This is a genomic window from Methanomassiliicoccales archaeon (genome assembly GCA_035527755.1).
Lineage (GTDB): Archaea > Thermoplasmatota > Thermoplasmata > Methanomassiliicoccales > UBA472 > UBA472.
Genome location: DATKZX010000022.1, coordinates 56185 through 112110, shown reverse-complemented (window position 1 = coordinate 112110; position 55926 = coordinate 56185). Strand labels below are relative to the sequence as shown.

61 protein-coding genes and 2 tRNA genes (2 of these 63 cut by a window edge) are annotated in these 55926 nt (G+C 55.2%); 35 read left to right on the top strand and 28 right to left on the bottom strand.

What is annotated here, in order from left to right; genetic code table 11:
* Both VMW85_08135 and VMW85_08130 read right to left on the bottom strand, forming a co-directional pair.
* On the bottom strand, positions 1 to 58 hold the 5' portion of the coding sequence (locus VMW85_08135; GenBank protein ID HUT27996.1) for a DUF1284 domain-containing protein. The gene continues 344 nt to the left of window position 1, outside the view; the window shows 58 of its 402 coding nt (coding positions 1-58); it begins with the start codon at positions 56 to 58; the stop codon falls past the left edge of the window.
* 49 nt (positions 59 to 107) lie between these two features.
* A complete protein-coding gene (locus VMW85_08130; GenBank protein HUT27995.1) occupies positions 108 to 497 on the bottom strand; it encodes a hypothetical protein in 390 nt (129 codons plus the stop codon).
* A gap of 336 nt (positions 498 to 833) precedes the next feature.
* Here VMW85_08130 and VMW85_08125 point away from each other — a divergent pair, with 336 nt between their 5' ends.
* Positions 834 to 2042, top strand: a complete 1209-nt coding sequence (locus VMW85_08125; protein ID HUT27994.1) for a glycosyltransferase — start codon at positions 834 to 836, stop codon at positions 2040 to 2042.
* A gap of 62 nt (positions 2043 to 2104) precedes the next feature.
* Here the strand turns inward: VMW85_08125 and acsA are convergent, their stop codons facing one another.
* The 3 genes from acsA to VMW85_08110 form a co-directional block, all read right to left on the bottom strand.
* Complete coding sequence (gene acsA / locus VMW85_08120; protein ID HUT27993.1) at positions 2105 to 3820, bottom strand: acetate--CoA ligase; 1716 nt, start codon at positions 3818 to 3820, stop codon at positions 2105 to 2107.
* 197 nt (positions 3821 to 4017) lie between these two features.
* Positions 4018 to 4491 (bottom strand): hypothetical protein, encoded by a 474-nt coding sequence (locus VMW85_08115; protein ID HUT27992.1) that lies wholly within the window; start codon positions 4489 to 4491, stop codon positions 4018 to 4020.
* Positions 4492 to 4581: 90 nt separating this feature from the next.
* Complete coding sequence (locus VMW85_08110; protein HUT27991.1) at positions 4582 to 5034, bottom strand: hotdog fold thioesterase; 453 nt, start codon at positions 5032 to 5034, stop codon at positions 4582 to 4584.
* A gap of 89 nt (positions 5035 to 5123) precedes the next feature.
* Here VMW85_08110 and VMW85_08105 point away from each other — a divergent pair, with 89 nt between their 5' ends.
* Both VMW85_08105 and VMW85_08100 read left to right on the top strand, forming a co-directional pair.
* Positions 5124 to 5702 carry a DNA-3-methyladenine glycosylase I gene (locus tag VMW85_08105; GenBank protein HUT27990.1) on the top strand — a complete coding sequence of 193 codons (579 nt, stop codon included), beginning with the start codon at positions 5124 to 5126 and terminating at the stop codon, positions 5700 to 5702.
* Between the two features lie 36 nt (positions 5703 to 5738).
* The gene (locus VMW85_08100) at positions 5739 to 5891 is read left to right on the top strand and encodes a hypothetical protein (protein HUT27989.1); all 153 of its coding nucleotides are present in this window, start codon (positions 5739 to 5741) and stop codon (positions 5889 to 5891) included.
* A 176-nt stretch (positions 5892 to 6067) separates the two neighbouring features.
* On the opposite strand, the gene VMW85_08095 is transcribed toward VMW85_08100, so the two are convergent.
* Positions 6068 to 6141 (bottom strand) — tRNA-Ile (locus VMW85_08095).
* Between the two features lie 150 nt (positions 6142 to 6291).
* Here VMW85_08095 and VMW85_08090 point away from each other — a divergent pair.
* Positions 6292 to 7500 carry an MFS transporter gene (locus tag VMW85_08090; protein ID HUT27988.1) on the top strand — a complete coding sequence of 403 codons (1209 nt, stop codon included), beginning with the start codon at positions 6292 to 6294 and terminating at the stop codon, positions 7498 to 7500.
* Between the two features lie 17 nt (positions 7501 to 7517).
* Here the strand turns inward: VMW85_08090 and VMW85_08085 are convergent, their stop codons facing one another.
* Positions 7518 to 8003: a hypothetical protein gene (locus tag VMW85_08085; protein ID HUT27987.1), complete on the bottom strand. Its 486-nt coding sequence runs from the start codon at positions 8001 to 8003 to the stop codon at positions 7518 to 7520.
* 101 nt (positions 8004 to 8104) lie between these two features.
* Between VMW85_08085 and VMW85_08080 the strand changes: the two genes are divergently transcribed.
* The 5 genes from VMW85_08080 (at position 8105) to VMW85_08060 (ending at position 10792) form a co-directional block, all read left to right on the top strand.
* Entirely contained in the window at positions 8105 to 8668 is a 564-nt protein-coding gene (locus tag VMW85_08080) for a DUF2284 domain-containing protein (GenBank protein ID HUT27986.1), read from the top strand.
* A gap of 77 nt (positions 8669 to 8745) precedes the next feature.
* Positions 8746 to 9324 (top strand): TetR/AcrR family transcriptional regulator, encoded by a 579-nt coding sequence (locus VMW85_08075; GenBank protein ID HUT27985.1) that lies wholly within the window; start codon positions 8746 to 8748, stop codon positions 9322 to 9324.
* Positions 9321 to 10088 (top strand): 4Fe-4S binding protein, encoded by a 768-nt coding sequence (locus VMW85_08070; protein HUT27984.1) that lies wholly within the window; start codon positions 9321 to 9323, stop codon positions 10086 to 10088. The genes VMW85_08075 and VMW85_08070 overlap by 4 nt, the downstream gene beginning before the upstream one ends.
* A complete protein-coding gene (locus VMW85_08065; protein ID HUT27983.1) occupies positions 10085 to 10423 on the top strand; it encodes a cupin domain-containing protein in 339 nt (112 codons plus the stop codon). The genes VMW85_08070 and VMW85_08065 overlap by 4 nt, the downstream gene beginning before the upstream one ends.
* Before the next feature lie 12 nt (positions 10424 to 10435).
* On the top strand, positions 10436 to 10792 hold the full coding sequence (locus VMW85_08060; GenBank protein ID HUT27982.1) for a cupin domain-containing protein: 357 nt from the start codon (positions 10436 to 10438) through the stop codon (positions 10790 to 10792).
* 27 nt (positions 10793 to 10819) lie between these two features.
* Here the strand turns inward: VMW85_08060 and VMW85_08055 are convergent.
* Positions 10820 to 10892 (bottom strand) — tRNA-Asn (locus VMW85_08055).
* A gap of 31 nt (positions 10893 to 10923) precedes the next feature.
* The gene (locus tag VMW85_08050; GenBank protein ID HUT27981.1) at positions 10924 to 11277 is read right to left on the bottom strand and encodes a hypothetical protein; all 354 of its coding nucleotides are present in this window, start codon (positions 11275 to 11277) and stop codon (positions 10924 to 10926) included.
* Between the two features lie 102 nt (positions 11278 to 11379).
* Here VMW85_08050 and VMW85_08045 point away from each other — a divergent pair, with 102 nt between their 5' ends.
* Genes VMW85_08045 through VMW85_08035 form a run of 3 tightly spaced genes read left to right on the top strand, consistent with a single transcriptional unit; the run spans position 11380 to position 14165 of the window.
* On the top strand, positions 11380 to 12120 hold the full coding sequence (locus tag VMW85_08045) for an ABC transporter ATP-binding protein (GenBank protein HUT27980.1): 741 nt from the start codon (positions 11380 to 11382) through the stop codon (positions 12118 to 12120).
* Positions 12104 to 13564: a hypothetical protein gene (locus VMW85_08040; protein ID HUT27979.1), complete on the top strand. Its 1461-nt coding sequence runs from the start codon at positions 12104 to 12106 to the stop codon at positions 13562 to 13564. Before VMW85_08045 ends, VMW85_08040 begins: the two co-directional genes overlap by 17 nt.
* A gap of 37 nt (positions 13565 to 13601) precedes the next feature.
* Positions 13602 to 14165: a hypothetical protein gene (locus VMW85_08035; protein HUT27978.1), complete on the top strand. Its 564-nt coding sequence runs from the start codon at positions 13602 to 13604 to the stop codon at positions 14163 to 14165.
* A 43-nt stretch (positions 14166 to 14208) separates the two neighbouring features.
* Here VMW85_08035 and VMW85_08030 read toward each other — a convergent pair whose 3' ends face one another.
* Positions 14209 to 14355 (bottom strand): hypothetical protein, encoded by a 147-nt coding sequence (locus VMW85_08030; GenBank protein HUT27977.1) that lies wholly within the window; start codon positions 14353 to 14355, stop codon positions 14209 to 14211.
* A gap of 205 nt (positions 14356 to 14560) precedes the next feature.
* On the opposite strand from VMW85_08030, the gene VMW85_08025 reads away from it, so the two are divergent.
* From VMW85_08025 to VMW85_07995, 7 genes are all read left to right on the top strand, one after another.
* Positions 14561 to 15058 (top strand): ArsR family transcriptional regulator, encoded by a 498-nt coding sequence (locus tag VMW85_08025; GenBank protein ID HUT27976.1) that lies wholly within the window; start codon positions 14561 to 14563, stop codon positions 15056 to 15058.
* Positions 15059 to 15580 (top strand): tRNA (cytidine(56)-2'-O)-methyltransferase, encoded by a 522-nt coding sequence (locus VMW85_08020; GenBank protein ID HUT27975.1) that lies wholly within the window; start codon positions 15059 to 15061, stop codon positions 15578 to 15580.
* Positions 15555 to 16133: an HDIG domain-containing protein gene (locus VMW85_08015; protein HUT27974.1), complete on the top strand. Its 579-nt coding sequence runs from the start codon at positions 15555 to 15557 to the stop codon at positions 16131 to 16133. Before VMW85_08020 ends, VMW85_08015 begins: the two co-directional genes overlap by 26 nt.
* Positions 16134 to 16255: 122 nt before the next feature.
* Positions 16256 to 17185: a branched-chain amino acid transaminase gene (locus VMW85_08010; protein ID HUT27973.1), complete on the top strand. Its 930-nt coding sequence runs from the start codon at positions 16256 to 16258 to the stop codon at positions 17183 to 17185.
* Between the two features lie 74 nt (positions 17186 to 17259).
* A complete protein-coding gene (locus VMW85_08005; GenBank protein ID HUT27972.1) occupies positions 17260 to 18162 on the top strand; it encodes a 2-oxoacid:acceptor oxidoreductase family protein in 903 nt (300 codons plus the stop codon).
* Positions 18159 to 19334 carry a transketolase C-terminal domain-containing protein gene (locus tag VMW85_08000; GenBank protein HUT27971.1) on the top strand — a complete coding sequence of 392 codons (1176 nt, stop codon included), beginning with the start codon at positions 18159 to 18161 and terminating at the stop codon, positions 19332 to 19334. Before VMW85_08005 ends, VMW85_08000 begins: the two co-directional genes overlap by 4 nt.
* Positions 19334 to 20290, top strand: a complete 957-nt coding sequence (locus VMW85_07995; protein HUT27970.1) for a thiamine pyrophosphate-dependent enzyme — start codon at positions 19334 to 19336, stop codon at positions 20288 to 20290. Before VMW85_08000 ends, VMW85_07995 begins: the two co-directional genes overlap by 1 nt.
* Positions 20291 to 20565: 275 nt before the next feature.
* Here the strand turns inward: VMW85_07995 and VMW85_07990 are convergent, their stop codons facing one another.
* From VMW85_07990 to VMW85_07950, 9 genes are all read right to left on the bottom strand, one after another.
* Positions 20566 to 22167, bottom strand: a complete 1602-nt coding sequence (locus VMW85_07990; GenBank protein HUT27969.1) for a sodium:solute symporter family protein — start codon at positions 22165 to 22167, stop codon at positions 20566 to 20568.
* 258 nt (positions 22168 to 22425) lie between these two features.
* Positions 22426 to 24027: a sodium:solute symporter family protein gene (locus tag VMW85_07985; GenBank protein ID HUT27968.1), complete on the bottom strand. Its 1602-nt coding sequence runs from the start codon at positions 24025 to 24027 to the stop codon at positions 22426 to 22428.
* Between the two features lie 252 nt (positions 24028 to 24279).
* On the bottom strand, positions 24280 to 25581 hold the full coding sequence (locus VMW85_07980) for a phenylacetate--CoA ligase (protein ID HUT27967.1): 1302 nt from the start codon (positions 25579 to 25581) through the stop codon (positions 24280 to 24282).
* Positions 25582 to 25735: 154 nt separating this feature from the next.
* Positions 25736 to 26167 carry an acetolactate synthase gene (locus VMW85_07975; protein ID HUT27966.1) on the bottom strand — a complete coding sequence of 144 codons (432 nt, stop codon included), beginning with the start codon at positions 26165 to 26167 and terminating at the stop codon, positions 25736 to 25738.
* On the bottom strand, positions 26167 to 27468 hold the full coding sequence (locus VMW85_07970; GenBank protein HUT27965.1) for a phenylacetate--CoA ligase: 1302 nt from the start codon (positions 27466 to 27468) through the stop codon (positions 26167 to 26169). The genes VMW85_07975 and VMW85_07970 overlap by 1 nt, the downstream gene beginning before the upstream one ends.
* Positions 27469 to 27620: 152 nt before the next feature.
* On the bottom strand, positions 27621 to 29957 hold the full coding sequence (locus tag VMW85_07965) for an FtsX-like permease family protein (GenBank protein HUT27964.1): 2337 nt from the start codon (positions 29955 to 29957) through the stop codon (positions 27621 to 27623).
* Positions 29954 to 30652 (bottom strand): ABC transporter ATP-binding protein, encoded by a 699-nt coding sequence (locus tag VMW85_07960; GenBank protein HUT27963.1) that lies wholly within the window; start codon positions 30650 to 30652, stop codon positions 29954 to 29956. Before VMW85_07960 ends, VMW85_07965 begins: the two co-directional genes overlap by 4 nt.
* A 49-nt stretch (positions 30653 to 30701) precedes the next feature.
* Positions 30702 to 31199: a gamma carbonic anhydrase family protein gene (locus VMW85_07955; protein ID HUT27962.1), complete on the bottom strand. Its 498-nt coding sequence runs from the start codon at positions 31197 to 31199 to the stop codon at positions 30702 to 30704.
* A 37-nt stretch (positions 31200 to 31236) separates the two neighbouring features.
* Complete coding sequence (locus tag VMW85_07950) at positions 31237 to 31515, bottom strand: PRC-barrel domain-containing protein (GenBank protein HUT27961.1); 279 nt, start codon at positions 31513 to 31515, stop codon at positions 31237 to 31239.
* 130 nt (positions 31516 to 31645) lie between these two features.
* Between VMW85_07950 and VMW85_07945 the strand changes: the two genes are divergently transcribed.
* The 4 genes from VMW85_07945 to VMW85_07930 all read left to right on the top strand — a co-directional run bounded on the left by VMW85_07945 (position 31646) and on the right by VMW85_07930 (position 34593).
* Positions 31646 to 32551, top strand: coding sequence for an MBL fold metallo-hydrolase (locus VMW85_07945; protein HUT27960.1), 906 nt, complete (start codon positions 31646 to 31648; stop codon positions 32549 to 32551).
* Between the two features lie 151 nt (positions 32552 to 32702).
* On the top strand, positions 32703 to 33107 hold the full coding sequence (trxA, locus tag VMW85_07940; protein HUT27959.1) for a thioredoxin: 405 nt from the start codon (positions 32703 to 32705) through the stop codon (positions 33105 to 33107).
* Between the two features lie 72 nt (positions 33108 to 33179).
* The gene (locus VMW85_07935) at positions 33180 to 34067 is read left to right on the top strand and encodes an FAD-dependent oxidoreductase (protein ID HUT27958.1); all 888 of its coding nucleotides are present in this window, start codon (positions 33180 to 33182) and stop codon (positions 34065 to 34067) included.
* A 4-nt stretch (positions 34068 to 34071) separates the two neighbouring features.
* Positions 34072 to 34593: a helix-turn-helix domain-containing protein gene (locus VMW85_07930; protein ID HUT27957.1), complete on the top strand. Its 522-nt coding sequence runs from the start codon at positions 34072 to 34074 to the stop codon at positions 34591 to 34593.
* Here VMW85_07930 and VMW85_07925 read toward each other — a convergent pair whose 3' ends face one another.
* The 3 genes from VMW85_07925 to VMW85_07915 form a co-directional block, all read right to left on the bottom strand.
* Complete coding sequence (locus VMW85_07925; protein HUT27956.1) at positions 34594 to 35352, bottom strand: ABC transporter ATP-binding protein; 759 nt, start codon at positions 35350 to 35352, stop codon at positions 34594 to 34596.
* Positions 35349 to 36209, bottom strand: coding sequence for an ABC transporter permease (locus tag VMW85_07920; protein HUT27955.1), 861 nt, complete (start codon positions 36207 to 36209; stop codon positions 35349 to 35351). The genes VMW85_07925 and VMW85_07920 overlap by 4 nt, the downstream gene beginning before the upstream one ends.
* A 68-nt stretch (positions 36210 to 36277) precedes the next feature.
* Positions 36278 to 37381, bottom strand: coding sequence for an ABC transporter substrate-binding protein (locus VMW85_07915; GenBank protein HUT27954.1), 1104 nt, complete (start codon positions 37379 to 37381; stop codon positions 36278 to 36280).
* Between the two features lie 234 nt (positions 37382 to 37615).
* On the opposite strand from VMW85_07915, the gene VMW85_07910 reads away from it, so the two are divergent.
* The 5 genes from VMW85_07910 to VMW85_07890 are packed head-to-tail and all read left to right on the top strand — an operon-like array spanning position 37616 to position 43486.
* Positions 37616 to 38065 (top strand): helix-turn-helix domain-containing protein, encoded by a 450-nt coding sequence (locus VMW85_07910; protein ID HUT27953.1) that lies wholly within the window; start codon positions 37616 to 37618, stop codon positions 38063 to 38065.
* A 2-nt stretch (positions 38066 to 38067) separates the two neighbouring features.
* Positions 38068 to 38328 carry a hypothetical protein gene (locus VMW85_07905; GenBank protein ID HUT27952.1) on the top strand — a complete coding sequence of 87 codons (261 nt, stop codon included), beginning with the start codon at positions 38068 to 38070 and terminating at the stop codon, positions 38326 to 38328.
* Positions 38329 to 38367: 39 nt separating this feature from the next.
* Positions 38368 to 39924 (top strand): tRNA uridine(34) 5-carboxymethylaminomethyl modification radical SAM/GNAT enzyme Elp3, encoded by a 1557-nt coding sequence (locus tag VMW85_07900; protein HUT27951.1) that lies wholly within the window; start codon positions 38368 to 38370, stop codon positions 39922 to 39924.
* 32 nt (positions 39925 to 39956) lie between these two features.
* On the top strand, positions 39957 to 40736 hold the full coding sequence (locus VMW85_07895) for a hypothetical protein (GenBank protein HUT27950.1): 780 nt from the start codon (positions 39957 to 39959) through the stop codon (positions 40734 to 40736).
* Positions 40733 to 43486 carry a tetratricopeptide repeat protein gene (locus VMW85_07890; protein ID HUT27949.1) on the top strand — a complete coding sequence of 918 codons (2754 nt, stop codon included), beginning with the start codon at positions 40733 to 40735 and terminating at the stop codon, positions 43484 to 43486. The genes VMW85_07895 and VMW85_07890 overlap by 4 nt, the downstream gene beginning before the upstream one ends.
* Positions 43487 to 43575: 89 nt before the next feature.
* On the opposite strand, the gene VMW85_07885 is transcribed toward VMW85_07890, so the two are convergent.
* The 3 genes from VMW85_07885 to VMW85_07875 form a co-directional block, all read right to left on the bottom strand.
* Positions 43576 to 43818, bottom strand: coding sequence for a PRC-barrel domain-containing protein (locus VMW85_07885; GenBank protein HUT27948.1), 243 nt, complete (start codon positions 43816 to 43818; stop codon positions 43576 to 43578).
* 77 nt (positions 43819 to 43895) lie between these two features.
* Positions 43896 to 44450: a hypothetical protein gene (locus VMW85_07880; protein ID HUT27947.1), complete on the bottom strand. Its 555-nt coding sequence runs from the start codon at positions 44448 to 44450 to the stop codon at positions 43896 to 43898.
* 8 nt (positions 44451 to 44458) lie between these two features.
* Positions 44459 to 46657 (bottom strand): CDC48 family AAA ATPase, encoded by a 2199-nt coding sequence (locus VMW85_07875; protein HUT27946.1) that lies wholly within the window; start codon positions 46655 to 46657, stop codon positions 44459 to 44461.
* An 88-nt stretch (positions 46658 to 46745) separates the two neighbouring features.
* Between VMW85_07875 and VMW85_07870 the strand changes: the two genes are divergently transcribed.
* The 3 genes from VMW85_07870 to VMW85_07860 are packed head-to-tail and all read left to right on the top strand — an operon-like array spanning position 46746 to position 49619.
* Entirely contained in the window at positions 46746 to 47609 is an 864-nt protein-coding gene (locus VMW85_07870) for an ARMT1-like domain-containing protein (GenBank protein HUT27945.1), read from the top strand.
* Positions 47610 to 47618: 9 nt separating this feature from the next.
* Complete coding sequence (locus VMW85_07865; protein HUT27944.1) at positions 47619 to 48686, top strand: NDP-sugar synthase; 1068 nt, start codon at positions 47619 to 47621, stop codon at positions 48684 to 48686.
* A 30-nt stretch (positions 48687 to 48716) separates the two neighbouring features.
* On the top strand, positions 48717 to 49619 hold the full coding sequence (locus tag VMW85_07860) for a DMT family transporter (protein ID HUT27943.1): 903 nt from the start codon (positions 48717 to 48719) through the stop codon (positions 49617 to 49619).
* Here VMW85_07860 and VMW85_07855 read toward each other — a convergent pair.
* A complete protein-coding gene (locus tag VMW85_07855; protein ID HUT27942.1) occupies positions 49616 to 50005 on the bottom strand; it encodes an ACT domain-containing protein in 390 nt (129 codons plus the stop codon). The genes VMW85_07860 and VMW85_07855 overlap by 4 nt on opposite strands.
* A gap of 88 nt (positions 50006 to 50093) precedes the next feature.
* On the opposite strand from VMW85_07855, the gene VMW85_07850 reads away from it, so the two are divergent.
* The 3 genes from VMW85_07850 to VMW85_07840 all read left to right on the top strand — a co-directional run bounded on the left by VMW85_07850 (position 50094) and on the right by VMW85_07840 (position 53413).
* Positions 50094 to 51005 carry a glycosyltransferase family 2 protein gene (locus VMW85_07850; protein ID HUT27941.1) on the top strand — a complete coding sequence of 304 codons (912 nt, stop codon included), beginning with the start codon at positions 50094 to 50096 and terminating at the stop codon, positions 51003 to 51005.
* Between the two features lie 61 nt (positions 51006 to 51066).
* Complete coding sequence (locus VMW85_07845; GenBank protein ID HUT27940.1) at positions 51067 to 52431, top strand: hypothetical protein; 1365 nt, start codon at positions 51067 to 51069, stop codon at positions 52429 to 52431.
* Positions 52424 to 53413: a hypothetical protein gene (locus tag VMW85_07840; protein HUT27939.1), complete on the top strand. Its 990-nt coding sequence runs from the start codon at positions 52424 to 52426 to the stop codon at positions 53411 to 53413. The genes VMW85_07845 and VMW85_07840 overlap by 8 nt, the downstream gene beginning before the upstream one ends.
* Here VMW85_07840 and VMW85_07835 read toward each other — a convergent pair whose 3' ends face one another.
* Positions 53414 to 54523, bottom strand: a complete 1110-nt coding sequence (locus tag VMW85_07835; protein HUT27938.1) for a glycosyltransferase — start codon at positions 54521 to 54523, stop codon at positions 53414 to 53416.
* Between the two features lie 118 nt (positions 54524 to 54641).
* Here VMW85_07835 and VMW85_07830 point away from each other — a divergent pair, with 118 nt between their 5' ends.
* Entirely contained in the window at positions 54642 to 55535 is an 894-nt protein-coding gene (locus VMW85_07830; protein HUT27937.1) for a glycosyltransferase, read from the top strand.
* Between the two features lie 43 nt (positions 55536 to 55578).
* Here the strand turns inward: VMW85_07830 and VMW85_07825 are convergent, their stop codons facing one another.
* A protein-coding gene (locus VMW85_07825) for a hypothetical protein (protein HUT27936.1) crosses the window boundary here: on the bottom strand, positions 55579 to 55926 show its end. Its footprint extends 867 nt past the window's final position; 348 of the gene's 1215 nt are visible here — the last part of the coding sequence; its start codon lies off the right edge, out of view — the gene reads right to left on this strand; the stop codon is at positions 55579 to 55581.

Here is a 55926-nt window from a genome sequence, read left to right as displayed (position 1 = left end):
TCCCAGTGAAGGTCTGCGTGCAGAGCAAGTGATGGTGCCTGAGTTTTATCTCTTTCATGCATTCCCTGGAGGTACACTGCCCTGTGCGTTAATCATTTTTCCCGTTCTTAGGCGCTCTCTAGGTCCTCCAGCTGACAGACGATCTGCGCCAATTTTCCCGCGTCGTCCCTCCAACGGTATAGGGAATCAACTATTGGGGGAATCTTCCTCTCTTCAATATTCATCGCCCTGACCATGTCTATGAGGCGGTCGTAATAGTTCACCAGATCGAAAATGGTCCATGAGGTCTTACCTATGACCGGGAAGTTCTCCATGGTGATGAGCTGCTCCAGCCACACCAGCTCCTTGGGCAGGTTTGTAAAGGCCAGGCCGGTCACGGCAGACTGGCCGATATCGTGTCCCACATCATAGAAATCTTTATGCTCCAAGGCGGCCAGCAATTTTCTGACGTCTCTTCTGGTCGACCGGCACAGTTTGATAGCCAGGTCGAGGTCCACCGTTTTCACCTCTGTTAAAAACTAGGGGGTTCACCTGATTTCAACTTATCGAACGAATGCCAAATAGCCATATTTCGTATATCGATAATTTTCATAAAATATATAGTATAAAAAACGATGAACTACCGACCGGTCCGTGCATACTCAGGATCTCAACATCGGTGTTGAAGGGGAAGCGGGTCAAGATATTGGTCATGCTCACGGCGTATCTGGTGATCTCACGGGTCGCTGTGATCCTCATGATGGGACGTTCATCGGGCAATGGTTCACCACCTGGTTCGATATCCAGTCTGGGATGGGATATAGTAAAAAGGAGGGAAACGGATACGAACGAGGATGAAGAAGGTCATCTTTGTCAGCGGCTCCGTCGGCTTGGGACACGTGCAGAGGGATGTGAGGATCGCTAAAGAGCTCATGTACATGTGCGATGACCTGCAGATCACATGGCTGGCGGCCGACCCCGCCATAAAAGTTCTGGAGGAGGAAGGAATGACCCTGCTTCCCGAATGCCTGGAGCGAGACGTGGGTACGTCGGTCATCGAATCCGTGGCGGGAGCCTCGCAGACCGTGAACATGACCGAGATTCTTCATCGAGTGAGGAAAGAAGGTCGGTACGCAGGGGCGATAAGCAGTTTCTTCAAGATAGTGGAGAGGGAGAGACCAGACCTGGTGATCGCCGACGAGGCCTACGAGCTTGAAGGGGCACACGCTCGTGATCCGAACCGCGGTTGGCCGACCGTAGTGTTCCTATGGGACTTCGTGAAGGTCTACCCGGGGAGCCGAAGATTGAGGGACATCCGCACCGCCCGGTTGGTCAACAAAGGCTGGGACCGAGCCTTCCGAAAAGCCCCCGAGGAGAGCTGGACGAACATCTTCCTAGGCGATCTGGAAGACATCCCCAACGAGAGGCTGGGGTGGGGGATGGTGAACGCTCGGGAAGGGGCGGCCAGGCATTATCATTTCGTCGGTAATCCACTGCAGTTCGATCCCGCCGACCATTCAGATAAGGAAGATGCCCGTCGCCGTCTGGGGTACGGTCCGGAAAAGCTGCTGGTCTGCTCGGCCGGTGGAACGGCCATCGGCCGGGACCTGCTTCGACTATGCATCGACGCCTATCCAAAGATGAAAGAGCGACATCCAGACCTGCGCATGCTGGTGGTAAGGGGACCTAGGATGACAGCTGACCTTGGGCCGGTCCCGGAAGGGGTGGAGGTAAAGGGATATGTCCCCAGGCTCTTCGAGCATTTTGCCGCGGCCGACATGGCCATAGTTCAAGGTGGGGGCGGTTCTACCCTGGAACTGGCAGCCCTGCGCAGGCCTTTCCTATACTTTCCTCTAAAGGGGCATTCGGAACAGGAGATCAACGTGGCCCAGAAGCTGGAAAGACACAATTTGGGGGTGAGGTGCTCGTACGAAGGGACCACACCGGAAAAGCTCGCCTCTCTGGTGGTCGAGAACATCGACAGGCAAGTGGACGCCCCCTTGATATCCTACCAAGGATGCGAAAAAGCGGCCCGGATCATGGTCAAAAAGCTAAAATGTTAGTCGATGCCAGATGCATATAACCTATATCCACAAGCCCTCGTTTCGAATGCTCGACAAGGCGCTCATTCTTCCAACATGGACAGGTCGCCAAGGTCGTGCCCTCCTTCCTTGGCCTTGAGCACCCGGCGCATTATCTTGCCAGACCTGGTCTTTGGCAATGCGGCAACGAACTCGATCTCCCGGGGGTAGGCGTAATAGGCCAGTCGCACCCTAACGAAGTTGGTGATCTCTTCCCTCAGGCGGTCCGAGGGCTCGTGGCCAGGGCGCAGCACTATGAAGGCCTTGACGATCTCTCCCCTCAGCTCATCCGGCTTGCCGACGACGGCAGACTCGGCCACCGCGGGGTGTTCTATGAGCGCCGATTCCACTTCAAAAGGGCCCAGTCGTTCACCGGAGGTCTTTATCACATCATCCGCTCGGCCCAGGAACCAGATGTAACCATCCTCGTCCATGTATGCCTGGTCACCGGTAGCGTACCATCCTGGCACGTAGAAGTATTCACGATACTTGGTGATGTTCTTCCAGATGCCGATCATCATGGAGGGCCAACCAGGGCGGAGCGCCAGGAAACCCTCTTTTCCCCGAGGAAGTTCCATTCCGTTCTCGTCCACCACCGCAGCGATGAGACCGGGTACAGGCTTTCCCATGGAGCCAGGCCTGATGTCCATGCAGCGGTAGTTGGATATGCATGGGGCGCCGGTCTCGGTCTGCCACCAATTATCATGAATACGGCGTTCGAGCACATCTACGCCCCAGCGTATCACGTGAGGGTTGAGCGGCTCTCCGGCTGAACAGATGTGGCGTAACGATGAGTGATCGAACTCCTTGACGAGCTCATCCCCGGCCTTCATCAACATACGTAATGCGGTGGGAGCGGTGAACCAGACGTTGACCTTGAACTGATCGATGATGGAATACCATGTACGGGCGTCGAACCTGCCCTCGTAGGAGATGATGGTATTGCCATGATACCACGGTCCGAAGATGCCCACCGACGTTCCTGTGACCCAACCCGGGTCTGCCGTGCACCAGTAAACATCGCCTTCGCGAAGGTCGGCCACATACTTGATCCCCAGCAACTGTTGCAGCATGGCCTTGTGGGGTAGGAGCACCCCTTTGGGCTTACCAGTGGATCCGGATGTGTAATGGATGATATATGGATCGTTCGCACCCATGTTCACCGCCTCGAACCCAGGGTCGCCCGAGCTCAGGACATCGGTGAAAGGTATCACTCCCTCCAGACCGGTGGTGTCGCCCAGAACGATGAACCGAGGCGTCTTTGACAGCTCTCGTAGGATGGGATGGATGCGCTTGTACAGATAAGGGGAGGTGATGACCACGCTGGGCTCACCATCCGCAATACGGTCCCTCACCGCCTCTGGGCCCAATGCGGAGAAGAGAGGACCGGCTATCGCCCCCATCTTGACTATCCCTATCAATGATATGAAAAGCTCGGTGGTGCGGTCCAGGTAGATGAAGACGCGATCGCCTCGCTGTACACCCAGCTTGAGCAGGCCGTCGGCGAACTTGCTGGAAAGATCAGAAACATCTCCAAAGGTGAGAGAACGCACATCATGGCCCGCCGAAATGGAATGCAAAGCGATCTTATCTCTCTTCGATCCACGGCCATGGCGGTCTACGGCCTCCGCAGCAATATTATAAGCTCCGCTCCGGGACCAATCGAACTCCTTCTCTAAGGAAGCCCAATTGAACTCATCGTAGGCGTCTTGATAGTCCTGAAGATTACCAGGACCGGCCGGGGGAATAATCTCTTCCATCAGTTCTCTCCCGTGAACGGGCGGGTTAATAGATATGCGATATTAAATCTAACAGGTGAAGGCCCGTTCGAGCAGGATTAATAAAAATCGTAGAAATTTGGGTAAAAGTGTCAAATCATCCGACCGGTGATCGTCCACGGGCGTATGATCGGCAGAAAGCACCCAGGACCGATCGGTCATGTGAAGGCGAACGGCTTTCATCCAAGCTGGGAGGCGAATGTCATCATCTTCTTCTCCCATCCTTCCTCCAACGGACCTTTTATATCCACGACGAAGACCTTGATTTCGGCTATCTTGACCGCTCCCTTCTCAGTCAGAAGACCTTCCATGATGGGAAGACTACGCTGATACTTCTCCGTCTGTTCCGGCGAAGGCATCTCACCGGTCTTCTTGTCCGGTTTCGGTTGGCCGAGAGTGGCGATGAGGCCATACTTCGCTTCCTGCGGGAGGGTGACCTTCTTGAGGAAACGTCGCATGGCACCGATCGGCTTGCCTATTCGGGCAGGTGAGCAGAAAACGTAGAGGTCCGCAGCTGGGGCATCCTTCGGTTTGATCTGTTTAACGTGGTGAACATTTGCCTGGTGGCCCTTGGCGACCAGCAATCCTTGCAGATAGGCGGCGACCTTTTCGCCGTTCCCATATTTCGAAGCGTGCAATAATTCGATCCTCATTAACGATCCCCATGTTAGAATAACCTTGGTGTTTATTAAATAATAATATCTCACACCGACTGGAAAAGGGACCGATCAATGGTCCGACGTTTACTTGGGCACACTCTCTTCCAATTTTCCGATCTTTCCCGCTCCGTTCAATTTGTACCCCGTTCCCTGAAAGAGGGCGACGAGCTCCCCGGCATCGAAGACCTTAACCTCAAATATGGAGGTCTTTCGGGTCTCGGAAATCTTCCTGGCCACCGCCTCCAATTTTCCTTTAGCGGGTTTTATGTAATTGATGTTGGCGCATAGCGCCACTTGCGGCTCTTTTCCTAAATTGCACGCCAAGGCGAAGGCCTGGTCTGCCAGGGTGAAAACGGCTCCGCCGTGGGCTCCCCCCAACGCGTTGATCTTGTCGCTGACATCCATGCTCACCCTCACCTCGCCCTCCGGTGATATCGATTCGGTTCTCATGCCCATCGATTGGACCATCTGAACGTTCGTGATCCGGTCCAGTCTATCCCGGATCTCCTTTGATAGGAAAGCTTCCCGTTCTTGCATCGTAATATCGCCATAAACGACATCGTTAAAGATGGATTTAACCAATGACGCACTTCCTATCTCGATAAGGGTTCGAGGACGGTGAGGCGATGAAGAGGTGTCCTTGGGGTAGCGATCCGCAGATGATCGAATATCACGACAAGGAGTGGGGAGTTCCCCTGCACGATGATCGAAAGTTGTTCGAATTTCTCATCCTGGACTGCTTCCAAGCTGGCCTGAGCTGGTCGACCATACTGCACAAGAGGGACGCGTTCCGCAAGGCTTTCGACGAATTTGACATCAGGACCGTGGCAGGCTATGATGATGATAAGGTGCAGACACTGATGCAGGACAAAGGCATCGTTCGTAACCGACTGAAGATACAGGCGGCGATAACGAACGCCAGGTGCACACTGGATGTCCAGGTGAAATACGGTAGTCTGGATTCATATCTATGGAGCTTCGTGGGCGGAAGCCCTATGGTCAACCAATGGGTACAGATCGGGGACATCCCGGCAGTGACCAAGGAGGCGGAGACCATGAGCAAAGGTCTCAAGGGGGATGGGTTCAAGTTCGTGGGGCCGACGATATGTTATGCGTTCATGCAGGCCGTGGGCATGGTCAACGACCACCTTGTGGAATGTGAACGGCATGCTGAGCTTGATCATCGACGGAGAAAATATGTATGATGGAATGACGTATGAGCGCACATCGATGGTGGCAAAATGAACAAATGCGAAAAGTGGAGCTTTTGCCCTCTCGGCGACACGGCCAAGATAATCGGATGCAGGAAGCCAGGATGTCCGGAGAAGACCTTTGCCAACGCTCCAAGACCGTTCACCAACGACATCGTGGTCCCGACAAAGAAGCGCAAATGATCTTCTCTTGCTTTCCTTGTTCTATCGGACAGGTTTCGATTTTTTCACTTCGAATGAATCGATCGTATGGTTTTATGGTCTGAGACCCAGGTCCGAATGGGAAAGGGCAGGACCATGCTCGCTGTGAGGTCAAGAACGACCTCTTTTGTAAAAAGCGAAGAAGCTAGTAAGTGTGATGGGCCCGGTCGGATTTGAACCGACGACCAAGCGGTTATGAGCCGCTCGCTCCACCGGACTAAGCTACGGACCCATTTATTGGGTTCAGGTTAAAGCGGGGGGCAATATAAAATTGTTGTTTCCTACGCCCCCTCATCCCAGATGACGGAGCGACTCATTTCTCATCCATGGACGAAGGTTATTTGCCATCATCATTTCCATCCATACCCACCGAAGTGGTGATTTGGCGGAACGACAAAGGTTGCGCAAGGGCATTTTCACCGGCATATCAGTCAACGTACTGGTGCTGGGTCTGGTCTCCATGCTAACCGACATGAGCAGTGAGATGATCTTTCCGATCCTTCCGCTCTTCCTCACTGGCATCGGTGCTACCGGAGCCATCATCGGTCTGATCGAAGGGGCGGCGGAGACCACCGCCTCGTTGCTCAAGGTCGTTTCCGGGAGATTATCGGACCGCTTAGGAAAACGAAAACCTTTCCTCACCGGGGGTTACGGATTAAGTACGCTGGCAAAACCGTTGCTCTTCCTAGCGACCTCCTATTGGCAGGTCTTTGGGGTGCGCATCACCGAACGCTTGGGCAAGGGGATCAGAAGCGCCCCCCGCGACGCCCTGATCGCCGATTCCACCAGCACGGAGTACCTGGGCCGAGCCTACGGATTGCATAAGGCCATGGATTCCACCGGCGCGGTCATAGGGCCCTTGCTGGTCATCCCGGTGTTGCTGATGGCCTCTTCCATCACCACGGACACGTACCGCCTAATTTTCCTGCTCGCCACCATCCCCGCCGCCCTGGCCGTGGTGGTCATAGTCCTCTACATCAAGGACGTAGGCGGTCAACTCCCGCGCCCCGGTAAAAGGATGGTCCAGGATTCCAAACACCTGGGGAGAAGATTCTGGCTGTTGAACGCCGTGGTGCTGCTGTTCTTCTCGGGAGAGATCAGCTACGCTTTCTTCGTGCTTCGATCGGAAGCGTTAGGAATGAGCACCGTGACCACCATCCTGCTTTACGTGCTGTTCAACGTGGTCTTCGTTCTGGTCTCCCTGCCCTCAGGCATCCTATCCGACCGGCTAGGTCGGAGACCGGTCCTGGCCTTCTCGTTCGTCCTGTTCGCTGCCACATGCCTGGTCATGGCCTCGGCGAACGGCCTTTTACTACTGGTCTTAGGTTTCGCCCTGTTCGGTGTATACAAGGGCTCGAGCGAAGGCGTCTTCAAAGCATTCGTCATCGATGTCGTTCCCAAGGACCTGCGCGGCACCGCCTTGGGCGTCTATCATACTGGGATAGGATTGGTAATGCTCCCGGGAGGTATCATCGCTGGTCTGCTGTGGGATTCCGTAGGGGCATGGGGAACTTTCGCCTACGGCATCGTCATGAGCATCGCAGCCCTTTCCCTGCTTTTCCTGCTCACCGGGGAAAGGAGGGGCGGATGACCCTGTCCGTTCCTCTTTTACAGCAGTTCCTTGACCTTAATGTACGAAACGGTCGTCCAGACGATACCCGCGGTACCGCCGATGATACCTAACACCAGGAATAGCCTAGCCCAGCCCTCGTCTATCCAATCGATAATGAATCGTAACCACTCCGGCAAGGGATCCGCGAAGAACTGCATGTCAAAGTGGAATGCGCTCAGAAAATATGTGGCGGAGATCACGAAGAGGACCATTCCCAGAGCGTCGACCGGCCGCACCACGTTCTTGCGGCCGACCAGTGCGCGATAGGACGCAGGGAGTATGCCATAGAGCAATGGTACGAAAAGCACCAGGGCATCCCATTCGTTGAACTCTGTGGTATAGAAACCGGTATCCCCGGTCCAATGCGACAGCAGGAACGACGCCACCAGTATGGTGACGATCACTCCAGCGATCTGACCTATGCGCTCCCCTCTGTTCAGAACATCCTTGTTCGCCTCGTTGAACCAGGTCGATTCAAGCACACTATCCCTCGAATATTAAAGAATGTATGAGCATAAAAAATTGACCGCTTGAGAGATAAGGATTTTAGCGGTTCTTGGCATATACATACGGAGACCGGACCATGAACATTGAAGAGCATTTGCAGGCACTCTGCGCCAACGCGACGATATACGGAGCGAGCAAGGTTACCCCGATACCCACTTCCTATGTCATTGTCGATCCCCGGGTCAACTTCAAATGCCAGGTGCCGATATGTCAAAACTATGGCCGCAGTCACATCTGCCCTCCCTTCGTCATGTCGGCAGATAAGTTCTCCGCGGTCCTTAGCAGATACCGATTCGCTATTTTAGTGCAAGTGGCTCAAGCGGCATTGGAGGCCGGGACCGACCGCGAGAAACTGGCCAGGGAACAGGTACTGAAGATCAACGATGTGATGGCCAAGCTGGAAAGGGACGCTTTTTACATGGGCTACCGGTTCGCTGCCGGCCTGGGCGGAGGGCCGTGTCCGTATTGCGAACAATGCAACGCCTCTGAAGGAGAGGACTGCCGACATCCCTTCAAGGCACGACCGTCAATGGAATCATTAGGCATAGACGTGATCCAGACAGCGGAGAACGCTGGCATGCCCATTGAGCTTCCCCCGAAGGACACCTATGTCTGGACGGGTTTGCTGCTGGTAGCATGATGTTTCTTCTTTTCTGACCAAACCTAATATACCTAGTTCGTTCATGTTAGTAAGTGATAACTAACTAAGGAATTGACATGAACGCACGGATGGACACCGAGACCCGAAAAGGGCAGATCCTGGAGGCAGCTTTGAACATCGTTCACAAGAAGGGCATAGGCTCACTGACGCTCCGGGAGATCGCCGACAGCGTGGGGGTTAGCGAGGCAGCTCTGTTCCGGCATTTCAAGGGGAAGGAGGACATAGTGGATTCGCTCGCCAGCATGGTGTTCGATGAGAACCAGTTCTACCCTAAGGGGGAAGGGACCTGGCGAGCCCTGGAGAATATGTTGGTCTGGCAGCTGGAGCTGTTCCAGAAGAACCCTCTGCACACCTCGGTGCTCTTCCAGGAGGATATCTTCCGTGAGTTCCCCTCGGTAAAGGCGAGATTCGATCTGCGGAGGTCCTCACGGGCCTCACTGATACGTCAATTGGTCCGAGAAGGACAACACGATGGCTCCTTCGCTGGCGACATCGATGGGGAAGCGTTCTCTCTAATGCTCATGGGAAGCATACGCATGGCAGTTCTGGAATGGCGGCATGCTGATTTTTCCTATGACCTTCGGGCGAAATCCGCCCCTTTATTAAAATTGCTAAGAAAAAGCTTGGAGGCATGAAGTTGAAGATCGAGACCGGAATGTTGATCGGTATATTGTACACCGCGATCATGGTGCCATCGGTGACCTATCTGCTCTACAGTGGCAAGATGAAGAGGGAACTGGGGTGGACGATATCGATAATCTCCGTACTAATGGGGTTCGCCTATTTCGCTCCCATGTTCCCATGGCAACTGCAGTCCTTGATGCTGGGGAAGATACCGCAGCCCAACCTGCCCATGGTGATGATCGTCTCCACCGTTGTGATACTATCGTCCCTTCTGGTAGGGCGGGTCTTCTGCGGGTACGTGTGCCCCCCCGGGGCAATTCAAGAACTGGCCTATCTGGCACCTATCAAAAAGATCCGTTTGTCCAGTTCCATCACCATAAAGGTGCGCTGGGTCATCTTCGTTATCATACTGGCGACATCGGTGGTCCTATCGTTCAATCTGACCAAGATGCTCGGCCTGCAAGACCTGTTCACATTGACGCTGACGCCCGCTCTAATTATCTTTCTGGCGATCATACTGGCCTCCACCGTCATCTACCGTCCCTTCTGCCGCCTGTTCTGCCCCTTCGGGGCGCTATCGTCACTGTTCTCAGGATACGGCCTGCTAGGGGTCAGGAGGAAGGAGGGGTGCGTGGACTGCGGTAAATGCTCTAAGGTCTGCCCTCCTCAGGTGCTCAATGAAAGGGCGGGGGCGGAATGTTATCTATGCGGCAGGTGCATGGAATCCTGTCACAAGGGTGCATTGAGGTATTCCAAAGGAGTTGGGAAGAAATGAGATCGGCAAATTACACGGAGTTCCCGGAAAAGGACACCCCTCACAAGGTGAGCGTGCGCATGATATACGATCACGATCACGGACAGGCCGTGGTCATCACTCTCAAGCCTGGGGAGTCGCTCAAGAAGCACATAACCCCGGTGAACGTGTTCTTCTACGTGCTCGAGGGGGTAGGCAAAGTGGAGATCGGAGACGAGGTCCGCGAGGTGGTCAAGGATTCCATAACCGAAAGTCCGGCCAAGATACCGCACCGACTGTTCAATGAATCATCCTCCGAGTTCCGTTTCCTTGTGGTCAAGATGCCAAAACCGATCGAATCGACCAAGGTGCTCTAGGGAGGAATGCTGATGGCCATGGAACTAATGAACCCGGACGGAGCCAAGAAGGAGGAATTGAAGGGAAGGGTCTTGGTCACCAAGGACCTGATCGCTTTCCAGGATGGTGCGGTGGTTAGCCGCACCCTGATCAACAAGAGCGTTGGAACGGTCACCGTCTTCTCTTTCGATCAGGGGCAGGGGCTTAGCGAACATACCACGCCCTACGACGCCATGGTGGAGATACTGGACGGAGAGGTGGAGATCACCATATCTGGGAAGATGCAGTTGGTAAAGACCGGTGAAATGATGATCATGCCAGCAAACCAGCCACACGCTCTCCATGGGGTCAAGGCCTTCAAGATGATGCTAATCATGATCCGGGCCTGAAAACTTTTTTTATTTAAAACAAGAAGGCGCCGTCGAGCGGGCTCGAACCGCTGACCTTGTGATTAACAGTCACACGCTCTACCGACTGAGCTACGACGGCCTGATGTGGCTCGTAAAATAGGGGTCAGGTATTAATCCTTTGCGTTTTTTTTGGATTCCTCTTCCAACTGTCCCTTCAGTTTGCCTACTGTAACCTCCATCCGTTCCAGGATGGAGACGACCTTCTCGTAGAATTCGGCGAGCTTATCGGTGGTGACCGCGCCCTCGGGCGAAGGATTGATAAGACCCTCCTGCTCCAATATGCGCAGGGAATACCGGACCTTGTGCTGAGGAATGTCAAGGAGCTCCGACAATCGGATGATGCCGATGGGTTCGTGCTTCTTGATGGCATTCAACATGACCACGTGCCTCTCTAAAAGCTCCACCTCAGCCTCGATCTTGCTGGTAAGAACGCTATTTCCCTTCATGTCGGCATCTTCCCACATACGCTAGACACGTGATAACATTGGGTATAATTAAATCAGTTTGCCTTCGTTGAATTTTGGTTGCGTCAACCCAGCGCGTACAGGTTAAATATTTTGCTCAGCATGGTAGGCCGCATGCCCGCCATAGTGGTGGAAGGATTGACCAAGAGGTTCGGAGATTTCGTCGCTTTGGACCAGGCCACTTTCTCGGTCGAGGGAGGGGTCTTCTTCGGTTGCTTCGGTCCCAATGGTGCTGGTAAATCAACGCTTCTAAAATTACTGACCGGGCAATTATCGCCCTCCTCGGGAACCGCCGAGGTCCTAGGCTTGGATCCATTCACTCAAGCCATGGAGATCAAGAGACGCGTCGGCATCGTACCCGAGGTGGAAAGCCCACCTTCGTATCTGACCGCATCCGAGTTCCTGCGCTTCGCCGGGACGCTGCATCAGGTGGAATCATTGGATTCCAAGATAGATCGCTGGCTCGGGTTCTTCGATCTCAATGCCGCGGAAGGGACACTGTGCCGGGACCTCTCCAAGGGCATGAGGCAGAAGGTCATGTTGGCCGCCGCCTTCATTCACGAACCGAAGCTGCTGTTCATGGACGAGCCGTTCATCAACCTAGACCCGATCTACCAAAGGAAGCTTCGGGATTATCTTTTCGAACTGCGAGACCAGGGCAGGACGGTGTTCCTCTGCTCTCACATCCTCGATGTCGCTCAGAGGGTCGTGCAGGAGATGATCATACTAGACCATGGAAAGGTCGCCCTTCATGATACGGTGTCGAACGCTCTGGTAGGCGGAGAGGACCTGGAGACGCTCTTCCTCAGACTGGTGGGCGGGGGCAATGGTCTCACTCCTTGAACTGATGTTGCGGGAGGAGTACCGCATGCACGCGAAGTATTCGTCGCGCCAGATGTTCCTCTCCTTGCCGCTGTACATATTCATCTTCAGCGCCCTGTTCACATATGGCATGGACACCCTGATGGGGAACATGCGCCTGGTGGACCTGCTCACCCTGGCCTACGCAGGCGTGTTCATCTACGGGGTGAGCGTGGGAGCGTTCGGTTTTCTAGGTCGGACGTATCTGGAACGTAGGTATGGAAAGGAGAACTTCCTCGTCAGCATGCCTTTCCTCCTACCTGTGACATTCCGCCGCATGTTCCTTGGGATGTATATGAGGGATGTGATCTTCTACGCCGCGTTGATCCTGATCCCAGCCTTCGGCGGTGTGGTTCTGGGGGCGGTCCTCGTCCCCTATTCGCTCATCTCCGTCTCCCTGATCTTCCTGGGGCTGATATTGACCTTCCTCTATGGCATGTCACTGAGCTTCTTCATCTCGGTCCTCTATACCATCGACCGCCGCCTGTTCCTACTGGCCGCAGGTGTGTTGATGGTGCTCATGGCCGGCTACGGTTTAACGCATAGCTACGGCCTGGAAATGATCGTCCCCGGTCTGGGATACCAATTGAGGTCCTTACCGTTCCCCCCGGTCTGGGGAGAGGCCGCGGGGTACCTGCTGATCACGATCCTTCTGGCCGTTGGCTTCCTGATGATGGCATTGGTATTGGTGCGGGTAGACCAGAGAGAGACGGTGAACAAGCACAAGGAGATGTACGTCGAGCACATGCGGTGGCTCTCCATCTTTCACCTCCCACCTACATTGCTGGCCAAGGAGTTCGTGGACATCCGACGTTCCGGCCTGATCACCAAGATGTTCTTCGCCTACATCGTACCACTGGTGTTCCTGAGCTTCACTACCTGGTACATCAACCACGGCCTCAACATTCCCGTGGGATTCAACGCGGTGTTCTACGGTGCCATGGTAGGATTCTTCGGAGTTCTTATGTACACCTGGATGACCAACACGGACCTGAACGATTACTATGAAACGCTGCCAGTGATCGTTCCGCAGATCATCAGGACGAAATTGATGGCCTTCTTTATCCTGACCACCGGAGTATCGACTCTGTTCGTCATCGCCATATCGTTGCTGAACAGTGAGGTCCAGCTACTGTGGTTGGCACTGGTGGTCCTTTACTGTACCTCTATCTACATGATACTGGCTACGGCCTATTTGACCGGTCTCAACGCCAACTCCTTCTTCTTGAACCCCACAGTCCTGACCAAGTTCACGGTCATCTCCCTGTTGCCCGATATATTGCTGACCGTCCTCTCCTTCAGTCTGCAATCTGGGGAATGGTGGGCCATGGCCGGGATACTCGGGGTCTGCGGCGTGCTTCTGCTGCTAAGCCTGTACTTCTTCCGGGGCATTGAGAGGAAGTGGGCCAAGATCACCTTCACCTGAGCAATTGATATATTGCATCACGTCCCATAACCGGGGCATGGAATGGCATCTGGTACGGCGGTTGGTGCATCTTACCGCCCCGCTATTCTGTATCTACTACCTCTTGCCCGATCAGGTTTTACCGGAATTGAGCAAGGTCGAGGGCTTGATATTCGTCATGCTTTTCGTCCTGGGGTTCGAGGCGTTTCGCCTCATATTCCGGATCAAGGTCCCTGGTATGCGTTCCTACGAGTTCGATCGGCCATCCGCCGCCGCCTATACTGCTGTGGGTCTGACGGTCGCTCTGCTCTACTTCCCCATCGAACTGACGCTTCCGGTGCTCATGGCCATGGGTTGGGTCGACCCTCTCGTCGGGGAACTGCGCAGGAACGGTAGCAAGATGAACCCCACGCTGCCCATCGTGGTCTACTTCATCATCATGCTGTTCGGGCTGGGATACTTCTACGGCCTCACGTTCCCGGTGTTGCTTTCCGCCACTCTCATTACGCCAATAGCCGTCTTCCTGGAGGCCCGCAGACTCCACTATCTTGACGACGATATCGTGCTGATAATGGTACCATTGCTCATGCTGGGGCTCATATTCGGCCATCTCCCCTTCTGAATCGGAAAAGAGATCAGTGGAAGGGAAGGTGGGTCGGGGGCCTCTAGTTTCCCAGAAGGCCCTTTCCCTTACTGAAGGTCGTTATACCCTTCTCGATGGTCTGGATGGGCCCTTTATGGCAGTTCTCGGCCGCGTCAAGGGTGCTATGGACCTTGTTGCACACCAGACACTGGTAAACCAACTTGGACATGGGGAAAAGGAATCGAAAGGAGGCATATAATGTTATTCCCGGCATGCATCGTTCCGAAAATGCCTTGAGGCGGATCAGAGGGCGCCCCTATCGAAACGTTCCTGGCCCGTATAGACCGAAGCAATAATGACACTTTCGGAAAGCATCTGTTGAAAAGAGCGTGAATCCGTAGAGTTTTTATTGCGTCAAGGTAATTAGTGGAGGTATGAATAAGATCAAGGTCATCAATGAACCCTCGGAACTAGTATCAATGCTGAGGGCAGTTGATACCCCGGTCAAAAGAGATGTCCTGAAGGACGTGACCTTGGAATGGAAGACGTCCAAGGAGATGGAGGACAAGTATGGGCCCGAGGGCAAGGTGGCCTTGCAGTTCTTCGAGAAGATGAAGTTGGTGGAGACCAGATGGCAGCCGACAGTCGGCAATCGTCCTGAAAAGGCCTATCACACTTATTACAACTCTTTCCATATCAATGCATCCTGGCCTGTTTATGAGATATCTGATGTGCTCTATGCGGCTATGATGCCGGACGATGATTTTGATGAGATAGAGAAGAACATCGTGGAGCAGGTGGGCAAGGAAGGGCGCTTCGCCGGTGATGTGGCTGAGAACCTGGGTCTCACCGCGACCATGCTCAGGAGCCTGGTCAAAAGATCGATCAAGATGGACTACCGAGGCCACCGTTTGGAACTGGTGAAGGAGTAAGTGCCAAACATAACCGTGCTCCGGTTGGGGCATCGACCGGAGAGGGACAAGAGAATAACCACCCACGTTGCCCTCACTGCCCGTGCGTTCGGAGCCAAAGGCATACTGGTATCCACCAAGGACCCTGTTCTGGAGGAGAGCGTGCAGGACGTGGTAAAAAGGTTCGGGGGCGATTTCACCATCATCAGTGGTATCAACTGGCACCACTATCTGCGTGATTTCCAAGGCACGGTCGTGCACCTGACCATGTATGGGCTGCCCGTGGACGAGGTGGCGTCCAAGATACCGGAGGGGGACGTGCTCATAGTGGTCGGTGCGGAAAAGGTCCCACCGGAGGTCTATCAGCGCGCCGACCTGAACGTGGCAGTGGGAAATCAACCCCATTCCGAGGTGGCGGCATTGGCCATCCTTATGGACCGCATATTCCAGGGGAAGGGGCTGGAACAGGAATATCAGGGGGCGCTGATCAAGGTGATGCCCTGCGAGAGGGGAAAGAATGTCGTCGAACTACCCAAGCAGTGAGGCATGCTACCTGATCATACAGGAAGAAATGCTCCCAGCGGTTGTGGTTCGCCACGTCTGCACCGTGAACATCGTGGCCATGGCCATCGCCCAGAGGTGCGGAGCGGACCTGGGGCTGGTGAACGCCGCTTCGCTCCTGCACGACATCGGTCGCTCCCGAACGCATGGGGTGCAGCACGTGACCGAGGGGGTCCGCATAGCACGGGAGCACGCCCTGCCCGAACCCTTGGTCCTCTGTATCAGTAGGCACATCGCCTCCGGTTTCACCTCCGAGGAGGCCAAGGAACTGGGTCTGCCCGATGGGGACTATATGCCGGTGGCGTTGGAGGATAAAGTGGTCAGCTTCGCCGACAATCTGGTCAGCGACCGGTCGATAAAGACCACCATGCAAGCGGTGGAACGGATGAAGAGCAAAGGTTTCGAGCTTTCTGCGGCACGCATGCTCGTCATAGGCAAGGAACTGAGCGAGCTATGCGGGGAAGACATCGATCTCCTACTGGAAAAGGCCAAGGTACGGGAGATCGCTCATGGAAGATGCGACGGGTTTATTTGAGCCTCGGTCATTGTCCGCGATAGAATCATTCACAAAGGTTTTATGCGTGCCACGTCTTACCAAGGCGCACGCCCTCTGCCACTACATGTCTGGTAAAGGTATCTAAGTTCAGGAGAGTTTGCATGTCGGATAAGAAGCCCATGATCTGGATGAACGGCCGGTTGATCGAGCAGGAGAAGGCGGTGGTCCCATTCATGACCCACGCATTGCACTATGGGAGCGGGGTCTTCGAGGGTATCCGCATCTACGACACTGCCAAAGGCAAGGCGGTGTTCCGACTGAGGGAGCACATGGAACGCTTCCTGGACTCGGCCAAGGTCATGTGCATGGTCCACCCGTATTCGGTGGACGATCTGGTGGAAGCCACCCGACTGACGGTGCGCAATACCATCCCCAACGCTGATTACATCCGGCCCCTGGCCTGGTACGGCGAGAACGATGAGAACCGCATCGTGCTCAATCCGTTCAAGTTCAAGGTCAACGTGGCCATCGCCTGCGCGTTCATGGGCACCTATCTGGGGAAGGAGAACATGGAGAAAGGCGCAAAGCTCATCACCTCCTCATGGACCAAGCCGGCGAACACGTCGACGTCCCTGCAGGCCAAGATCTGTGGTAACTACGTGAACTCCATTCTAGCGAAGATCGAATCCAACCAGCTCGGAGCGGACGAGGCCCTCATGCTCAACACCAACGGCACCGTCGCCGAGGGACCGGGGGAGAACATTTTCATGATCAAGAAGGGGAAGATATACACACCTCCGTTGTCCGCGGGCGTTCTGGAAGGCATAACCAAGGACTCGGTCGCCGTCATCGCCAAGGACAAAGGCTATCAGATAGTTGAGAAGGAGATCACCCGCTCGGAGATATACATGGCCGATGAGTTCTTCATGACCGGAACCGCCGCCGAGGTCACCCCCATCCGCTCTTTGGACGAGAGGACCATTGGTGAGGGGAAGCGCGGTCCGATCACCAAGGACATCCAGGAGACGTTCTTTGAAGCGGCGAGGGGCAACGATCCCCGCTACCTGCACTGGCTGACCCTGGTGAATTAATAACTATTTACAAACCATTTATTCCAAAATTTAAAACTTAGAAGTTGACAAGGGGAACGACCCAGGGGAGAGAGATGTACGAAATTCGATTTCACGGCAGGGGCGGGCAGGGGGCGGTAATGGCCGCCCAGACCATAGCCGAGGCGGCGATACTGGAGGGGAAGCAGGCACAAGCCTTCCCTTATTTCGGTGCCGAGCGCCGCGGCGCTCCGGTCATGGCGTTCGCGCGCATTGACGATAAAAAAATATGCGATAGGACCCAGGTATCCGAGCCAGACATGCTCGTGGTCATGGACGAGTCCCTCCTGGACATCGAGCCAGTGGCCGCCGGTCTCAAGAAGGGAGGTTGCGCGGTGGTGAACAGCCGCCTGGACCCATCGGAGATCGATCTCGGCGTGGTGACCCGTTGCGTATGCGTGGACGCTACCAGCATCGCGCTGGAGCTGCTTAGGGCGCCGATCGTCAACACCTCCATCCTGGGGGCCATGGCCCGCGCCGACGACTTCGTATCGTTAGGGTCGATCGAAAAGGCCATCATTAACCGTTTCGGAGAGAAGCTCGGGGAAAAGGCCGGCCGGATCAACTCCGAGGCGGCCAAGGTGGCCTACGAGCGGTCCCGCGAGGGAACGTGCAAAGGTGAGAGAAGGGTGCAGAAAAAGAACGCTTGGCTGCCCACCTGGCAGGAGACGCCTCCGGGTGTGGCCCTGTCCAAGGGGACCAGGGCCGGAATGGCCGTGGGGCCCGGCAGCATGTCCCAGAACAAGACCGGCACCTGGGGGGTCTCCGTCCCGGTGTACGATGAGAGCAAGTGCATCAAGTGCCAAAGATGCTGGTTCATATGCCCTGAAGGCTGCATACGCCGTTTGGACGAGGATCGACTGGAGTTCGACCTTGACTATTGCAAGGGCTGCGGGCTCTGCGCCAAGGTGTGCCCCAAGGAGGCCATATCCATGCGCAGAAAGGGGGCGAGCGCATGAGGTCGGTGAAGGCGCTGACCGGCAACGCCGCGGCGGCGTACGGCGTCATGCTATGCCGACCAGATGTGATCCCGAACTACCCGATCACCCCTCAGACAATCATAATCGAGCAGATCGCCGATTTCATAAACGATGGAGAACTGGACGCGGACTTCATACCAGCGGACAGCGAGCACTCGGCCATGAGCATGGCCATCGGCGCCTCGGCCACCGGGGTGCGGACCTTCACGGCCACCGCCTCTCACGGTCTGGCATTGATGCACGAGATGCTATACGTCCCCCCACAGGTCCGTCTGCCCATAGTAATGGTGAACGTGAACCGCTCCCTGGGAGCTGGAAGCGGTATATGGGTGGAGTACAATGATTCCATGGCCGAGAGGGACTCGGGGTGGATGCAGGCCTATGCCGAGGACAGCCAGGAGGTATTGGACATGGTCGTCCAGGCGTATCGTATCGCCGAGGACCCCCGCGTCGTCCTCCCGTTCATGATCTGCCTGGACGGTTTCATACTGTCCCACACGGTGGAACGGGTCGAGGTCCCTGAGCAGGATGAGGTCGACCGTTTCCTTCCCCGGTTCAAGCCCCTCAACCGCCTGGACCCCAAGGACCCCATGTGCATGAACATCGCCGTTTCCCCGGCACACTCCATGGAAATGCGCTACCAGCTGGACCGTCAGATGGACAGCGCCCGGGGGGTCATCGGCGAGATCGACGCCGAGTTCGCCAAGGTCTTCGGCAGGAAATATGGCGGGCTGATAGACACCTACCGCATGGAGGACGCCGAGACGGCGCTGATCACTCTTGGCACTGCAACATCCACCGCTCGAGTGGCCGTGGACGAGTTGCGGGCCGAGGGAAACAAGGTGGGGCTGATCAAGCTGCGTTTCATGCGGCCTTTCCCGCACGAGGAGATCAGGGAGGCGGTCAAAGGTATCAAGGCCCTGGGAGTCTTCGACCGCTCCATATCAGTGAACCGTTTCGGGCCGGTGTTCACCGAGGTGCGCAACTCTCTCTACGGGAGCGGAATACCGGTGACCAACCACATTGCCGGCATTGGGGGGCGCGACCTGAAAGTGGCCACCTTCAAGGAGATGTTCAAGGTGCTGGAGGACAGTGCTGCTGGTAAGAGGGTGCGGGAATGCACTTGGCACGGGCTAAGGGGGGAAATGTGATGGACCGGAAGTTGAACATACGCACCATGCCTCAGAAGGACCACCTCCTGAACGGGCAAGGAGCCTGCGCTGGGTGCGGTGTGGCCATAGCTGTCAAGAACATCATGAGGGTACTCGGGGAGAACACCACGGTGTACGTTCCCGCCAGTTGCCTGCTGGTCTTCGGTGGGGGAATGTATCCTCATTCCGCTTTCGACGTCCCGTTCTTGTACAGTGCCTTCGAGAACACCGGGGCGGTCATATCCGGTATCAAGGCTGGATACCGCCGCCAAGGCAAGGACGTCACGGTCATCGGGATCGCTGGTGATGGCGGCACGTTCGATATCGGTCTGCAGGCCCTATCCGGCGCAGCCGAGAGGAACGAGGATGTCATCTACGTCTGCGTGGACAACGAGGCGTACATGAACACCGGAACACAGCGGTCCGGCTCCACGCCCTTCGGCGCGTGGACCACCACCACGCCGGTGGGAAAGAAGATCAAGGGTAAGCAAGGGTTCAAGAAGGACTTGATGTCCGTGGTGGCATCCCAGGACATCGCTTACGCCGCCACCCTGTCCATCGCCCACATGAACGATTTCGTGCAGAAGGTGGAGAAGGCCAAGAGGCTGAAGGGATTCCGTTTCCTGCACGTGATGACGCCATGTCCTTCCGGCTGGAAGAGCGATCCCTCCCTCACCTACGACCTGGCCAAGATGGCCGTGGAAACGGGCATGTGGTCCCTTTACGAGGTGGAGGATGGGGAGGCCCGGGTGACCTACCAACCCAAGGAGATGGCCCCAGTGACCGAGTACCTGAAGCTGCAGGGCCGGTTCAAGCACATGGGCAAGGAGGACGTGGAGACCCTCCAGGCCTGGATATGCAAGAAATGGAACAAGAGGTACTGCCCGATCGCTCCTCCCCTGGAAAATCAGGATGAGGACATGGCTTACAATGGGGACCAATGCGAAGGGGTCTAGGCCCCGCTCATTTTTTTTAACCATTCAGGCCGTTCGTGATGAATGGCGTCTGTCCCGATACGGTCCCAGCCCCAAGGTCAAGCCATATCCTAGTAAGATCCGAGGGTCGTCTATTCCGAACACGCCTGTCACCTTTCTGGCCATTATTATTCTTTATCGGACCCTGCTCGGTGGCAGGCCCGCTGGGTGAAGAAAGGAATTGCCGTTTATAAAAATATTATATGTTAGTACGGTCCACGCTAACATATATTAAGAAAAAAGGAAGAGAAAAGGGTTTAGGTTTCGACCAGAGCGGTGTTTCTTCTGGTTTCCAGCCACCATCCTATCAATAGTGCGATCACGGACAAAGGTAAGGCGATCAACAATGGATCGATGACCGTCCAGGGGAAACCTAGCACCGCATCGTCCCCGGTCACTAGATTGGCTAGCCCCAGTTCCTTCGATTCCTTGACGTGCACGAAGGCGGTCCATACGAACCAGCTGATGGCGCCGACCACCAGGCTTAGCCTCGCTCCCTGTACGGAAGGTCTCTTGGAGAGAACTCCCATGGTGTAAGCTGGCAGGAAGGCGGCGGCGCACAATCCCATGAACATGGCAGTGGCTCGGGCGATGATGTTCCCTGGCATGATGAATGCCAGGACCAGACTTATCAAGATCATGATCGCCGTACCTATCTTGTTGACCTTGAGCTTGGACCTGTCCTCGTCACTGCCCCTCATCGATTCAGGCCAGATCTTGGACTTCCTTAGGTGCACCCACAGGTCGTGCCCTGCCGCTGAACCCATGACGTGGAACAAAGAGCTCATGGTGGACATGGCCGCTGCCAACAAGGTCAGCATGAACAGCACCACCAACCAATCCGGCATGGCCGCATTGATGAATGTGGGAATGATAAGATCTATGTTACCCCCAGGGACCACTTGGGTGGCCAGGGCGCCATTGTGCTCCAGGAAGTACAGGTTGGTAAGGGCGCCCATAGTGAAGGCCACTCCGGTGGAAAGCGTTATGAAAACGGCTCCTATGGGGATGGCCCGGTTCAGGGAACGACCGTCCTTGGCGGTCATGAAACGAACCGCCAGTTGTGGTTGTGCCAATACACCTATCCCCACCCCCATGATGATGGTGGTGACCATGGTATACCATAAGGAAGACCCCAGCTCCGGGAACGAGGTCCAGCCGGTCATGCCGGCGTTAGCCAGTCCGCTGGGGACCAGGTGCGCTATGTTGGTCAGGTCTTGGAATGAGCCAAGACCTCCCAACGCGACCAAGGTCAGGATCATGATGGCGCTCAAACCAAAGATCATGATAGACCCTTGCAGGGCATCAGTGTACATGACCGCCACCAATCCTCCTAAGACGACATAGGCGGCGGTTATTCCGGTCAGACCGAGCACCGCCCACTCAAAGGGTATGCCCAAAGTGGTCTCGATGAAACGGGAGCCTCCGATGAGCACCGCCGAGGAGTACAACGGCATACCGATCAGGAGCATGATCGCGGTGCTGTACTGCATGAAACTGGATTTGTAAATCTTTCCTAAAAGGTCCGGGAAGGTCAAAGCTCCCAGCGCCTGACCTATCCTCCGGGTAGGCTTACCGAACAGGATGAAGGCCAGTAATACTCCGACACCGACGTTCAACACCGTCAACCAGATGATGCCCATACCTAGCTGGGCAGCTACACCGCCGAACCCGATTATGGCCGAGGTGCTGATGAACGTAGCACCATATGAAAGACCGAGGATCAACGGATGAATGTTCCTGCCTGCGATCAGATAGTCAGCGTTGCATTTCGTCTTCTTATAACCCTTGTAGGCCAGAAAGACGATCACCAACATGTAGACAATAGTGAAGGACCACAGGATGGATTGATCGACCATCTCAGTCCACCTCCTCGTTCCACTTCCACCATCCGTAGATCACGGCAACGACCGTGAGCCCGATGGCGAACATATACCCTGTCCATATCCAGGGATCATCAATACCGAACATTGAACCCTCTCCCCTTCGCCTTGCGTCAGAAGGTCCATCCTCCTTCTGAGGCGGTTAAGGTAGATTCATCAGATTATATATAAATGTTACATGTTAGTACGGACCACGTTAGCGTATAGCATGGTAATAAATGAAAGAAAAAGGGTTTAGGCATCGGCCAGGACGACAGTTCTTCTGGTTTCCAGCCACCATCCGATCAATAGTGCGGCTACGGATAGGGGGAGAGCGATCAATACAGGGTCGATGACCGTCCAGGGGAAGCTCAACACCGCATCGTTCCCGGTCACTAGATTGGCCAGACCTAGTTCCTTTGATTCCTTGACGTGCACGAAGGCGGTCCATACGAACCAGCTGATGGCGCCGACCACCAGGCTCATCTTCGCTGCCAACAAGGAAGGCTTCTTACAGAAGACACCCATGCTGTAGGCTGGCAGGAAGGCCGCCGCGCACAATCCCATGAACATGGCCGTGGCTCGGGCGATGATGTTCCCTGGCATGATGAAGGCCAGGACCAGACTTATCAGGATCATGATCGCCGTACCTATCTTGTTGACCTTGAGCTTGGACCTGTCCTCGTCACTGCCCCTCATCGATTCAGGCCAGATCTTGGATTTCCTTAGATGGACCCATATATCATGTCCCGCTGCCGACCCCATCACATGGAACAAAGAGCTCATGGTGGACATGGCCGCGGCCAACAAGGTCAGCATGAACAGCACCACCAACCAATCCGGCATGGCCGCATTGATGAACGTGGGAACGATGAGATCGATGTTGCCTCCGGCGACCGCTTGGGTGGCCAGAGCGCCATTGTGCTCCAGGAAGTACAGGTTGGTCAAAGGTCCCATGGTATAGGTGACCCCGGTGGTGATGAGGATGAACAACGCTCCGATAGGAATGGCCCGGTTCAGGGAACGACCGTCCTTGGCGGTCATGAAACGAACCGCCAGTTGTGGTTGGGCCAGCACTCCTATGCCTACTCCCAAGATGATGGTGGTGACCATGGTATACCATAGGGAAGACCCCAGTTCCGGGAACGAGGTCCAGCCGGTCATGCCGGCGTTAGCCAGTCCGCTGGGGACCAGGTGCGCTATGTTGGTCAGGTCTTGGAATGAGCCAAGACCTCCCAACGCGACCAAGGTCAGGATCATGATGGCGCTCATACCGAAGACCATGATGGCCCCCTGCAGAGCGTCAGTGTACATGACCGCCACCAATCCTCCCACGACCACATAGGCGGCGGTTATGCCGGTCAGACCGAGCACCGCCCACTCAAAGGGTATGCCCAAAGTGGTCTCGATGAAACGGGAGCCTCCGATGAGCACCGCCGAGGAATACAGTGGCATACCGATCAGGAGCATGATCGCGGTGCTGTACTGCATGAAACTGGATTTGTAAATCTTTCCTAAAAGGTCCGGGAAGGTCAAAGCTCCCAGCGCCTGACCTATCCTCCGGGTGGGTTTTCCAAAAAGGATGAATGCCAATAGCACTCCGATCCCGATGTTCAACACCGTCAACCAGATGATACCCATGCCCAATTGGGCGGCCACTCCTCCGAAACCGATTATGGCCGCGGTACTGATGAACGTGGCCCCGTACGATAACCCTAGGACGACTGGGTGGATGTTCCTGCCGGCCAGGAGGTAATCGGCACAGCATTTTGTCTTCTTATACCCCCGGTAGGCCAGATAAGCGGTCACCAGCATGTAGATGACAGTGAAGGACCACAGAATGGATTGATCGACCATCTCAGTCCACCTCCTCGTTCCACTTCCACCATCCGTAGATCACGGCAACGACCGTGAGCGCGATGGCGAACACATACCCCATCCAAATCCAGGGATCGTCTATTCCGAACATGATCGATAACCTCTCCCTTCGGTGACTAGCACCAGAAGGCATAACTCGCCCTGTTCAGGCGGTCTAGGGGCATTGATTGGATTCTATATAAATTGTTACATGTTAGTATGCCTCACACTAGCATGCTACATATTAGCAGGTCAGAACACTCGCTTGTCCACCACACGTTTGGCCTTGCCCTCGAAGCGCGGCAACGAGCCCGGCTCCACCAGCTCCACGGAGACACCCACGTTCAACGAGCCACGCAACTTGTGTGTGATCCTCTCCTTGATGGCATCCAGCTCGAACACTCGATCACCGAAGGCCTCTGGCCTCAGCTCGGCCCTCACCAATATGGTGTCTAGAGCGCCCTTCCGGTCCACCACGATCTGGAACTCGTTCCCCACTTCGGGATTGGTCAGCAGACAATGTTCGACCTGTGACGGGAAAACGTTGATCCCGCGTATGATGATCATATCGTCCACACGGCCCTGGATGCGACCGATGCGTGGATGCGTCCGACCGCAGGAGCAGACCTCCTCATGCAGAGTGGTGATGTCTCCCAGCCGGTATCGTATGATCGGTAAGGCCTCCTTCTGCAGCATGGTGATGACCAGTTCGCCCTTTTCCCCAGGCGCTACTGGCTCTTCGGTGACCGGGTCGATGATCTCGACCAGGGCGATATCGCTCCACACGTGTATTCCCTTCTGCTCGCTGCACTCGCACCATAGTGGTCCAGAGAGCTCGCTGGCACCGTAGATGTCTATGGCCCGGATGCCAAGCCACTCCTCCATGCGGTCCCGCATGCGCTGGGACCAGGGCTCAGCGCCCAATATGCCGAGGCGGAGCTTCGTGTCGTTCTTTATGGAAACGCCCATCTTTTCGGCCACCTCTCCCAAATGTAGGAGGTAGGAAGGGGTGGCTGCGATCGCGGTCACCCCCATGTCGCGTATGAGGTCGATCTGTCTCTCGGTGTTGCCAGTGGACGCAGGGACCACCGCGGCACCGACCTTCTCGGCGGCGTAGTGCAGGCCCAGCCCTCCGGAGAACAGCCCGTATGTGTAACTGACCTGCAAAACGTCATCGGTGCTGATCCCGGCGGAGACCAGTCCTCTGGCAACGGATTCAGACCAATTCTGTATGTCGTTCTGGGTATAGCCGACGATGGTAGGCTTCCCGGTCGTACCTGAGGAAGCGTGATATCGGACCACCTCCCTGGAGCTGGCCAGGAACAGTTTGTCCGGGTAGCCGTCCCGCAGGTCCTTCTTGGTCATGAACGGGAGCTTCGTAACGTCGGCCAGTGTTCGAACGTCCTCGGGCGTGACCCCCTTGTCAATCATCTTTTGGCGGTAGAAGGGGGAGAAGGTGTAGAGCTTGTAGACCAGCATCTTCAGCTGCTTGAGCTGCATTTCCTTTAGCTCGTTGACCGGCATGTCCTCGATCCTAGGATTCCAGTAGACCATTCTTCATCCCCTCGATCAAAATAGATACGGCTTTTCTAAGCCCAGCTCATTTGATGCGTTCCTCACAATAATGTTACGAGGCAACGTTCCGGCTGGCATGGCGTGCCTGGTGATAGCATGTAGCATATAATACATTTCTTAGACCAAGCTCGGTTCAATGGAAGGTGGTGTTGTCCAGCAGGCGCAACCCGCCCTTGAGCAGATTCTCAATGCCCTTTTCGATGTCCTCCACCCGTACGATCAGTACTGCGAATGGTGGATTGCGATATCCATACCCGTACTCGATGTTGACCTCCTTCATGTGGTCCGTAAGGTCGAACAGGCCGCCCGGCCTGTCCTCCATCTGGATGGCCAGCACCTCGGTGAACTTGACGACGAAACCTTCTTTGGTCAGCATGTCCCGGGCCGCCTCTGGGCGATCGACCAGTACGCGAATGACGCCATAGCCAGCACCCTCAGCGATGCTGAAGCCCAAAATGTTTATCTTCCCTTCCTTCAGCACATTGGCCACCGCCCCCAGGCGGTTGGGCCGGTTCTCCGAGAAAATGGAAAGTTGCTTGATCCTGTACTTATCGGTATCCGTCATCAGTATTCCCTCTTGTCCACCACTCTTTTGGCCTTACCTTCGAATCGGGGAAGGGTGCCAGGCTGTACCAGCTCAACTTTGGCCGATACGTTCAGCGTCCCCTTCAGCCGGTTGGATATCCTTTCTCGCAGGGCGTTGAGCTCGATGATGTTGTCCGTGAAGGCCTCAGGTTTCAGCTCCACACGCACCAGCATGCTGTCCATATGCCCCTTGCGGTCCACAACGAGCTGGAACTCGTTGCCCAGCTCGGGGTGTTGCATCAATGAATGCTCCACTTGCGAGGGGAATACATTGATCCCGCGAATAATAATCATATCGTCCACCCGGCCTTGTATCCTGTTGATGCGCGGGTGCGTCCGGCCGCAGGCACAGACCTCATCGTTGAGAGTGGTTATGTCGCCCATACGGTATCGGACGATGGGCAGCGCCTCCTTCTGCAGCATGGTTATGACCATCTCCCCTCTCTCCCCCGGTCCCAAAGGCTCACCGGTGTCAGGATCGACGATCTCCACCAATGCCAGATCTCCCCAGATGTGTATCCCCTGCTGTTCTGAACATTCTGAAAACAGCGGTCCGGAAAGTTCGCTGGCCCCATAGCAGTTTATGCCCTTGACGCCCATGGTCTCGTAGATGCGATCGCGCATACGATCGCTCCACGGCTCCGCACCCAGAAGTCCGATGCGTAGTTTGGTGTCCTTCTTGATATCGATGCCCATCTTGGCAGCCACCTCTCCCAGGTACATAAGGTAGGAGGGAGTGGCGGCAATGGCCGTGACCTCCAGATCACGTATGAGCTCGATCTGTCTCTCGGTGTTGCCGGTGGACGCCGGCACCACCACCGCCCCCATCTTCTCGATGGCGTAGTGGAATCCCAGCCCTCCGGAGAACAGTCCATAGGTATTGCTGACCTGGATGATATCGTCCTTTCCTAGGCCTACGGAGGTCATGGCCCGGGCCAACGATTCTGACCAGTTCTCCAGATCATTGCGGGTATAGCCGACGATGGTAGGCTTCCCAGTGGTACCTGAGGAAGCGTGGTAGCGTATGAGCTCGCTACGATCGCACATGAACAATTTGTTCGGGTAGCCATCCCGCAGGTCCTTCTTGGTCATGAACGGAAGCTTCTTCACATCAGCCAACGTTTTGATGTCGCTCGGCATCACTCCCGCCGCCCTCATGCGCTCGTGATAGAAGGGAGAGAAGTCGTACATCTTGTTGGTCTGTAACTTTAGCAACTTCAATTGGAGACGGTCCAACTGGGCACGTGGCATCTCCTCGATATTGGGGTTCCAACTTTTCAAATCAAATCCTCCCTGGATGGCATCTGAGGTCATCAGGACTATTCACGGCCGGTCACTGCTCCCGCGAAGCGTGTAGGGTGATAGCATGGCGCTTATATATTCTATCTCGGATGACCGCCCTGCATGCTGGGAAAGGTGGACAGATCGCCTTCTCAACCAAAGCGCCCACCAGTGACCGTCTTTGCCAGGTCCAGGCCGGATATGATCCTGGTGGCGGGCCAAGCGGCGATCAGGCCCAATAGGAAGGTCATTCCCACGATCACCCCGTACCCGTACCAATCTGCCGGGTGCAGTATGGTGCGGTACAGGGGAAAGAAGGTGCGAAAGCTCTCATTGAGCCCCTCCATCACCCCAAATAATAGGGGTATGGCCATCAGTGAGCCCAAGGTCACCAGTAGGACCACCTCCAGGTACACGCTGCGGCCTACGTCCCTCCGTTGATATCCAAGTGCCCTTAACTGTCCGTACTCCACCCTCCGCTCCAGTACGCTCACGTATACAATGTTGGAAATAGCTATGGCCGATATTAGCACCGAGATCAGGCCGAAAATGTATAGCACCTCGTTATAGCTGGACATCATGTCCAGCATGCCCGATTCCAGGCTGTTCCTTTCTTGAATATCGGCTACGATCGGTGAGGCCAGTAGGGAGGCCTTGACCGCGTCGAGCTCCCCCTCCTCAACCAAGAGGTACGCTCCGCTGTACACCTGGCCATCGGACAGGGCCTCGGCCACCGAACCATCAAAGAAGATCTGACCTATGGAATCAAAGGTCACCCCTACAACGGTCACCTCGGTCAGTCCCCTGGAGGTCGATAGAGATAATCGGTCCCCAACCCCCAGCGAGGTATCTTTGTTGAACAAGAAGGACACCATGGCCTCCCCCGGAGAATCGGGGGCGATGCCTTGGCTGAGCGAAAAACGATGGAGGTCCTGTTCCCAGTCCAGACCAATTGCGACGGCAGTTCCGTTCTCTTCCGCCACCCAATCCACGGCCATACGGGCCACAGGGACCACTTGGAGCACTCCTGGTCCACCCAGCCCCTCGGCGGTGAAGCGGTCGACTGGATAGGCGAGATCGGTCATCAGGTCCCATCCTTCCCCCTCCTCCACCGTAGCTACGATGGAGTTCTGAAAGCTAGCTATCATAAGGAAGCTCATGCTCCCCATGACCACAGAGAAGGACACCGCCAGGACCAACAGGGAGGTCCGGCCTTTTTGCCGGGTCATCTTTCGGACGGCGTACAATAACATGTAATTGGCCCTGCGGGGCTTGGAGATCCTGCCCCGACCCTTGGTCCTCTTCCCTACCAGTCCCGCCCCCTTGATGGCCTGTTCTGGCTCCATTCGCAACGTTCCCCAGACAGCAATCAGGCTGGCCAGGACCGCGGTGAGAGGGCCGAAGAGGCCACCGATTATGAAATATGAAGGTTCCAGGACGATCTTTGCTGACGGGGCGCTGAACATTAATTCCACGTAGTAATCCGACAGTGCCTGGCCTATAGGCAGGCTCAAAGCCAGGCCCAATAGGGAACTGATGCCCCCTACCAGCAAGGCCAAGTAAAGATAGGAGAGCAGGATGTTCATTCGTCCGTAACCCAGGGCGCGCAGGATACCTATCTCCCTGCGCTGTTCCTGCACCATGCGGGCGAAGGATGAATAGACCACGAAGAAGGCCACAATCAATATGAGGCCGGCGATGACCCCCATGAAGGAGTCTCCTTGCCCAAGGTCCTCCTTGATCAATGCGTATCCATAAATATCCTCCTGGTGCAACTTGAAGAGAATGGTCTCACTGGCCAAGGCCAGATCGATCATTGCCTCTGCCCCCTGGTCATCGAGAAGGAAGACGAACTCATTGGCCGTATCTGTCCCTAGGCTGAAGCTGTCTTGCAGCCAGGTCATGGGTAGGTAGACCACGACCAAGTTACCCGGGACCGGATTGATCGACTGTGGATTGATGGGCAGGAAGAGGAACTCCGGGGAGTTGACCAGGCCAACGACCTCAAGTTCGCTCCATCCCCCTTCGGTCAGGATCGAAACGCTGTCCCCCAGGGCGATCCCAGCCTTTTTTGCGGACCCTTTCTCCAATACTGCCTCTCCAGGACCTTCGAACCAGCGTCCTTGGGTGAACTCAAGTTTGTTTATTCCCGGTGGGGCGTCGGTATCCAGGCCGATAAGCGTGGCGGCCATCTCTTTTTCTGCCAAGATCCTGGATGCTAAGTTCAACCGCGCCTCCGCCGCCTCAACTCCATTGATGCCTTCTAGATCATCCAGAATTTCAGTGGAAGCGAATCCCGTACGGATGATCAGGTCGTTCAGGTTCAACGCATCCACTCTCAGTTCTAGAGACTCCTCGGCGGATGGCATCATGGTCCCCATCCCCACGTACATCGAGACGGCTAGAAGTATCAGCAACCCCGCTCCAATGGCACGGAATCCCATCCGGCGTAGCTCCCGGTTCATTTTTCGGTACAGGTACCGGTTCATCGACCTGCCCCCGGCCCGGATATCCGCTCGATCCTGCCGGAACGCAAATACAATGTCTTATCGGCGAACTCCGCGGCCTCGGCCCAGTGGGTGACAGCGATGACCGTGGTACCGGTCTCTCTGTTCATGTTCCGCAGTAATGCCCAGACGGTCTCCCCGGTCTCAGCATCCAAATTGCCGGTGGGTTCGTCGGCTATAAGCAGTTCCGGTTGGCTTGCCACTGCCCTGGCTACCGAGACCCTCTGCTGCTCCCCTCCTGAAAGTTGGTCTGGGAATTTGCTCTCCATGTCCTCCAACCCCACCATTTTCAGGTATCTAATGGACCGTTCCCTCAGTTCCATGGGGTCTTTTATCTTCAGGGCTAGCCCGATCTCCACGTTCTCGAGAACAGTGAGGGTGGGGAATAGATTGAAGAACTGGAAGACGAAACCGACGGAATCCGCCCGAAATCTGGTGGCCTGGGTGTCGGTCATGGCGCTGATGTCCTTACCAGCCACCCGAACCTGGCCAGAGGTGGGGCTGACCAGTCCCGAGATTATGTTCAGCAGGGTGGTCTTGCCTGAGCCACTGGGGCCAAGCACGACCACGAAGCTACCCCGCTCGATGCTCAGGCTGACTCCGTTGACCGCTCTTACCGCCCGTTCCCCGTTACGGTACTCCTTGACCACGTTCTCCAATACTACTATCTCTTCCATGGCTGATTATTGATATACTACTGGAGAATTAAAATACCACTCGGCCCTCTCAAAATTTCTTGCGAGGGTATTGCCCTTCGAGATACCGGTCCTTAAGTCTCTGATAGCTCAGGGCGCTCCTTTCGGCCTTTTCCCTGATACTGCTGTCGTTATGCCGAACGACCTTTCCCGGCAGTCCCATCACTACCGATCGAGGTGGAATGACGGACATGCTGGTCACCAAGGCATTGGCCCCGACGATGCACTCATCCCCGATGATGGCACCGTCAAGTATCGTAGAATTGATGCCAATTATGCAGCGGTCGCCCACGATGGCGCCGTTGATGACCGCTCCATGGCCTATGGTCACGAACTTGCCAATGACAGTTGGAAAATCAGGGCCGGTATGCAACACTGCACCCTCCTGAACGTTGCTACCCGCCCCCACGCGTATGCTGCTGGCATCGCCACGAAGAACCGCTGTAGGCCAGATAGAGACCCCTTCTTCCAGCTCAACATCACCGATTATAACCGCGGTGGGGTCTACGTAGACCTTACGCTCGACCATAGGTTAGAGAGTGACTTGAAAAGATAAAACGTTGGCCTTACTTCTCGGCCGGTTTGGGAGCAGAGCCGGGGCGCCTCGCGGTCACCCTCTTGGGGAAGTATTTCAAGAGAACGATATCTCCGATGGCCTGTATCCAGCGGAAGGGTACGTTGACTGCCTTGGAGTCCTCCACCAGCAAGGGATTGGACTCGCTGACGAAGAGCCCGTCAACCTTACGGTTCTCCACGTCGATCACCAAATTGTTCACATTGCCCAGGAACACTCCGTTGGGCGTGTACACCTGCATCCCTATAAGTTCAGAAGCCTCCTCTAACATTGGCACTCCCTGGTCGGATATCGCAATCTTCTATTAAAAAGATTATCGGAAGCTTGGCTCGGATAGGCGCTTGATATCCACGGGCAAGCAGTTATGAGCGAAGCATGTCATCGCGCATAGCGGGACAGAGATGCGGAAACGGGGCTCGGCATTATTGGTAGTGCTAGTGGCAGTGATGCTGCTAGCCATATCGGGATGGGCCTTGGAGGGTGGCCTGAGGGTCCCGGAGATATTTCCGGATGAAGGGGTCCAGGACGACCCTGACGTTCAGGGTAATATGACCGTACATTTCATCGATGTGGGTCAGGGCGACTCCGTTCTCATCATCACCCCCGATGGGAAGAACGTGCTGATCGACGCCGGTGGCACCTATGCCCCGTCAGATCTGACAAGGTACATCAGTGATCATGGTATCGAGGTCCTCGACGCACTGGTCATCACCCACCCGCACGCAGACCATTTGAGCTATGCGGACGATGTGCTCGAAGCCTTCGATGTACGCAGCGTCTACCACCCCGGCATGGACTATGACTCGGTCGGCTACCAAAGGTTCCTGGCGGCGGCAGAGGCGGAAGGTTGCCCCGTGTACACTGACATGGAATTGGATGTTGGTGACGAACTGAACATAAGCGTGGCGGTCACCTTCCAGGTCCTCTGGTTGGATTCTCAGGCGGAAAACGCCAACGATGCCAGTATCGTGCTCAAGGTCACCTATGGAGAGAACGACCTGCTGTTCACCGGTGATATCGAGAACAACATCGAATCGATCATCCTTCATGATCAGCGATACGATCTGGACATAGATGTACTGAAGGTATCCCATCATGGGAGCGACACCTCTACGACCCAAGAGTTCCTATCGGCGACAACCCCCGAGTTCGGTTTCATCTCCGTGGAGGAGGGGAACAGCTACGGCCACCCCCACTCCTCGGTGCTGAACAGGTTGGAGAGCAATTCCGTGCAGTACTTCACTACAATGGAGGAGGGAAGCATGATGATACGTTGCGATGGTGAGAACATATGGTTGATGTTCTGATCTTTCAATGGTCGATCGTTTTCCACCTTGCAGCTATGGGGTGGGAAAAAGATGTTCTGCAACCCAGAAGGATTGTGATAAAGGTTATATACAGATGAACCTCAATACGGTTTTGTAGTAACAATGCACAACCGATTTGAGAGGTCTCTAGATGAGCGATGATGAACTCACTGAGATCAGGAGACGAAAGTTAGAGGCATTGATGGGAGAAAATAACGATAAAGGAGTGAAGAAATTGTCCGGAGTCACTGAGGTCAAGGATAGCAATTTCGAGGAATTCATCAAGAGCGCGCCCATAATCATCATTGACTGTTGGGCTCCTTGGTGCGGTCCCTGCCGCATGCTAGCTCCGATAGTGGAGCAATTGGCGGCGGAGCTCGAGGGAAAGATCAAGTTCGGAAAAATGAACACCGACGAAAACGAAAACACTCCAATGAAGTTCAACATCACGGCAATTCCCACCATGCTGGTCTTCAAGAACGGGGTTCAGGCCGATCGTATCGTTGGTGCGGGAAACAAGGACTTCATGCGACAGAAGTTCTCGAAGTACCTGTGATCAATCGATCGAGCGCCCAAACCTCTTAAGCAAACCGTTTATCCTCACACTTTCATTTTACGGGGGGTTAGAATGGATTACGACGTTATTATCATCGGTACCGGCCCGGCAGGATTGCAGGCGGCCATACACGCTTCAAGGAAGAAGGTCAAGGTCTGTGTTCTCGGGAAGATCGAGAACAGCGCTCTTCAGAAGGCAGATGTCGAGAACTATTTCGGGGCTCGCCCTATCAAAGGCCGCGAAATGCTGCAGATCGGTCTCGAAGCCGCCCGGGAGTTCGGCGCCGATCTATTGTCAGAAGATATCCTTACAATAGAAATGATCGAGGAAGGGTTCAAGATCAAGACCGATTCCCTTAAGGAAATGACCACGAAGGCACTGGTGCTGGCACCGGGCATCTCCCGTAAGAAATTGAAGGTGGAGGGGGAAACGGAGTTCCATGGCCTGGGTGTAAGTTATTGCGCCTCCTGCGACTGCAACTTCTTCAAGAAGAGGACCGTGGCCGTTGTGGGCGACGCCAGCATGGCCGCCTCCGCGGCCCTCTTGCTCCGGGAATATGCTGCCAAGGTCTACTGGGTGGCCAAGGAGTTCAAGGCCTCTCCTCAGCTAATGGAAAGGGTCAAGGCCACCGATATCGAGATGGTGAAAGCCTGGCCGTCCCGGATCCACGGGAACGAAGTGGTCAAGGGGATGCTACTGGACGACGGTCGGGACCTGGTGTTGGACGGTGTGTTCATCGAGCTTGGGGCCAAAGGGGTCACCGAGCTGGCCATGGAGGTGAACATCTTCCCGGACGAGAAGGGTTACATCACCGTGGACCGTTCCTGCGCCACCGAGACGCCGGGGGTGTTCGCTTGCGGTGACGTGACCGGACTTCCCTGGCAGCTGGCGAAGGCAGTGGGCGAGGGATGCGTAGCAGGTCTGGCCGCGGCCGCCTACGTAAAGAAGGAAAGTGAGTGATGACATGAGCATGGTCGAGGAACTGATGTCGGGCATCCTGCGCAGCGAGGAAGGCTTCCGCGAGGCGCTGCGAAAGATACTGGATGAGGAACTGAAGATATCGGTCCCGGAGTTCTGCGATAAGACCGGACTGTCACCGAGCACCATCTACAAGATATTGCAGGAGCAGCGCGAACCGAACCTGCGCACGATACGTGCGGTCATAAAGGGTGTGCGGAAGCTTGATGCTAACCCGGGTGGAGAGTTTATAGCGGTCATCGCTAGCCGTCCGGTCCTGAACAAGATAGAGGAGAGGATGATGAGGGTCGGCGGAAGGAACGTCCGGGTGAAGGAATATCCTGCTTCGACCATGGAGGATGCCATAATCGCCGCCGTCAAGGCGGAGAGGGATGGAGCACTGGCATTGGTCTGTGCCCCGATAGTCGCTCCGACAGTGGAACAGATCGTCAGAATACCCGTGTCAGTGGTCGTACCCAGGGACAGCATGGTGCGGGCCATCGAGATAGCCGCTTCGAAGGTGCTTTGATCATTCCTCGATCCTGACCATGCTCTCCAATTGGTCCAGTATCTTCTTCCTCAGGAGAGCGAACTCAGGCGAGGCCCGGTCGCGCGGCCTCTCCCATTTTATCTCGTATATCTCCCCGATGCTACTGGGCCTTGCGGTCATGACCACGATGCGGTCGGAAAGGAACACCGCCTCATCGACTGAATGTGTGATGAATATCACAGTCTTCTTCGTCTCTTCCCATATGTGCAGCAGCTCCTTTTGCATGAGGTTGCGGGTCTGTGCATCAAGTGATCCAAATGGTTCGTCCATCAATAGGATCGCAGGTTCATTGGCCAATGCACGAGCTATGCCCACTCTCTGCTTCATCCCTCCAGAGAGCTCATGAGGATGGGCGTTCTCAAAACCATCCAGACCCACCAGATCGATGTATTTCTGGGAGATCCGGGTCCGTTCTTCGTCGGGCACCTTTTTAAGCTCCATTCCGAACTCTATGTTCTTACGAACGCTTCGCCAGGGAAATAGCGCAAACTCCTGGAACACCATCCCACGATCTGAACCCGAACCGGAGATAGGTTTTCCGTCCAGGAATATGTTCCCAGATGTCGGGGTATCGAGGCCGGCCAATATTCTAAGTATCGTTGTCTTGCCGCAGCCTGAAGGGCCTAGGATGCAGACGAACTCACCTTTGGTCACTTCCAGATCGAATTTTTCTATAGCAACAAGTTCCCCCTCGTCCAAGGGAAATGTCTTTCTTAGGTTCTCAATGATCAGTTTCACGACATCCCCATCCTCTTCGAGACCCGGCGCTCGATGTAGCCACTAAGCTCGGTGGTCACCAACCCAAGAATTGCGATGACGATCAGACCAGCGAACACTTGGTCATACCTGCCAATATTGGATTTGAAATAGATGTACTGCCCCACTCCTCCCCCGATCGGGGCGATGAACTCGGCAGCCACGATACACATCCACCCGATGCCCAGTCCTATGCGGATGCCGGTCATGATATATGGTATGGTGGAAGGCAGGATGACCTTGATGAACAAGTGAGACCTCTTGGCTCCGAGAGTGCGTGCCGCATCGATCAGGATCGGATCAATGTTCCTCACACCGAATACTATGTTGGAGAGCAAAGGGAAGAATATGCCTATGAAAATCACAACTACCGGCCCCAAGAACACTCCCATGGCAATGATGAGGACCGGAGCCCAGGCCAGCGGTGGGATCGGTCGGAACACCTCGATTATAGGTTTGCTGAAATCATCAGCGGTCTTGGAGAATCCCATGACCAATCCTAGAGGTACAGCTATGACGAAGGCCAGGGCGAATCCCCACAGCACGCGGTTAAGACTGGAATAGATATTATCCCACATATTACGCCCGACCGATATATCCGTGATGTTGAAGGCGTCCACAAAGGCTTGGAGAACAATCGAAGGTTCCGGCAAGTAAGGTGAGTTTAAAAGCATGGACAGGCCCTGCCAGACCAGCACGAACGAGACAAGGGAGATCACGGTGATGGTCAGGGTCTTAAGAAACGCCGGGCCTTTTTCTTCATGGAGCAAGTGGCTTATGGGCCAGATATGGCGCAGAACGCTCCGTACCTTGTTAATTTTCTTATCATCTTCTCCCATAGTCAACGCTCCTTATGGAAATGGCCACATATAAAGGTAAAAAATTAAAAGGTTTGGCATCCTGGAACCTACTTGGCCTTGACCACAAAACCATTGCTGGTGAAATAGTCCAAGAACATCAGATGCTGAATGGAGGACGGTCCGGGGGTACCAATGGTCTTACCGTTAAAGTCGTCCAGGCTAGTGATGGACGGATCCACGAATATGGCTGAACCAACGGTGTTCACCTGGGAAATTATCAGCGTATTGACCCCGCCGTTCAGATGTTTCAGGATGGCCGGGGGGCTACCCAGATAACCGATGTCCACAAGACCAGATGCGAACGCGTCCATCTCCGGACCACCGGCGGCGTAAGGCCCGCCTGTGGATGTAACGGTAGCTACTCCGTATACTTCGAACAGGTCCTTATCCTCACCCCATAGGGTATCATTGGCAGCCACCACTCGAGCGAACTGGTGTAGATCCCCTAGCAGATATCCCAGTCTGACCGGGTCATCAGGGTTCAAGATGGTGGTTGAGGGTTCCACATCGGCCGCTTGTGCCTGAAGTGAAGAGTCCACATAGTTGTCAATGAAATCATCAACATCATCATATCCACGAGTGGCCAAGGTTCCGTTGGCTATCAGCGTCAGGTTGATGTATTTCTCGGTGATCGTCTTCATCCACCCTTCGAATTCATCAGTAATTTCGTAGGTCAGTTGCATATGGTCCAAAGAGCTGGCAACTACACTGGTGTTACGCTGGGAGAACTCAGCACCAATATCTAGGAGCTTGGTGTAATTTTCACCATCTGGATTTTGTAAACTGTCCAATATCCAATCTGTAGCCACTTGGTGAGCTTTTAGGACTCTTAGCACAATATTCTCATTTTCCGCCAGATAGTCCTGATCTACGACCATGACGCAGCAGGGATGATCGGACCAAATCTGGTCAGACCATTTGTAGATAGAGGCCGTACCGTCCAAGTAAGCATCAGAGGCGTAGGGCTCCCATGTGATGGCTCCATCAATGATCCCTGCCTCCAACTGCGCTTTTTGGTTGATGGGAGCGACCTCAACCCAATATACAACTTTCTCATCATCGGAATTTCCTCCCATGAATGCGACGGCGATAATGCCTACCAACACTATTGCCGCCACAGCAATCGCAATTATGGTAATCTTCTTATCCATTTGAAGCACCGTATTAACCAAAATCTGGACATCATATAAAGGATTTTTGTCTACTAAGGTAAAATCTATCCTCTTTGTACAATTTTCCTTATGATTTAGACAAATGTATTAACGGGTAATAGATAATAATTGGACGTGTCCAAACGTCATTAAATCTGCATAATCTATAATAATTATGCTAATTACTTAATTAATTATTTATATCTAGTTTATAGTAACGATAAATTCGATATTATGTTCGAATTAAACGTCATGAGCAACACGCCGCTGACCCCGGTGGAAGACCTCAGGGACGTGTCCCTGCAGTTCCTGAAACAGATCGGGTACATTTCCAAGGGATACGACCCCAAGACCGACGTTGAAAACATACAGGAGAGCATTCCTTACAGACTGTTCACCGAGTGCTTCTTGGGTAATATAAACCGGGTGTGGGCCGTGGAGGAACTATCCGCATACCTCGGCACCACCAAGCCAACCGTGTACCGGCACCTCAACAAATTGAAGGCAATTGATGTCCTGGAGGACGTATCCGTGGAGATCGGTGGTCAAAGGAAGAAGGGCTACCGTATTCGATATGGTGATCTGGGCAAGGCATGGAGCTTCACCGAGGCCAATGTCGAACTGGCAATGCAGTCCTATCGTAAGACGGTGGAACACCTTCAAAGGCTGGCCAGGGAGGTATAGGAATGGACGAAAAGTACCCGACCAAATTGACCAAAGGATCTCACTACCGTCTGACGCTTTCTCTGGGCGGTGAAGGAACTTTGGAGATGGAGGGGGAGTTCGTCGGCTATTTACAGTATGGTAGTGACATGGCACTGATGTTGCGATTAGATGGGGATGCGATCAGGGTGGTCCCCTCTCGATCGGTGCTCTTCTTTGATATACTGGACTTCAAGGATGAGAAGGATGACCGCCCCAAGGAGAACGGGGTCTATTTCGGATGATGATCACCGTTTTATAATCGATCAAAATTGAGGATACGAATGGACCGTCGCCTGGAATACCATCAGCATCTCATTCGCCTGCTCATCTCCGGTGAGATCAGCAATAAGGATGAACTGCAGCGCCGCAAGGTAAAGCTGAGCGGAAAGTACGGTCTACCTGGCGTACCACGTAACTCCGAGACCTTGGCTCTGGTGTCCCCTGAGGACCTGCCGGCCATGAGGGACATCCTCCGCAGGAAACCGGTCAGGACATTAAGTGGGGTGGCGGTCGTCGCTGTGATGACCTCTCCGGCACCTTGTCCGCATGGTCGGTGCACCTACTGCCCAGGCGGAGTGGACAACAACTCCCCCCAGTCCTATACTGGCAAGGAGCCGGCGGCCCGGCGGGGCGCGGACAACGATTTTGACCCATATAGGCAGGCCATGTCCCGATTGGAACAATTACAGGCCATCGGCCATCACACCGATAAGATAGACCTCATAATCATGGGCGGGACCTTCACCTCCCGCCTGGGGGAATACCAAGAACATTTCGTGCAACGGTGCTTCGATGCTTTCAATGGAACAGCATCGAAAGACCTGGCCGAGGCGCACGCTATTAATGAAGGGGCGGATCACCGGGTGATCGGAATGACCGTGGAGACCCGTCCGGACGCCATGACGGCGGAAGTCACGAAGGAATGCCTTAGGTTGGGAACCACCCGGGTGGAGCTTGGGGTCCAGATCCTGGACGATGAGATACTGGCGGCGGTGAATCGGGGGCATGGGGTGAAGGAGGTTGTGGAGGCCACCCGCATAGCCAAGGACCTGGGATTGAAGGTATGCTACCACATCATGCCCGGGCTACCGGGATCGAACCCTGAAAAGGACATCCGTTCCTTCGCCCAGATGTTCAATGATGAACGTTTTCAGCCCGATATGATCAAGATCTATCCGACCTTGGTGGTCAAAGGCACACAGCTGTATGAATCGTGGCTCAGGGGGGAGTATCACCCTTATTCCACCGAGGAAGCGGTGCAGGTCATCGCCGAAATGAAAAGACTGGTGCCCGAATACGTTCGCATTCAGAGAATTCAACGCGATATACCCGTACCTCTGATCGAGGCTGGAGTGGACAAGGGGCACTTGAGGGAACTAGTTCAGCAACGTCTGGGTTCCCAAGGAACTGGCTGCCGCTGCATCAGGTGCCGCGAGGTGGGACTTTTAGGCATTACTGATTACACCTGGGAGGACCTTCGGTCAAGGACGATACGTTATGAGGCGTCCGGTGGGAAGGAGGAGTTCATCTCCTTGGTGCTTCAGGACAATAATTCCCTGGCCGGTTACGTTCGATTGCGCCTACCAGCTGGAGAAACGGCCCTGGTGCGCGAACTGAAGGTCTTCGGTCGCATGGCCCGACTACATGAAGGGGAGGGGGAATGGCAGCATCGTGGACTGGGCCGGCGCCTGCTGGGCGAGGCCGAGGAAGCCGCCAGGCGGGCCGGGTATTCCGCTATCAAGGTCACTAGCGGAGTGGGCGTTCGAGGATATTACGCCGCATTAGGATACGAAAAGGACCTGCCTTACATGCGAAAAAGGCTTTGCAGCGACAAATGATTAATCATCCGGTAGCCATTATCCTCATTGGGATGCGTATGGTCTGCACTTTCTGCGGTGCCCCGTCATTGGAAGGGGCCATGGTTTGCGCTGCATGTTTAGAGAAGGTCCAAGGGGAGCTTTACCTTCGTGAATGGGCGGTGGACCCCCGTTCCGATAATAGGTCATTTGGCTCGCGAAGCGCCTGTTTGAGGATCGGTCCCAGTTCTAAGGGGGAAGTACAGCTGGGCAAAGGGTCCGATCCCTATCTGTTGGTACAGAGGACCCTGCAGGTGGAGGACCGTTCACACCTACCTACCGTGCTTGACCAATACCTGTCCGGTCTAGGGGCGGGCCTTTGTCTCATGGGGGACGAGCAGATCCCACCCCGATCGATGCTGGGTGAGCTAGTGGCCATACCGGAGAAGATGGATTACCCAGGGGAACGGTGGGGGATGGTCCTGATCCGTCTGGGCAACCTTCTAGCCATAAGCGCAAGGGACATTTCCCGGTTGCCTCTGGGAGAGAACGCTCGGAAGGAGGCTTTCCGCGAAAGGGCGGGCAAGGCCGCCGACCTTTACCGAAGGGCAGGCCAGATCGCCGAGCTGGAGGGAACCGCTCGTGGCAACCTAGCAATGCTAAGGCACTGGGCGGGAGATCACCAGGCCGCAGAGGACGAATTGAAGGTGCTTTCCCCATCGTCCGATAATGCCAAATTGCAGTTGGCCAAGGTACTTTGGGACATGGGAAGGGAGGAGGAGGCGGTGGAGTTCACATCACAGACCCTCGATCCCGATGGAGCCGCGGTAAGGATCAGGAGGGGATGCGAATGACCGATCTCGCCGAGAAACTTGACCAGAACAAGAGGGAAAGAGTGGTACAGGCTATACGCTCCCTGAGCTCCTCCGATTACCGTGAACTGATACTGTCCTTGATAAGCGGTATTGGCGTCCGTGTGCAGAAGGTGAGGGAGGAGCAGAACTCCATAATCATACACGGACAGGGTGAGGAAAGCTATCTGATACTCACTTCCCGTGGCGAATACGCCGATCCCGAGCTAATAGTCCGCTCCTTGGTCGAGGAGGCCAAGACCTCCGGTCGTGTCGCGGTCTTCATGACGCTGCAGGGCCTGGACCCCGGCACGCTGAACTACCTGGAGATGGAGAAGGTATCCTACGCCGACATGGATAAGTTCCTGGCCCTGTTGGAGAAGTACGGGCTCGACGAGCCTCTACTGTTGAAGGAGGACCGTAAGATACTGGAGGACCGTGGAGAACCCTGTCTACCCTCGGTATGCAAGCTGGAGGCTTTGCTGGAAGAGGCAGAGGAGAGACACGAGAAAGGGGAAATGGCCAGGGCGATCCAGGTGCTGGACATGGCACTGGAGATCAAGCCCATGAACGATTCGTTGTGGCTAAAAAAGGCCGAATATCTTTTGGAGACGGGACATCCGACCGAAGCACTGAGCTCGGCCAACCGAGCCAGCGAACTACGTCCCGGCGATGCGACCACCTGGTTCCTCATCGCTCTTATTCAGAATCAGATCGGGGACAGGGAGAAGGAACTGACCGCTTACGACAACGTGTTGCGCATAAACCCCACGCACACCCCGGCACTGCTGAACAAAGGGGCCACGCTCTTTGAGATGGGACGCCTGGAATGGGCGCTGAAGGTCTTCAACGACCTGGTAAAGCATCACCCGCAGGAGCCGCAGGGATGGAACAACCGGGGATTGGTGTTAAAGGGGCTCGGACGGCTCAAAGAGGCCCACGCCTCATTTGAAAAATCCAGCGTACTCGACCGGGAGTTCGCCGATCCGCTTATCAACCTCGCCCGTATGCAGGAGGAGCGGGGCGAACGTTCGGCCGCCGTCGAATCCTGGAAGGACGTGCTGCGCTTGGTCGATTCAAGGGCGGACATATGGGCTCATCTGGGGAGATGCCTGATGGAGCTGGAGCAGAACGAGGACGCCCTGACGGCCATGGACCGAGCGCTTTATCTGGAACCGTCCCTGGAACAGGTGCGCAATGAGAGGGACTCATTGGCGAAGCTCATGGGACTGGAGGAGCCCCCCGCGGAAGAGAGCGCGCCAGAGCAAACGTTCGTCGATGAGGTCATCCTTGTCGAGGAACCCGAGGTCGCCATACCTCCCGCGCCCGATGAGATAATCGAGGAGTGCGTCCCAGAGGAAACGCCTGAGACAGTTGAAGAGGCTCCTGTCGTTCATGAGGTCCTTCAACCTACGGAAGTGCTCGAGGATGTCGATGCGCCCGATGAGATAATCGAGGAGCCAACGATCGAGGAGTGCGCCCCTGAGGAAGAGACCGAAATGATACCATTCCCTGGTCATCCCCTGCCGGTCGAGGTCTCCAAAGAGAGGTCTCTGCAGGAGCTCGAACCCCCTGGCCAGCTGGAATCGCTGCCGGAACTGCTCAAACCAGTGACGGTGAACAAGGAGTCCTTGGCCATCGAGACCTTTCCGGAACCGGGGGCATTGCAGCTGGTGGAACCGCCGATGGAGGCGCCCGAGAGGGAGCCCGCACCAATCGAGGCCGTTCAGCCGACCGAATCTGAGAAAGAAGTTGAGGTACCGCACCCCAAGCCGACATGGGCTTTCGATATTTCCCTGCCCCCGATAGGAACGGAAAGACAGGAGAAAGCTTGGCAGGAAGCCAGCATACTGCTCATAGGTGGCCAAAGGGAAAAGGTCCTTAAGGTCATCGATCTCAGCCTCAAGGAATCTTCAGACGTGGAACTGCTGCGGTTGAAGTCCCGAACACTGCTTAGTATGGGAAGGGGCGAAGAAGCCGCCGAAGCCCTCAAGGAAGCCTTACGGCACTCTCCAAACGATCCACGAACCATTCTAGACCTGGAGGCTCTCTTTCACCGCTTCGGGGGGGAAGGGGGTCGTCTGTTGAAAGGGGCGGAAGGGTGCCACGAGGCCCGTTGCCGATCTGCCTTGGACCTCCTTGAAAGGGGGGAATATGCAGAACTAGTGCGTATGGAAATGCGGAACGAGGCGCTACCGATGAAGCACGCCAAGATACTGGCGTTGATACGATTGGGAAGATACCGCGAAGCCTCCAAACTGTTGAAGGTCATCTTATCCGAGTTCCCAGCCTTCCCCGAGGGGTTGAACAATATGGGGGTATGCATGCGCTTCATGGGGGAGTTCGATTACGACCAGGCGATCCACATGATGAAATTGGCCCTGGAGGTCGATCCCCATTACTCCGACGCCATGAACAACATCGGATGCACCCTCTTCGCCTCCGGGCGGTACGATCAGTCGATCGAATGCCTGAAGGCCGCGGCGGATGAGGACCGGCGACCAGAGTATCTGCTTAACCTGAGCAACGCCCAGATGGCCCTAGGGAACACCAAGGGGGCCAAGGAGAGCCTGACCTCGGCTCTTAAGATGGATGAGGGGGCGGACGTGCTCTTCATGTTGGGCGTCATTGCTGAGAGCGAGAAGGACTATCGCTGGGCCTTAACCCTGTTCCAGGATGCTCTGGACCTCAGTCCAGGGTTCCGTGAGGCCCAAGCGGGACGTGATCGGGCACGCCTATTATCAAAAAAGTAAGGGCGCTCACGGCCATGTGGAGAAAGGTACAGCCTTAGCTCTTACAATGGCAAAGGCCGTGTGACAGTAAAAATTAAGGAGCTTGGGGTTTAGCGGGAGATGCTCATGACCACAACGTCACGGACATCCTTCATTTCGCTGAACGGGAGCACCAGGCGGCCATGGCTGTCAGTGCGGAACAAACGGCTATCTATCTCTTCGGCCGGGACGACCAGTACATGGTTGATCTCGCCGGTCAATGTGTCCACCACGAAGTTGTCTATCATGCCCAAAATCTGACCGTCGTTGGTCATGACCGTTTTCCCCTTCAACTCGGTTATGAACTTCCTCATTTCCGCACCCCAAACAGATGGCCCTGTTCTACTATCGCATGAGATTTAGCGTATTTATAGATATTCGGCTGGGCGTCCTAAAAGACAGCGAAGTAACGGCATCGGCAATACCCCTGGACAGCCCCCTTTTCCGTGGTGCATTCCTGGCAGGGAAGAGGCATCGATTCAAAGGCCTCATCGATGTTCATTCTCTTGCCGGCCATCTTCTTACAGGCCGGGCAGGCGTCCTCCGCGCATTCCACCTCCACCCATTCGAAGCCCAATTCCTTGAACGATTTCAGATTCACCCGGGCAACGATCCCCTGGACCATATGCAGGTCTTCCTCCATCCCTAGGCTGCTCAGTAGATCTGCGATGGCCTGATACATCTTCAGTTTGAGATCTACGTCCTCGGTTATGATCACCCGGTCCTTAAGAAGCTCAAGTGCCGCTATCGGATCGGAGACCTCCTTCCCATGGGCGATGCTGATCTGCCTCGATTTCATGTTGAGGTCTGTCTCACCGATGTAGAATTGGGAGAGTATGCGCAGGCTTTCCGCACGTGGGTCGAGAACATCACTTTCCTTTTTCAAGGCGTTCTCTTTTACCGGTACCGTCTTGGTCTCTCTCTTCAGTTTCAATACTTTTACCATGATCACACCTACCTGAATATCCCTAGATCGTTCATTCCGGCCCGTGCCTTGTGCAAGTTCTTTCCCATCTGATCGTACTGCCGCGCCGATTCCTTGTCCACCGAAGGCTTGACGTTCTTCAAGGCAGTCTCGAAATGCTGCATCTCCACTAACTGGGTGTTCTCATCCAGTCGCAGGGCGGCCATGGCGGCCTCCCGGCAAAGGTTCTCCAGGTCCGCACCGACGAACCCATCGGTGCGGGCGACCAGAGATTCCATGTCCAGGTCCTTGATGGGCATATTTCGGGTATGCACTCCTAATATGGCCTTCCTGGAGTTGGCGTCCGGCACTGGCACTAGGATGAGGCGATCGAATCGACCGGGTCGTAGCAAAGCGTTGTCCACTATATCAGGACGGTTCGTCGCGGCGATGACCGTCACTCCCTCCCTCGATGCCAATCCATCCATGGACGTCAGCAATTGATTGACCACCCTCTCGGTTACGTTCGAACCCTCGCTCCAGCCGCGTCGGGGAGCGATGGCGTCGATCTCGTCCAGGAAGATGATGGTCGGGGCCACCTGCCGCGCTTTCTTGAACGCTTCCCTGATCGCTTTCTCGCTCTCACCCAGCCACTTGCTCATGATCTCCGGTCCCTTGATAGAGATAAAATTGGCCTTGGATTCGTTGGCGACGGCCTTGGCCAATAATGTCTTCCCTGTCCCCGGTGGGCCATATAGCATAACTCCCCTCGAAGGACGGATCCCCAATCGTTTGAATGCATCTGCCTTCTCGATGGGCATCTCCACCATCTCCCTCAGTTGCTGCTTCGCCTCCTCTAGGCCTCCCACGTCGGACCAGCCTACGTTGGACATCTCCACCAGCACTTCGCGTAAGGCGGATGGCTCCACCTCCTTTAAGGCATCATCGAAGTCGTACGCGGTCACCTTCATGAGCATCAGGATGTCCACTGGAATGGATTTATCCAGGTCCAACGCGGGCATGAAGCGGGCCAGGCATTTCATGGCCGCCTCCCTGGCCAGGGCGGCCAGGTCCGCGCCTGTGAAGCCATGGGTATAATTGGCATAATGATCCAGGTTCACATCCTCGCCTAAGGGCATACCTCGGGTATGGATCTGCAGTATCTCCTTCCGTCCCTGGAAGGAAGGGACGCCGACCTCGATCTCCCTGTCAAAGCGTCCCGGGCGGCGCAACGCCGGGTCCATGGAGTCCTGCCGGTTGGTCGCGCCAATTACGATGACCTGCCCCCTTTCCGATAGACCATCCATCAAGGTGAGCAATTGAGCGACCACGCGGCGCTCGACCTCCCCAGAGACATCTTCACGCTTAGGGGCGATGGAATCGATCTCGTCGATGAAGATGATCGAGGGGGCGTTCTTTGCGGCCTCATCGAACTTCTCCCGCAATTTCTCCTCGCTCTGACCGTAATATTTGGACATGATCTCCGGTCCTTGGATGGAATAGAACGCCGCCCCCGATTCACTGGCCACCGCTTTGGCCAGCAATGTCTTCCCGGTCCCTGATGGACCATAGAGCAGTACTCCCTTGGGGGCGTCTATGCCCAAGCGATCGAACAGTTCCGGATGCTTGAGCGGAAGCTCGATCATCTCCCGTATGCGTTGAAGAACGTGTTCCAATCCTCCGATGTCGTCATAGGTGACCGAAGGGGAGAAAGCGTCAGTTACCTCGGTCGGTTCGGCCTTGACCACTACCTCGGTGTGATCAGCGACCACCACCCCGCCGGTTGGCTGGGTGGAAATGACCATCCACGAATAGAAGTTCCCACCGACCGCGAAGTTGGGAACGATTATCTCATCGCCTTTGATGACCGGCCTTCCGGTGAGCCCTTTTCGGAAGAGGTCGTCGATCCCCGCACCGAAGGTGATGCGCTTACCGGTGGGGATCTTGGGGGCAAGAACCACCTTACCGGCCTGAGGAAAGTCAGCCCTACCGACGGTCACCCTCTCACCGATGGAGACCCCGGCATTGGCCCTGGTCATCCCGTCGATGCGTATGATGCCTTTCCCCTCGTCCTCTTGAACGGCCCGGAGGACCTTGGCCACGGTCAATTTCTTCCCGGTGACCTCCACGGCGTCCCCGATCTCCACTCCCAGTTCCTTCCTGGTCTTCATATCGAGGCGGGCCCGTCCCAACCCGGCATCTGATTGTTGTTGGGCCTTCGCCACACGGAGGATAACCGACTCGACCATAATTATCGTCCTCCAAATCAGTTCTCTGGATATTAACTTTGCATCGTACGAACGAAAGCAATATTATCGCCGCCTCGCTTTCATGGTCATGGAATTCAGCGCCGAATGTGCTCCTTGCCTGCTCCGCCGGGTACTTTTCCAAACGAGATTAGTGGACAGTGCGTTAGAAGCACAGGTGATGTCCGCCTGCGTCCGCCTCGTGGCCGAAGGATGGAGCCCGGGCATCAACTCGGCAAGACTGGCCACCCGGGTGCATCGTTTGTCCTATGATATGATGGGAGTGGCCGATCCATATAGGGACCTGAAGGCAGAGGCCAATCGGGTGGCGCTTTCCTTGTTGCCCCGGGCGCAGGAGATGGTCGATCTCTCTGAAGACCGATTGAAGACCGCCTGCCTGGTCGCCATCGCCGGCAACGTCATGGACTTCGGTATCGGGGGCTTCGAGAGCCCGGAGGAACTGCGTTCCACCTTCGATTCGTTGACGATCGAGGAACCGGAACCCAACGATCTCCCCCGAATGCGGGAGCTGCTTCGCGAGGCGAAGGAGGTGGTCTACCTCTTCGACAACTGCGGAGAGATCGTGCTCGACCTGCCCCTTTTACGTGAACTGAAGAAATTGGGGTTGAAGGTCACTGGAGTGGTGAAGGGCGAGCCCATCATCACCGACGCCACCTGGGAGGACCTTTCCATATCCGGCGCGGACCAGATATTGGACCAATGCCTGACCACCGGCGTATTCGCCATTGGGGTGGACCTGAAGGCGATGCCGGACGAGCTCAAGAGGGCGTTCGACAGCGCCGACCTGATCATAGCTAAGGGCATGGCCAACTTCGAGGCGCTGTCGGACAGTGACATGCGCCCCATAGTGCATCTGTTGCGCAGCAAGTGTCACCCTGTCTCTTTGGCCATAGGCGCACGGAAGGACCGTAACGTGATCAAGCTGTTCGAGTGAGGTGAAGGGATGAGAACGAGAGTTAAGCAGGCGGTAGTATTGGCCGGGGGAGAGGGTACCAGACTTCGTCCGTTGACCAGTACTAGGCCCAAACCGCTCCTGCCGGTGCTTGGCGTTCCCTGCATCGAGTACGTGATCGCCTCCCTGGCCCAAGCGGGCGTGGAAGAGGTGTTCCTGGCATGCGGCTACCGTTCGGAGGACGTGCTCAAGGTGCTGGGAAAAGGCGAACGTCTTGGCGTAAGGATCGAGTTTGCCTATGAGAAGGAACCGATGGGTACCGCTGGCGCGGTCAAGCTGTTGGAGGACCGATTGGAAGGCACGTTCGTTGTCGGCAGTGGCGACACATTGACGGACGCCGATCTCGGCGCTCTGATCGATTTTCACATGCAGCGGAAGGCCGAGGCCACAATGGGCCTGACGGAGGTAGAGCATCCGGAACAGTTCGGCATCGTTGGAGTGGATGATGACGGGCGCATCGAGCGGTTCAAGGAGAAGCCCCGCACCGAGGAGGTGTTCTCCCGGGTGATCAATGCCGGCACCTATGTCCTGGAGAAGGAGGTGTTGGAACTGATCCCAAGGGGGGAGAGGTATGACTTCTCCAAGGACCTGTTCCTGGATATGCTGCAGAAGGGCCGCGGTCTGTATGCCTCCCCCCTTCGCGGTTACTGGAAGGACATAGGGAGGCCTTCAGACCTCTACCTGGCCAACATGGACATGGCCTCAAGGAAAGGGGTTATCACGGCCCAGGGGGCGGTCGCGGGCACCGTTCCGATCGGAGCGATGGTGAAAGGTCCGGCCTACTTCGGCGACCAGGTGGAGGCGACCGGCTGCGTCATCACCCGCAGCGCGATCGGTTCAAGATGCGTTCTGGGTCATAATACGAAAATGGAAGGGTCCCTGCTGTTGGACGATGTCATCGTGGGTGTGGGGGTATCGGTCCATGGCTGCATCATCGGTGAAAGATGCCGCATCGGCGACGGCGCTCATCTTGTGGACTGTGTACTGGGCGACGACGCGATCATACATACTTCCTCCCGCGCAAAAGGGACCATTCTGGGCCCTGGGTGCTCCCTCTGAGATAAATAGATAAAGGAGATTTCGCAGGATATGAGCTCGACGCCCCGCTACACACATGCCTTGCTTATCCTAGCGGGCATGATCTGGGGCACGTCCTTCGTGGCGGGCAAGCTGGGGGTGGAAAGCACGGACCCCTTCCTTTTTACCGTCTTACGGGCGGTCTTCTCGGCCATATCCATAATCCCTTTTTTCTTTCTCTACAAGTTCGATTACTCACTGTTCAAGAGCAAAACCCTCTGGGGCGTGGCCTTGCTGAACGCCATGGGCATACTTCTGCAGAACGTTGGTCTCACCCAGACCACCGCCAGCAATACCGTGCTGCTGATCGACATCAACGTGGTCATCGTGGCCGTCCTGGCATCGGTGGTGCTCAAGGAGCGTTTGAACCGCCGCATCGTGTTCGGCCTGGTACTAGGTATGGTCGGGGTAGGTCTGATCGCCACCAAAGGCGACCTTACGAATCTGGGCGAAGGCAATTTCGTGGGGGATATGCTCGTGTTCATGGCCGGGGTCTCATGGGCCTTCTACATCGTGTTCACTACCAGGGAATTAAAGAAAGGTTATTCGCTGCTTTTTCTCACCTGCACGGTGGTGATGCAGACCTCTCTGCTGGCCATCCCCATCAGTATGCCGATGATATCAGATTATACTCTAGGTGCTTCGGGTGTGCTCTTCGCTATTTATACTGGGGTGTTCTGCACAACTGTGGCCTTCCTGTTGTATAACGTAGGATTGAAGTCCCTAGGGGCTACGACTACCTCTATCATACTCTTGGTGGAGATGGTGTTCGGTCTACTGTTCTCCTTCATTCTACTCGGGGAAAGGCCTGACATGATGACCGTTATCGGTGGAGCGCTGATATTGGCGGCCATCATGATCATCTCCATAAAAGGGCTAGATAGGGCGCGGCGGAACCGTTCCGTTAAGACCTAGGAGAAGTCCAATAGCTTCTTGGCCTCTTCGGATCGATCGACGGTCATCGCCAATTCCTCTATCTGGGTCTTAGCTCCAAGTACGAACAGGGAATTGATGTTGATGCCTCCCCTGGCCAATTTCTTGGTGAGCTTGGAGAGCTCCCCTGGTCGATCAGGCATGGCCACCACTATGACGTCTTGCTCCTTGAACTCCAGCTGCGCCGCCTTCAAAGCGCTGCGGGCGCTATTGTCGTCGTCGGTGATTATGCGCACCATCGGCTTTCCGCAGCCAACGTCCGTGGATATACCCCGGATGTTCACTGCGTGATGGGCCAATGCCTCAGCCACCCTGGAGATCTCTCCAGGACGGTCCTGCACGTAGACATCGAACTGTTTATAGGACATCCCTTTTCAATTGCTAATTCAAGGAGTTATACCTTTGTAAGAAACCAACTGAGGATTAGATTTATAGCGTAATGTCATATCCAGGGGCATGGCCCCCGGCCAAAGGCCCTTTGCGGTCACAGTGAACTGGAACAGGGCGGAAGACACCGTCGAATGCGTCCGTTCAATACTCAATGGCAACCCCGAGGTGGAAGTGCTGGTGGTCGATAACGGTTCCAGAGATGGTTCGGTCCCTCTTCTTTTAAAGAACTTCCCCGGACTGAAGGTCGTGGAGAACGAGGAGAACATGGGCTATGCCAAGGGAGTGAACCGAGGCATCAAGCGAGCCCTGGAGGAAGGAGCCACACATATCCTGGTGGTCAACAATGATGCGATCGTCCGCCCAGGCATGGTCGTTGATCTCCTGGAAGCATTGGAGCGACACCCCCACGCCGGGATCGTTGGCCCCAAGATATTCTATTACGGAACAGACGTGATGTGGTTCAACGGTGGTCATTTCAATCATTGGTTGGGCTTATCGACGCACCCCCTCATGGACTGGAAGGACGATGGAGGCGACCAAGATAGGCAGGTCTCCTTCATCACAGGGTGCGCTATGCTGGTCAAGGCCGAGATATTCTCCGACATCGGCCAATTCGATGAGGACTTCGAGATATATGCGGAGGACCTCGAGTTCTGCCTGAGGGCCGAGGAGAAAGGTTACGAATCCTGGTTGGTCCCTCGGGCCATTGCGGAGCATAAGGTTTCGATATCCACCGGCGTGGCCGGGTCCAATCTTATGACCCCATATCGAGCTTATTTCTATGGCCGGAACATGTTGATGTTGGTGCAAAAGAGGAAAAGCGGGCTGAGCCTGCTGACCTGCTTCTTTGGACAGACCTTGATACTCATTCCATACTACTTCATGATCATCGCCATTCAGGGTGCCAGGAGATCGTTCCGTCGATACGTCAAGGGGTATATCCACGCCTTGATGCGAATGGTGAGCGGGGCGGGTTGACCATATGCGGCTTAAAGTATGGGATGTCCTACGATCAACCATTGCTCCCACACCAATCGTATTGAAGTTCATCTTGATCGGACTAGCGGTCCGGTTTCTACTGGCTCCCTGGACATCGGTCCCTTATGATGCTTATCCTTTCTACAGTGCTGCGGCCGGGACATTGGCGGGGACCGGACCTTATGGCATGGTATTATTCTCCTACCCTCCGCTATTTGCGGTCATCTCATATCCTCTCATTTTCCTGTATTCACAATTCTTCGATCCGGGGAACCTAGGGGTCTTCGTTCCCTCGATGGTCGAGGTCTCCCGTACCACGGGGATGCTGGTACCTTTCGTGACCGCCCCGGCCTTCAATCTGCTGCTGAAGACCCCGCTCATCCTGGGCGACCTGTTAGTGGGGCTGCTCATCTTCCGTACGGTCCGATCATGGAAAGGCGAAGAGATCGCGGTGAAGGCTTTCTTGATATGGTTCCTCAACCCTCTGGTCATTTTCGTCAGCGCGGTGCATGGTCAGTTCGATGTGCTTCCTGCATATTGCGCTCTGGTGGGCATGTTGGCCTTCATGGACCGCCGTTACCTACTGAGCGGCACGGTCTTGGGGGTGGGGGTGCTACTGAAGATCTATCCAGTGTATCTTATCATACTGTGCATCGTCTCCCTGTCCTTGATCCTGGTCCGAGAGGCCCGGGCAGGAAAAGGTCTCATTTCCCTCCGCCCTTTCGCCCTCTTCATCGCCGGAGGAGGACTGAGCTTGGCTGCCATTCTGCCTTTCCTTCTGAGCTCCAGTTCCTTCCTGGAATTTGTGTTGAGACGAGGGACATATACATCGTTGGGAGGACTGAATCTCTGGTTCCTATCTCCAGTGATCGAGGCGCTCGGAACTGGAGGGGGGACGGGCGGGGCCGTCTTCCCCCTTGGCATTTTGTTAACGGTCCTAGGGTTGGCATTGACCATACTGGTCTCTTTCCTCCTGCTTCGTCGACCGGAGGGGAACGAGAGGGAGAACTTCCTACTGGCCAATACCTTCGTGATCATCATATTGTTGTTGACCCAGCCGGTCACCAACCCACAACATCTGATCTGGCTGTTCCCTCCTCTGTTACTGCTCTCCCTGGTAAAACCTCAGATGCTGGGTAAACTGTACATACTCACAGTGGTCGGATTACTTTTCATCATCTCACTACAGTCCGGATTCGCCTTCTTCTATCCATGGGCTCAATTCGTCGGATCTCCCGGGGTAACCGCGCTCAATGCTGGTATCATGACTTATTTTGTGAGCGCCAGTTTCGTTCGATATGTCATTTTAAGCGTCTTAGGGGGGGTGGGGGCGGTAGTTATGGCAAGCATTATACTACCAGCACGCCTGGACCCGGTCGAATCCCTACTGCGAAGGTGGACCGATTGGAGGTGCCGTCATGCGTAGCGAACTATGGGCGGTATTGGCGGTGGTGACGCTACTGATCATCTCTTCGTTCATGATACCGACCGGCGGTCCTGAGGACATGGAATTGGAATTGGTGTGGGACGGTGAGACCGCCGTGCTTCACTACTCTCTTCCCGGTCATGAGCACGAATATCCAGCAAGCGTCATGGCCTTCCCCATCGAGCAATACCGTCATGACGATATTACGATACTTTTAGATATCGGAGGGGCAGATGCCAACGCTTCCAATCCGGCCAACGTACAGGGTCTGATGGACCATCTGGGTGCCGATCTTCAAAATATAGGCTCGTCACGGGAGGTAAAGGTCATTGACCAAAACGCTCTGGCATCGTTCTTCTCATCGGGCAATGGCACACTGATACTGGCCAGTTCACTATGGGACGATATGGAGCTGTGTCATGCTGCGGAAACCTGGGTGTTGGCCGGAGGATTACTGGTCTCGATAGGCCCCGGCTCGGTCCCTTTCACCTCCGAAGTGGGTGGCACGCTTCAGCTGCACTTTTCTTCACTGGAATACGATAGCGGTAGGGATGTGTCCACTACCCCTTTCTCACAAGCTTTCGGATGGAGGACCGTTGCTCCCAGCAATGGTCTGCTGGTCAAGGATGTCTTAGACGCTTCGGGGACCGTTCTGGGGCCCATATACCATAGAGGGATGGACCTTACAACCATGGCCCTAATCCCCTACGGGCAAGGGGCGGTCCTGGTCCTAGGAGGACCCATGGATAAACCGTTCAGGGCCAGCATGGAGGACGTATTCGCTTGGGACCTGGCAAGATGCTTGGAGGCTGAAGTGGCATGGGCCATCGGAGAACCTACGTTCGTTAGGGTCTCGGTAGGATCGGCCGGAGCGCAAGGGTCCGTGGCTTTGGGCATAGCAGACGATTCGACCTATTCATTGATGGGGCAGAATCTGGACGATACGCATCTCGTCTTTTTGCACAAGTTGGTCGAAAATTGATCAGTTCTCCGGAATGGCGCTGCTCAAGGTGTTCCACATGTAGGCGACGCCGAACCCAAGGAACATTGGCAGGGTCTGCACTGAAAGAGGGGCGGAGAATGCCATGTAAAAAATGTACAGATTTACCATGTAGCCGGAGAAGGCGGTGAACACCAGCTTGGCTCCGAGCACCAGCCCGTCCCGTCGTCCGTGGGTCAGCATGTACTTGTTTGCTATCACCAAGTATGACATGGCCAGAATGAATGCAAGAACGGTGGAGGTGACCATATGGTCATCGTATACGATGTGCTGGATCCCCATGATCCAGAAAGTGAACAATAGACCCAATGAAAGGGCGGAAAGGAACCGACCCACCATGTTGATGAGCATGAACTGAACGGCCAAGGCGGTGATCTTGCCGACGAAACCGCACTGTCTTAGTATGGAAAGGATGACCCGCGAGGAGAGCTTGGACTCCCCGCTCCTGCGGGTATTGAAGACGAACTGAACCTCGATGACCTCGGTACTGTGGGGCAAGAACTTCAACAGATCAAAAAGGACCTTGAATCCAGCTCGCTCGAACTTGTGACCCTTCTCTTCTATGATCCCTTGGCAAAGTTTCGTTTGCCCGCCGAAGAGACCGCTCATGGTGTCCTGGGAACTGGGGCGCCTCATGGTCTTAAGGTATGCCTGGGCCATCATATGCGCTCCCCAGGAGGCCAACATGCGACCGACGCTTAGCTTGGTCTTATCCTCTCGCACGCCGACCACGATCTCTGCCCCTGCCCTCAACTTCACATGCAGGTCGCCCACCGATCCTGGAGGGTGTTGAAAGTCCGCATCCATGACCACGAAGTGTGCCGTTTTCGTGTTCACTATCCCATCCATAATGCTGGCGGTGAGCCCGCGATCGGCAGGGTCCCTGCTTATAAGTCGTGTCAAGGGATGAGAATCGGCGAAGTCCAAAACATCTTCCTGGGTGTTATCTTTGGAGTTATCATCAGCCACGATGATGGATGCACCGGGATACAACGAACTAAGGGTCTCTAACATCGGCTGAATGTTTCCCGCCTCATTGTACGTGGGCAGGATGATGGTCAGATCCTTATGTTCATCCACTACGCATCCCAACTTCCAATCTCCAAAAATGTAGATTATATTTATAGATTGGTGAAAAAAGTAGTTATGATGAAACTCACCAACGGCTACTTCAAAATTAAATAATGGAAATAGCCTCCATTCCTTTCAGATGCTGACCATTTCAGCTGGTGTCTGCGCATATAATGAGGAAAAGAACATCCTCCAATGCCTGCGATCTCTTACATCCCAAGTTTTCCGAGGGAAGGAGCTGATGGAGGTGCTCGTGGTCTCCAGCGGCAGCGTTGACCGTACGGACGAGCTAGTGCTCGAATACGCCAGAACCACGGATGGGCGCGTCCGGTTGATCAGGCAGGAACGGCGGGAGGGCAAGAACTCTGCGGTGAACGTCTTCGTGGAACAGGCCAAGGGTGATGTGCTTTTCCTAGCCAACGCTGATAATGTCATGCAGGAGGACACCTTGGAAATGATGGCCGCCCATTTCCAGGAACCGAGCACAGGCATGGTCGGCGGACACCCCATCCCGGTGAACGATAAGGACACATACATGGGCTTCGCCGTTCACATGCTCTGGGACATGCATCATCGTCTCTCACTCATACACCCCAAGGTGGGAGAGATAGTGGCGTTCAGGAACGTGGGCCTGAAGATACCTACTGGCATGGGAAGCGACGAGGACCTCATCCGGCGTGAGCTGGAAAACCGGGGATACCAGATAAGGTACGAACCTGGGGCGTTGATCTACAACCGAGGTCCGACGACGGTGCACGATTTTTTCATACAGAGGACCAGGGTGAACATCGGTGAACGGTATATGAAACGCTGGTTCGATTATGATATACCCACTTGGGACAGGTCTTACCTTTTCAATGCCTGGTTCAGCTTCCTTAAGGATAACGCCAGGCACCCATTGAAAATGGTCGTGGCCATGGCCATGGAGGCGTTCGCCCGCGCCTACGCCGCTCTTCACGTCCGTCTGGACAAAGGGGACCGTGCCGTCTGGCAAGTGGTGGAGAGCACCAAAGAGGTCGATCGGAAGCCTTAGAAACGGTCAAAAAAAAATAAGGAAAGGGGTTTGGGAGAGTAGTTCATCTTTTACGGAAGGCTACCACACCGGCAAGGGCCACCAGGCCGAAAGCGCCGATCACGATCGCCAGCCCCATGGGGGAAAGCAGTTCGGACAGGGCGTCCACGCCCTCGACGGTCACGGAACCTAGGGTGTTAGCCGGGAGGTAGACCAGCATCTGCTGCACATCGCCGTCGTCGACCACCGCGTAGCAGGCCTCGTCAGGTTGCCCATAGATCAGTTCCATGGGGTCGTCCACCTGTTTCATGTCCTGATCGTTCAGCATTACACGCAGACGGTCCTGGGTCATGTCCATGGTGCTCGTTTCAGTGTGTATCAGGAGCAGGGCGCCTTGGGCGTTCTGGCCCTG

Bases quoted from the DNA above. Each gene is read 5' to 3' on its own strand.
- VMW85_08125 (HUT27994.1), top strand. From the start codon at position 834: ATGAAGAAGGTCATCTTTGTCAGCGGCTCCGTCGGCTTGGGACACGTG.
- acsA (HUT27993.1), bottom strand. From the start codon at position 3,820: ATGGAAGAGATTATTCCCCCGGCCGGTCCTGGTAATCTTCAGGACTAT.
- VMW85_08115 (HUT27992.1), bottom strand. From the start codon at position 4,491: ATGAGGATCGAATTATTGCACGCTTCGAAATATGGGAACGGCGAAAAG.
- VMW85_08110 (HUT27991.1), bottom strand. From the start codon at position 5,034: ATGCAAGAACGGGAAGCTTTCCTATCAAAGGAGATCCGGGATAGACTG.
- VMW85_08105 (HUT27990.1), top strand. From the start codon at position 5,124: ATGAAGAGGTGTCCTTGGGGTAGCGATCCGCAGATGATCGAATATCAC.
- VMW85_08100 (HUT27989.1), top strand. From the start codon at position 5,739: ATGAACAAATGCGAAAAGTGGAGCTTTTGCCCTCTCGGCGACACGGCC.
- VMW85_08080 (HUT27986.1), top strand. From the start codon at position 8,105: ATGAACATTGAAGAGCATTTGCAGGCACTCTGCGCCAACGCGACGATA.
- VMW85_08075 (HUT27985.1), top strand. From the start codon at position 8,746: ATGAACGCACGGATGGACACCGAGACCCGAAAAGGGCAGATCCTGGAG.
- VMW85_08070 (HUT27984.1), top strand. From the start codon at position 9,321: ATGAAGTTGAAGATCGAGACCGGAATGTTGATCGGTATATTGTACACC.
- VMW85_08065 (HUT27983.1), top strand. From the start codon at position 10,085: ATGAGATCGGCAAATTACACGGAGTTCCCGGAAAAGGACACCCCTCAC.
- VMW85_08060 (HUT27982.1), top strand. From the start codon at position 10,436: ATGGCCATGGAACTAATGAACCCGGACGGAGCCAAGAAGGAGGAATTG.
- VMW85_08050 (HUT27981.1), bottom strand. From the start codon at position 11,277: ATGTGGGAAGATGCCGACATGAAGGGAAATAGCGTTCTTACCAGCAAG.
- VMW85_08045 (HUT27980.1), top strand. From the start codon at position 11,380: ATGGTAGGCCGCATGCCCGCCATAGTGGTGGAAGGATTGACCAAGAGG.
- VMW85_08040 (HUT27979.1), top strand. From the start codon at position 12,104: ATGGTCTCACTCCTTGAACTGATGTTGCGGGAGGAGTACCGCATGCAC.
- VMW85_08035 (HUT27978.1), top strand. From the start codon at position 13,602: ATGGAATGGCATCTGGTACGGCGGTTGGTGCATCTTACCGCCCCGCTA.
- VMW85_08030 (HUT27977.1), bottom strand. From the start codon at position 14,355: ATGTCCAAGTTGGTTTACCAGTGTCTGGTGTGCAACAAGGTCCATAGC.
- VMW85_08025 (HUT27976.1), top strand. From the start codon at position 14,561: ATGAATAAGATCAAGGTCATCAATGAACCCTCGGAACTAGTATCAATG.
- VMW85_08015 (HUT27974.1), top strand. From the start codon at position 15,555: ATGTCGTCGAACTACCCAAGCAGTGAGGCATGCTACCTGATCATACAG.
- VMW85_08010 (HUT27973.1), top strand. From the start codon at position 16,256: ATGTCGGATAAGAAGCCCATGATCTGGATGAACGGCCGGTTGATCGAG.
- VMW85_08005 (HUT27972.1), top strand. From the start codon at position 17,260: ATGTACGAAATTCGATTTCACGGCAGGGGCGGGCAGGGGGCGGTAATG.
- VMW85_08000 (HUT27971.1), top strand. From the start codon at position 18,159: ATGAGGTCGGTGAAGGCGCTGACCGGCAACGCCGCGGCGGCGTACGGC.
- VMW85_07995 (HUT27970.1), top strand. From the start codon at position 19,334: ATGGACCGGAAGTTGAACATACGCACCATGCCTCAGAAGGACCACCTC.
- VMW85_07990 (HUT27969.1), bottom strand. From the start codon at position 22,167: ATGGTCGATCAATCCATCCTGTGGTCCTTCACTATTGTCTACATGTTG.
- VMW85_07985 (HUT27968.1), bottom strand. From the start codon at position 24,027: ATGGTCGATCAATCCATTCTGTGGTCCTTCACTGTCATCTACATGCTG.
- VMW85_07980 (HUT27967.1), bottom strand. From the start codon at position 25,581: ATGGTCTACTGGAATCCTAGGATCGAGGACATGCCGGTCAACGAGCTA.
- VMW85_07975 (HUT27966.1), bottom strand. From the start codon at position 26,167: ATGACGGATACCGATAAGTACAGGATCAAGCAACTTTCCATTTTCTCG.
- VMW85_07965 (HUT27964.1), bottom strand. From the start codon at position 29,957: ATGAACCGGTACCTGTACCGAAAAATGAACCGGGAGCTACGCCGGATG.
- VMW85_07960 (HUT27963.1), bottom strand. From the start codon at position 30,652: ATGGAAGAGATAGTAGTATTGGAGAACGTGGTCAAGGAGTACCGTAAC.
- VMW85_07955 (HUT27962.1), bottom strand. From the start codon at position 31,199: ATGGTCGAGCGTAAGGTCTACGTAGACCCCACCGCGGTTATAATCGGT.
- VMW85_07950 (HUT27961.1), bottom strand. From the start codon at position 31,515: ATGTTAGAGGAGGCTTCTGAACTTATAGGGATGCAGGTGTACACGCCC.
- VMW85_07945 (HUT27960.1), top strand. From the start codon at position 31,646: ATGCGGAAACGGGGCTCGGCATTATTGGTAGTGCTAGTGGCAGTGATG.
- trxA (HUT27959.1), top strand. From the start codon at position 32,703: ATGAGCGATGATGAACTCACTGAGATCAGGAGACGAAAGTTAGAGGCA.
- VMW85_07935 (HUT27958.1), top strand. From the start codon at position 33,180: ATGGATTACGACGTTATTATCATCGGTACCGGCCCGGCAGGATTGCAG.
- VMW85_07930 (HUT27957.1), top strand. From the start codon at position 34,072: ATGAGCATGGTCGAGGAACTGATGTCGGGCATCCTGCGCAGCGAGGAA.
- VMW85_07920 (HUT27955.1), bottom strand. From the start codon at position 36,209: ATGGGAGAAGATGATAAGAAAATTAACAAGGTACGGAGCGTTCTGCGC.
- VMW85_07915 (HUT27954.1), bottom strand. From the start codon at position 37,381: ATGGATAAGAAGATTACCATAATTGCGATTGCTGTGGCGGCAATAGTG.
- VMW85_07910 (HUT27953.1), top strand. From the start codon at position 37,616: ATGTTCGAATTAAACGTCATGAGCAACACGCCGCTGACCCCGGTGGAA.
- VMW85_07905 (HUT27952.1), top strand. From the start codon at position 38,068: ATGGACGAAAAGTACCCGACCAAATTGACCAAAGGATCTCACTACCGT.
- VMW85_07900 (HUT27951.1), top strand. From the start codon at position 38,368: ATGGACCGTCGCCTGGAATACCATCAGCATCTCATTCGCCTGCTCATC.
- VMW85_07895 (HUT27950.1), top strand. From the start codon at position 39,957: ATGCGTATGGTCTGCACTTTCTGCGGTGCCCCGTCATTGGAAGGGGCC.
- VMW85_07890 (HUT27949.1), top strand. From the start codon at position 40,733: ATGACCGATCTCGCCGAGAAACTTGACCAGAACAAGAGGGAAAGAGTG.
- VMW85_07885 (HUT27948.1), bottom strand. From the start codon at position 43,818: ATGAGGAAGTTCATAACCGAGTTGAAGGGGAAAACGGTCATGACCAAC.
- VMW85_07880 (HUT27947.1), bottom strand. From the start codon at position 44,450: ATGGTAAAAGTATTGAAACTGAAGAGAGAGACCAAGACGGTACCGGTA.
- VMW85_07875 (HUT27946.1), bottom strand. From the start codon at position 46,657: ATGGTCGAGTCGGTTATCCTCCGTGTGGCGAAGGCCCAACAACAATCA.
- VMW85_07870 (HUT27945.1), top strand. From the start codon at position 46,746: ATGGAATTCAGCGCCGAATGTGCTCCTTGCCTGCTCCGCCGGGTACTT.
- VMW85_07865 (HUT27944.1), top strand. From the start codon at position 47,619: ATGAGAACGAGAGTTAAGCAGGCGGTAGTATTGGCCGGGGGAGAGGGT.
- VMW85_07860 (HUT27943.1), top strand. From the start codon at position 48,717: ATGAGCTCGACGCCCCGCTACACACATGCCTTGCTTATCCTAGCGGGC.
- VMW85_07855 (HUT27942.1), bottom strand. From the start codon at position 50,005: ATGTCCTATAAACAGTTCGATGTCTACGTGCAGGACCGTCCTGGAGAG.
- VMW85_07850 (HUT27941.1), top strand. From the start codon at position 50,094: ATGGCCCCCGGCCAAAGGCCCTTTGCGGTCACAGTGAACTGGAACAGG.
- VMW85_07840 (HUT27939.1), top strand. From the start codon at position 52,424: ATGCGTAGCGAACTATGGGCGGTATTGGCGGTGGTGACGCTACTGATC.
- VMW85_07830 (HUT27937.1), top strand. From the start codon at position 54,642: ATGCTGACCATTTCAGCTGGTGTCTGCGCATATAATGAGGAAAAGAAC.